The sequence below is a fragment of the Agromyces allii genome, assembly GCF_009749385.1.
Classification (GTDB): Bacteria; Actinomycetota; Actinomycetes; order Actinomycetales; family Microbacteriaceae; genus Agromyces; species Agromyces allii.
The window spans coordinates 1-55450 of the sequence record NZ_WBIN01000010.1 but is presented as its reverse complement, the minus strand read 5'-3'; the positions used below and the strand labels follow the sequence as shown (position 1 = coordinate 55450).

The 55450-nt window shown below is 71.1% G+C and carries 53 protein-coding genes and 1 tRNA gene (1 of these 54 cut by a window edge); 25 read left to right on the top strand and 29 right to left on the bottom strand.

Annotated features, from left to right (window positions below):
* Both GQR16_RS12985 and GQR16_RS12980 read left to right on the top strand, forming a co-directional pair.
* Positions 1–489: the 3' portion of a LysR family transcriptional regulator ArgP gene (locus GQR16_RS12985; RefSeq protein ID WP_157415575.1), read on the top strand. It extends 417 nt beyond the left edge of the window; only the last 489 of its 906 coding nucleotides appear in the window; the start codon falls outside the window, past its left edge; its stop codon occupies positions 487–489.
* A 144-nt stretch (positions 490–633) separates the two neighbouring features.
* Positions 634–807: a CsbD family protein gene (locus GQR16_RS12980; RefSeq protein WP_157415574.1), complete on the top strand. Its 174-nt coding sequence runs from the start codon at positions 634–636 to the stop codon at positions 805–807.
* A gap of 115 nt (positions 808–922) precedes the next feature.
* Here the strand turns inward: GQR16_RS12980 and GQR16_RS12975 are convergent, their stop codons facing one another.
* From GQR16_RS12975 to dgt, 3 genes are all read right to left on the bottom strand, one after another.
* Positions 923–2149, bottom strand: a complete 1227-nt coding sequence (locus tag GQR16_RS12975) for a pyridoxal phosphate-dependent aminotransferase (RefSeq protein WP_157415573.1) — start codon at positions 2147–2149, stop codon at positions 923–925.
* A gap of 103 nt (positions 2150–2252) precedes the next feature.
* Positions 2253–3656, bottom strand: coding sequence for an MFS transporter (locus GQR16_RS12970; protein ID WP_157415720.1), 1404 nt, complete (start codon positions 3654–3656; stop codon positions 2253–2255).
* Positions 3657–3822: 166 nt separating this feature from the next.
* Positions 3823–5340, bottom strand: coding sequence for a dGTP triphosphohydrolase (dgt, locus tag GQR16_RS12965; protein WP_157415572.1), 1518 nt, complete (start codon positions 5338–5340; stop codon positions 3823–3825).
* 161 nt (positions 5341–5501) lie between these two features.
* Here dgt and GQR16_RS12960 point away from each other — a divergent pair, with 161 nt between their 5' ends.
* From GQR16_RS12960 to rplA, 6 genes are all read left to right on the top strand, one after another.
* Positions 5502–8564, top strand: coding sequence for a hypothetical protein (locus GQR16_RS12960; RefSeq protein ID WP_246200817.1), 3063 nt, complete (start codon positions 5502–5504; stop codon positions 8562–8564).
* Between the two features lie 110 nt (positions 8565–8674).
* A tRNA-Trp gene (locus GQR16_RS12955) sits at positions 8675–8747 on the top strand.
* 40 nt (positions 8748–8787) lie between these two features.
* Positions 8788–9063 (top strand): preprotein translocase subunit SecE, encoded by a 276-nt coding sequence (gene secE, locus GQR16_RS12950; protein ID WP_116082187.1) that lies wholly within the window; start codon positions 8788–8790, stop codon positions 9061–9063.
* Between the two features lie 62 nt (positions 9064–9125).
* Entirely contained in the window at positions 9126–10055 is a 930-nt protein-coding gene (gene nusG, locus GQR16_RS12945; RefSeq protein ID WP_157415571.1) for a transcription termination/antitermination protein NusG, read from the top strand.
* A 153-nt stretch (positions 10056–10208) separates the two neighbouring features.
* Positions 10209–10637 carry a 50S ribosomal protein L11 gene (rplK, locus tag GQR16_RS12940; protein ID WP_067872872.1) on the top strand — a complete coding sequence of 143 codons (429 nt, stop codon included), beginning with the start codon at positions 10209–10211 and terminating at the stop codon, positions 10635–10637.
* A 133-nt stretch (positions 10638–10770) separates the two neighbouring features.
* Positions 10771–11460, top strand: coding sequence for a 50S ribosomal protein L1 (rplA, locus tag GQR16_RS12935; protein WP_157415570.1), 690 nt, complete (start codon positions 10771–10773; stop codon positions 11458–11460).
* A gap of 147 nt (positions 11461–11607) precedes the next feature.
* On the opposite strand, the gene GQR16_RS12930 is transcribed toward rplA, so the two are convergent.
* Positions 11608–11880 (bottom strand): acylphosphatase, encoded by a 273-nt coding sequence (locus GQR16_RS12930; RefSeq protein WP_157415569.1) that lies wholly within the window; start codon positions 11878–11880, stop codon positions 11608–11610.
* A gap of 149 nt (positions 11881–12029) precedes the next feature.
* On the opposite strand from GQR16_RS12930, the gene GQR16_RS12925 reads away from it, so the two are divergent.
* A complete protein-coding gene (locus GQR16_RS12925; protein WP_157415568.1) occupies positions 12030–12395 on the top strand; it encodes an iron chaperone in 366 nt (121 codons plus the stop codon).
* An 89-nt stretch (positions 12396–12484) separates the two neighbouring features.
* On the opposite strand, the gene GQR16_RS12920 is transcribed toward GQR16_RS12925, so the two are convergent.
* From GQR16_RS12920 to GQR16_RS12900, 5 genes are all read right to left on the bottom strand, one after another.
* Complete coding sequence (locus GQR16_RS12920) at positions 12485–14008, bottom strand: APC family permease (RefSeq protein WP_157415567.1); 1524 nt, start codon at positions 14006–14008, stop codon at positions 12485–12487.
* Between the two features lie 115 nt (positions 14009–14123).
* Positions 14124–14825: an HAD family hydrolase gene (locus GQR16_RS12915; protein WP_157415566.1), complete on the bottom strand. Its 702-nt coding sequence runs from the start codon at positions 14823–14825 to the stop codon at positions 14124–14126.
* Positions 14826–14920: 95 nt separating this feature from the next.
* Entirely contained in the window at positions 14921–16285 is a 1365-nt protein-coding gene (locus tag GQR16_RS12910) for an NAD-dependent succinate-semialdehyde dehydrogenase (RefSeq protein WP_157415565.1), read from the bottom strand.
* Positions 16286–16439: 154 nt separating this feature from the next.
* Complete coding sequence (locus GQR16_RS12905; RefSeq protein ID WP_157415564.1) at positions 16440–17228, bottom strand: cache domain-containing protein; 789 nt, start codon at positions 17226–17228, stop codon at positions 16440–16442.
* A complete protein-coding gene (locus tag GQR16_RS12900) occupies positions 17218–17979 on the bottom strand; it encodes a FadR/GntR family transcriptional regulator (protein WP_157415563.1) in 762 nt (253 codons plus the stop codon). The genes GQR16_RS12905 and GQR16_RS12900 overlap by 11 nt, the downstream gene beginning before the upstream one ends.
* Positions 17980–18095: 116 nt before the next feature.
* On the opposite strand from GQR16_RS12900, the gene GQR16_RS12895 reads away from it, so the two are divergent.
* From GQR16_RS12895 to GQR16_RS12885, 3 genes are read left to right on the top strand one after another with little or no spacing between them, the layout of a single operon-like run.
* A complete protein-coding gene (locus GQR16_RS12895) occupies positions 18096–19322 on the top strand; it encodes a CaiB/BaiF CoA transferase family protein (protein ID WP_211373510.1) in 1227 nt (408 codons plus the stop codon).
* Positions 19319–20518: an acyl-CoA dehydrogenase family protein gene (locus tag GQR16_RS12890; RefSeq protein WP_157415562.1), complete on the top strand. Its 1200-nt coding sequence runs from the start codon at positions 19319–19321 to the stop codon at positions 20516–20518. Before GQR16_RS12895 ends, GQR16_RS12890 begins: the two co-directional genes overlap by 4 nt.
* A 45-nt stretch (positions 20519–20563) precedes the next feature.
* Positions 20564–20839, top strand: coding sequence for a hypothetical protein (locus tag GQR16_RS12885; RefSeq protein WP_157415561.1), 276 nt, complete (start codon positions 20564–20566; stop codon positions 20837–20839).
* Between the two features lie 87 nt (positions 20840–20926).
* Here the strand turns inward: GQR16_RS12885 and GQR16_RS12880 are convergent, their stop codons facing one another.
* Entirely contained in the window at positions 20927–21256 is a 330-nt protein-coding gene (locus tag GQR16_RS12880; protein ID WP_157415560.1) for a hypothetical protein, read from the bottom strand.
* Positions 21257–21548: 292 nt separating this feature from the next.
* Here GQR16_RS12880 and GQR16_RS12875 point away from each other — a divergent pair, with 292 nt between their 5' ends.
* The 4 genes from GQR16_RS12875 (at position 21549) to GQR16_RS12860 (ending at position 24736) form a co-directional block, all read left to right on the top strand.
* A complete protein-coding gene (locus GQR16_RS12875) occupies positions 21549–22355 on the top strand; it encodes an amino acid ABC transporter substrate-binding protein (protein ID WP_157415559.1) in 807 nt (268 codons plus the stop codon).
* 113 nt (positions 22356–22468) lie between these two features.
* Positions 22469–23137 (top strand): amino acid ABC transporter permease, encoded by a 669-nt coding sequence (locus tag GQR16_RS12870; protein WP_211373509.1) that lies wholly within the window; start codon positions 22469–22471, stop codon positions 23135–23137.
* Positions 23124–23936, top strand: a complete 813-nt coding sequence (locus tag GQR16_RS12865; RefSeq protein WP_157415558.1) for an amino acid ABC transporter ATP-binding protein — start codon at positions 23124–23126, stop codon at positions 23934–23936. Before GQR16_RS12870 ends, GQR16_RS12865 begins: the two co-directional genes overlap by 14 nt.
* Positions 23937–23980: 44 nt before the next feature.
* The gene (locus tag GQR16_RS12860) at positions 23981–24736 is read left to right on the top strand and encodes a Pr6Pr family membrane protein (RefSeq protein ID WP_157415557.1); all 756 of its coding nucleotides are present in this window, start codon (positions 23981–23983) and stop codon (positions 24734–24736) included.
* On the opposite strand, the gene GQR16_RS20060 is transcribed toward GQR16_RS12860, so the two are convergent.
* The 3 genes from GQR16_RS20060 to GQR16_RS12845 all read right to left on the bottom strand — a co-directional run bounded on the left by GQR16_RS20060 (position 24633) and on the right by GQR16_RS12845 (position 29339).
* Positions 24633–26156 (bottom strand): flavin monoamine oxidase family protein, encoded by a 1524-nt coding sequence (locus tag GQR16_RS20060; protein ID WP_170298498.1) that lies wholly within the window; start codon positions 26154–26156, stop codon positions 24633–24635. The genes GQR16_RS12860 and GQR16_RS20060 overlap by 104 nt on opposite strands.
* 172 nt (positions 26157–26328) lie before the next feature.
* Positions 26329–27741 (bottom strand): aspartate aminotransferase family protein, encoded by a 1413-nt coding sequence (locus GQR16_RS12850; RefSeq protein WP_157415555.1) that lies wholly within the window; start codon positions 27739–27741, stop codon positions 26329–26331.
* A gap of 20 nt (positions 27742–27761) precedes the next feature.
* Positions 27762–29339 carry a CoA-acylating methylmalonate-semialdehyde dehydrogenase gene (locus GQR16_RS12845; RefSeq protein WP_157415554.1) on the bottom strand — a complete coding sequence of 526 codons (1578 nt, stop codon included), beginning with the start codon at positions 29337–29339 and terminating at the stop codon, positions 27762–27764.
* Between the two features lie 126 nt (positions 29340–29465).
* Between GQR16_RS12845 and GQR16_RS12840 the strand changes: the two genes are divergently transcribed.
* The 4 genes from GQR16_RS12840 to GQR16_RS12825 all read left to right on the top strand — a co-directional run bounded on the left by GQR16_RS12840 (position 29466) and on the right by GQR16_RS12825 (position 33189).
* Positions 29466–31109, top strand: coding sequence for a PucR family transcriptional regulator (locus GQR16_RS12840; RefSeq protein ID WP_246200816.1), 1644 nt, complete (start codon positions 29466–29468; stop codon positions 31107–31109).
* A gap of 151 nt (positions 31110–31260) precedes the next feature.
* On the top strand, positions 31261–31725 hold the full coding sequence (locus GQR16_RS12835; RefSeq protein ID WP_157415553.1) for a VOC family protein: 465 nt from the start codon (positions 31261–31263) through the stop codon (positions 31723–31725).
* 10 nt (positions 31726–31735) lie between these two features.
* Complete coding sequence (locus GQR16_RS12830; protein WP_157415552.1) at positions 31736–32467, top strand: winged helix-turn-helix transcriptional regulator; 732 nt, start codon at positions 31736–31738, stop codon at positions 32465–32467.
* A 110-nt stretch (positions 32468–32577) separates the two neighbouring features.
* Positions 32578–33189, top strand: a complete 612-nt coding sequence (locus GQR16_RS12825) for a hypothetical protein (protein WP_157415551.1) — start codon at positions 32578–32580, stop codon at positions 33187–33189.
* A 42-nt stretch (positions 33190–33231) separates the two neighbouring features.
* Here the strand turns inward: GQR16_RS12825 and GQR16_RS12820 are convergent, their stop codons facing one another.
* The 5 genes from GQR16_RS12820 to GQR16_RS12800 all read right to left on the bottom strand — a co-directional run bounded on the left by GQR16_RS12820 (position 33232) and on the right by GQR16_RS12800 (position 38202).
* Entirely contained in the window at positions 33232–33597 is a 366-nt protein-coding gene (locus tag GQR16_RS12820; RefSeq protein WP_157415550.1) for a Rid family hydrolase, read from the bottom strand.
* A 109-nt stretch (positions 33598–33706) separates the two neighbouring features.
* A complete protein-coding gene (locus GQR16_RS12815; RefSeq protein WP_157415549.1) occupies positions 33707–35083 on the bottom strand; it encodes an NAD-dependent succinate-semialdehyde dehydrogenase in 1377 nt (458 codons plus the stop codon).
* Positions 35084–35108: 25 nt separating this feature from the next.
* Complete coding sequence (locus tag GQR16_RS12810; protein WP_246200814.1) at positions 35109–35480, bottom strand: cupin domain-containing protein; 372 nt, start codon at positions 35478–35480, stop codon at positions 35109–35111.
* Positions 35477–36928: an NAD(P)/FAD-dependent oxidoreductase gene (locus GQR16_RS12805; RefSeq protein WP_157415548.1), complete on the bottom strand. Its 1452-nt coding sequence runs from the start codon at positions 36926–36928 to the stop codon at positions 35477–35479. Before GQR16_RS12805 ends, GQR16_RS12810 begins: the two co-directional genes overlap by 4 nt.
* A gap of 131 nt (positions 36929–37059) precedes the next feature.
* Complete coding sequence (locus tag GQR16_RS12800; RefSeq protein ID WP_170298497.1) at positions 37060–38202, bottom strand: serine hydrolase domain-containing protein; 1143 nt, start codon at positions 38200–38202, stop codon at positions 37060–37062.
* Positions 38203–38383: 181 nt separating this feature from the next.
* On the opposite strand from GQR16_RS12800, the gene GQR16_RS12795 reads away from it, so the two are divergent.
* Positions 38384–38920: a PadR family transcriptional regulator gene (locus tag GQR16_RS12795; protein ID WP_170298496.1), complete on the top strand. Its 537-nt coding sequence runs from the start codon at positions 38384–38386 to the stop codon at positions 38918–38920.
* Between the two features lie 7 nt (positions 38921–38927).
* On the opposite strand, the gene GQR16_RS12790 is transcribed toward GQR16_RS12795, so the two are convergent.
* Positions 38928–40466, bottom strand: a complete 1539-nt coding sequence (locus GQR16_RS12790; RefSeq protein WP_157415545.1) for a helix-turn-helix domain-containing protein — start codon at positions 40464–40466, stop codon at positions 38928–38930.
* Between the two features lie 253 nt (positions 40467–40719).
* Here GQR16_RS12790 and GQR16_RS12785 point away from each other — a divergent pair, with 253 nt between their 5' ends.
* Both GQR16_RS12785 and GQR16_RS12780 read left to right on the top strand, forming a co-directional pair.
* Positions 40720–42177 carry an anaerobic C4-dicarboxylate transporter family protein gene (locus GQR16_RS12785; RefSeq protein WP_157415544.1) on the top strand — a complete coding sequence of 486 codons (1458 nt, stop codon included), beginning with the start codon at positions 40720–40722 and terminating at the stop codon, positions 42175–42177.
* Between the two features lie 72 nt (positions 42178–42249).
* Positions 42250–43605 carry a M20/M25/M40 family metallo-hydrolase gene (locus GQR16_RS12780; protein ID WP_157415543.1) on the top strand — a complete coding sequence of 452 codons (1356 nt, stop codon included), beginning with the start codon at positions 42250–42252 and terminating at the stop codon, positions 43603–43605.
* An 84-nt stretch (positions 43606–43689) separates the two neighbouring features.
* On the opposite strand, the gene GQR16_RS12775 is transcribed toward GQR16_RS12780, so the two are convergent.
* Positions 43690–44130 (bottom strand): VOC family protein, encoded by a 441-nt coding sequence (locus GQR16_RS12775; RefSeq protein ID WP_157415542.1) that lies wholly within the window; start codon positions 44128–44130, stop codon positions 43690–43692.
* Positions 44131–44235: 105 nt separating this feature from the next.
* On the opposite strand from GQR16_RS12775, the gene GQR16_RS12770 reads away from it, so the two are divergent.
* A complete protein-coding gene (locus tag GQR16_RS12770) occupies positions 44236–45261 on the top strand; it encodes a helix-turn-helix transcriptional regulator (RefSeq protein ID WP_157415541.1) in 1026 nt (341 codons plus the stop codon).
* On the opposite strand, the gene GQR16_RS12765 is transcribed toward GQR16_RS12770, so the two are convergent.
* A complete protein-coding gene (locus GQR16_RS12765; protein ID WP_157415540.1) occupies positions 45207–45770 on the bottom strand; it encodes a cysteine hydrolase family protein in 564 nt (187 codons plus the stop codon). The two genes, GQR16_RS12770 and GQR16_RS12765, sit on opposite strands and share 55 nt — an antisense overlap.
* Before the next feature lie 59 nt (positions 45771–45829).
* Positions 45830–46237, bottom strand: coding sequence for a winged helix-turn-helix transcriptional regulator (locus tag GQR16_RS12760; RefSeq protein WP_157415539.1), 408 nt, complete (start codon positions 46235–46237; stop codon positions 45830–45832).
* 71 nt (positions 46238–46308) lie between these two features.
* Here GQR16_RS12760 and GQR16_RS12755 point away from each other — a divergent pair, with 71 nt between their 5' ends.
* Entirely contained in the window at positions 46309–47178 is an 870-nt protein-coding gene (locus GQR16_RS12755) for an NAD-dependent epimerase/dehydratase family protein (RefSeq protein WP_157415538.1), read from the top strand.
* 72 nt (positions 47179–47250) lie between these two features.
* Here the strand turns inward: GQR16_RS12755 and GQR16_RS12750 are convergent, their stop codons facing one another.
* The 7 genes from GQR16_RS12750 to GQR16_RS12720 all read right to left on the bottom strand — a co-directional run bounded on the left by GQR16_RS12750 (position 47251) and on the right by GQR16_RS12720 (position 55255).
* Positions 47251–48906: an amidohydrolase gene (locus GQR16_RS12750; RefSeq protein ID WP_157415537.1), complete on the bottom strand. Its 1656-nt coding sequence runs from the start codon at positions 48904–48906 to the stop codon at positions 47251–47253.
* A gap of 79 nt (positions 48907–48985) precedes the next feature.
* Positions 48986–49849, bottom strand: coding sequence for an ABC transporter permease (locus GQR16_RS12745; protein WP_157415536.1), 864 nt, complete (start codon positions 49847–49849; stop codon positions 48986–48988).
* Positions 49846–50805, bottom strand: coding sequence for an ABC transporter permease (locus GQR16_RS12740; protein WP_246200812.1), 960 nt, complete (start codon positions 50803–50805; stop codon positions 49846–49848). Before GQR16_RS12740 ends, GQR16_RS12745 begins: the two co-directional genes overlap by 4 nt.
* Complete coding sequence (locus GQR16_RS12735) at positions 50798–51976, bottom strand: polyamine ABC transporter substrate-binding protein (protein ID WP_157415535.1); 1179 nt, start codon at positions 51974–51976, stop codon at positions 50798–50800. The genes GQR16_RS12740 and GQR16_RS12735 overlap by 8 nt, the downstream gene beginning before the upstream one ends.
* Positions 51977–51994: 18 nt before the next feature.
* Positions 51995–53182, bottom strand: a complete 1188-nt coding sequence (locus GQR16_RS12730) for an ABC transporter ATP-binding protein (protein WP_157415534.1) — start codon at positions 53180–53182, stop codon at positions 51995–51997.
* A gap of 185 nt (positions 53183–53367) precedes the next feature.
* A complete protein-coding gene (locus tag GQR16_RS12725; protein ID WP_246200810.1) occupies positions 53368–54888 on the bottom strand; it encodes a permease prefix domain 1-containing protein in 1521 nt (506 codons plus the stop codon).
* A 1-nt stretch (position 54889) separates the two neighbouring features.
* Positions 54890–55255, bottom strand: a complete 366-nt coding sequence (locus GQR16_RS12720; RefSeq protein WP_157415533.1) for a PadR family transcriptional regulator — start codon at positions 55253–55255, stop codon at positions 54890–54892.
* Between the last annotated feature and the right edge of the window lie 195 nt (positions 55256–55450).

The following is a 55450-nucleotide window of genomic DNA, read 5'->3' as shown; positions in this document are numbered from 1 at the left end:
ACGGCCGGCCTGCTCGAGTCGGGCACGGTCATGGGCGCCGTCACGTCGCAGGCCGATCCGGTCGCCGGATGTCTCGTGCGGCCGCTCGGAACCATGCGCTACGAGGCCGTGGCCACCCCCGCCTTCGCCGCGCGCTGGGGCCTGCCCGAATGTGCGGAGTCGTTCGCGGTCGCACCCATCGTGGAGTTCGACCGCCGTGACGACCTGCAGCGGCAGTACCTCGCCGCCCGCGGCGTCGACCCGGTATCGACGCCCCGCCACTTCGTGCCGGCGTCCGCGGACTTCGCGACCGCGATCAAGCTCGGCCTCGGATGGGGGCTGCTGCCGGGGTTCCAGTCGGCCGAGGAGCTCGCCGTCGGAACCCTCGTGCCGCTCGGCGGGCCGCCCGTCGACGTGCCGTTGCACTGGCAGCAGTGGAACCTGCGCTCGCCGCTGCTCGACGCCGTCGCCGACGCGCTCGCCGCCGAGGCGTCGACGGCCCTGCGCTGACGCCGCGACTGCGCCAGGGCCGGCGGCTGAGCCGCGCTCGTTAGGCGATCCTTGCTGGGAACTCAACCCCTAGTCGCACGACGTGCCGACGAGTTGACTGGTTCTCGAGCACGGCAGACCGCGGCGCTCGAGAAGGAGTTCATCATGGGAATCGACGACCGCATCAAGAACACCGCCGAAGACCTCGGGGGCAAGGCCAAAGAGGCCCAGGGCAAGCTGACCGGAGACGACGCGAAGGTCGCCGAGGGCAAGGCCGATCAGGCCAAGGCCGACCTGAAGAACGCTGCTGAAGACGTCAAGGACGCCTTCAAGCACTGACCCCCCACGCTCCGTCGGCGGCGATGACGCGGCCGAAGAAGAAACGAGAACGCCCGCACACCGGGGAGTGCGGGCGTTCTCGTGCGTCCGGACGGCTCGTCGAACCGCGGGCGCGTCAGCTGAAGAGGCGCTGGAGGCGCTGCACGCCCTCGAGGAGCGGGGCGTCGCCCAGCGCGTAGCTGAAGCGCAGGAATCCGCTGGGGCCGAATGCCTCGCCCGGAACCGCGGCGACCTCGGCCTTGTCGAGGATCAGGTCGGCGAGCTCGAGCGAGTTCGTCGGGGTGACGCCCGCCCATTCGCGGTTCAGCAGCCCCGAGACATCCGGATACACGTAGAAGGCGCCCTCGGGCACCGGCACCGTGAGCCCGTCGATCTTCGACAGCTCCGACACGATGAGGCGGCGACGGCGGTCGAACGCGCGGCGCATCTCCTCGACCGCGTCCTGCGGGCCGTTCAGCGCGGCGATCGCGGCGCGCTGCGACACGTTCGACACGTTCGACGTGAGGTGGGACTGCAGGTTCGCGGCGCCCTTGATGACGTCGGCGGGGCCGACCATCCAGCCGAGGCGCCAGCCGGTCATGGCGTACGTCTTGGCGACGCCGTTGACGAGGATCGTCTGGTTCGCGAGACCGGGCACGGCCTCGACGATCGACAGGGCGCGCGGAGCGGCGGCATCGGGGTCGCCGTCGATGGGCGCGTACGTCAGATTCTGGTAGATCTCGTCTGAGACGACCCAGATGCCGTGCTCGAGCGCCCACTCGCCGATGGCCCGGGTCTGCTCGGGCGAGTACACCGCACCGGTCGGGTTCGACGGCGACACGAACAGCAGCACCTTCGTGCGCTCGGTGCGCGCGGCCTCGAGCTGCTCGACCGTGACGAGGTAGCCCTGCTCGGAGCCCGCGAACACGTCGACCTGCACGCCGCCGGCGAGCTTGATCGCCTCGGGGTAGGTGGTCCAGTAGGGGGTCGGAACGAGCACCTCGTCGCCCGCGTCGAGCAGCACCTGGAACGCCTGGTAGACCGCCTGCTTGCCGCCGTTCGTGACGACGACCTGGCCGGGGGAGACCTCGAGGCCCGAGTCGCGCAGCGTCTTCGCGGCGATCGCCTCTCGCAGCTCGGGCAGGCCGGGCGCGGGCGTGTAGCGGTAGTTCTTGGGGTCGTGCACGGCCGCGAGCGCCGCCTCGACGATGTGCTCGGGCGTCGCGAAGTCGGGTTCGCCCGCGGCATACGAGATGACCGGGCGGCCCTCGGCCTGCAGGGCCTTCGCCTTCGCGTCGACCTTGAGGGTCGCGGACTCGGCGATGGCGGCGATACGGGACGACAGGCGCGGCTTCTCGGTCACCCGTGAAGTCTACCGAGCGGATGCCGCGCGCAGGCCGTCGGGCCGACCGACATCCGCAGCGGTTCCGTACCGCATGTCCGGGAGGTGCGCGCCGCGAGGCCGCTCAGTCGGCGTCGCGCGCCGAGAGCGGCTGCGCGATCTCCTCGAGGGGCTTGCGCTCGGCGTCCACCCCGAGGAACACCTCGACGAGGCCCGCGGCGATCATGAGGCCCGCGCCGATGCAGTAGCCGATCGCGATGGCCGGGATCCCGTCCTCGATGAGCTGCCCGAAGAGGATCGGGCCGATGATGCCGCCGAGCCCCGTGCCGAGCGCGTAGAAGAACGCGATCGACATCGCCCGGGTCTCGAGCGGGAAGATCTCGCTCACCGTCAGGTAGGCGCTCGACGCGCCGGCCGAAGCGAAGAAGAACACGACGACCCAGCACGCGGTCAGCCAGAACGCATCGAGCACCCCTCCCGCGAACAGCGCGGCGGTGATCGCGAGCAGCACGCCCGAGCCGATGTACGACGTCGAGATCATGACCCGGCGGCCGATGCTGTCGAAGAAGCGGCCGAGCAGCAGCGGCCCCAGGAAGTTGCCGATCGCGATGGGCACGAGCGACCAGGGTGCGATGTCGTCGGGCACGCCGAGCAGCTTCGTGAGCACGAGTGCGTAGGTGAAGAAGACGGCGTTGTAGAGGAAGGCCTGGCCGATGAAGAGCGACAGCCCCAGCACGAAGCGCTTCGGGTACTCGGTCACGGCGGTCTTCGCGATCTGGATGAATCCGGTGCTCTTGCGCTGCCTGATGCGGATCGCCTGATCGTCGCCGACCGGGTCGAGTGGGGTCCCGGTCTCCTCCTCGATCGTGTGCTCGATCTCGCCGACGAGCTTCTCGGCGTCCTCGTCGCGCCCGTGGATGAACATCCAGCGCGGCGACTCGGGCACGTTGCGACGCACGAGCAGGATCACGAGGCCGAGCACCGCGCCCAGGCCGAACGCGAGGCGCCAGCCGACCTCGGGGGCGAAGAGCGCGGGGTTCAGCAGGAACACCGTGAGCACCGCGCCGAAGGCCGTGCCGAGCCAGTACGAGCCGTTGATCGCGAGGTCGACCGCGCCGCGACGCCTGGCCGGGATCAGCTCGTCGATGGCCGAGTTGATCGCCGCGTACTCGCCGCCGATGCCGGCGCCCGTGAGGAACCGGCACACGAAGAACCACATCGGCGTGAACGAGAACGCGGTCGCGACGGTGGCGAGCAGGTACAGCCCGAGGGTGATGATGAACAGCTTCTTGCGGCCGAAGCGGTCGGTGAGGTACCCGAACACGAGCGATCCGACGCAGGCGCCGGCGACGTAGATGCCCGCCGCGAGTCCGACCTGGGCCGTAGTCAGTCCGAGTCCGCTGTCGGGCTCGGTCAGCCGGCTTCCGAGCGCGCCGACGATCGTGACCTCGAGTCCGTCGAGGATCCACACGGTGCCGAGCCCGAGCACCACGAGCCAGTGCCACTTGGCCCACGGCAACCGGTCCATGCGCGCCGGGATCTTCGTCTCGATCGTCTTCAGCGTGGTCGTCGTCATCGTCGGTCCCCTCCGTCACGGGCGACGTTAGCCGCGCGAGGAAGGCCTGTCCGGGGGTTGACAGGCGGTCATGACGCGCGGTGGGGCCGGCCCAGCCGGCGGTGAGCGGATGCCGGTGCTACAGGCTCTGCCCGATGTCCCACAGTCGGTCGGGGCGGCCGTCGATCGCCTCCGACACGGCGAGCGCCTGGTCGTCGCTGAGGGAGGCGACGTAGTCGATCACGCCGCGGCCGACGCCGAGGCGGTGCACGTCGCCGGCGTCCGGGATCGGAACGCCCTCGGGCTTGGCGACCCGCAGCAGCCCGTAGCCCTCGGTGGCGAGGTCGACGAGCTCGCGCAGCCGCTGGGGCACGCGGTGGCGGTCGATGTCGTCGGTGATCCACGCGGTGAGGCCCTTGACCGCGCGCGTCAGCACCCGGCTGAGGCCGCGCTGGTACATGGCGATGTCGGCGCGATCGAGGATGAAGTGCCGGTGCACGAACTTCAGCACCTCGACCTCGTGCCAGGCCAGCCGGTCGAGCGTCACGAAGCCCGTGCGGATCTCGTCGGCGGGAGCGGGCACGACCGAGGTCTGCAGGTGGCTGATCCAGCGGTTGGTGAACGACGAGAGCGAACGCTCCGAGGCGATCGACCCGTCGAACGGGATGGCGAGCAGCCCGTCGACGAGGTCGTCGGCGACGACGTCGACGGCCTCGCGGAACGCCTCGTCGGAGGCGATCCATGCGTCGGAGCGGTGCAGCTTGCGCCGCAGGTTCTCGAGCGCCGCGCCGGGCGGGGCCGAGCGCGCGGTGATCGCATCGGCGTCGAGCTCGCGCAGCTGGGCGCCGTTCTCGATGAAGCCGCGGAACTCGCGCGCGACCTGGCCCTGGCTCAGCAGGCCGGCGCGGTAGAAGTCGTCGACGTCGTGGATCGAGTACGCGATGTCGTCGGCGATGTCCATGATCGAGCACTCGAGCGACTGCTGCAGCGGCGGCAGGCCCGTGCGCGCCGAGAACAGGTCGGCCGAGTCGAGGTCGTACGCCGAGAACTTGGCGACCTCGACGCCGCCGGAGACGCGACGCATGCCGCGCGGCAGCGGGCCGCTCGGCAGGGAGGCGGCGTCGACGAAGCGCGTCCAGGGGTACTTCGCGACGGCCGCCCGCACCGCGGCGGTGAGGTTCAGGCCGTGCGGGGCGTTCGCCGAGACATCCAGCGTCGCCATGATGCGGTAGGTCTGCGCATTGCCCTCGAAGCCGTCGGAGAGCCCGAGGGTCTCGCGGGCGAGCCGGTCGAGCACGTGCTCGCCGAGGTGCCCGAACGGCGGGTGTCCGAGATCGTGCGCACTCGCGGCCGCCTGCACGGCGACGGCGTCGCAGCCGTGCTCGAGTGCGAGCGCACGGGCGGGCGATGCGGCATCCGAGAGCCCGACCGCGATGGCGCGGGCGACCGCGGTGACCTTGATGGAGTGCGTGAGCCGGTTGTGGATGAGCGGCCCGGCGCCCGGCTGCGCGATGACCTGCGTCACCGCGGAGAGCCGCGAGAAGTACGGCGAGAACCGGATGCGCTCGAGGTCGAGCCGGAACTGCGAGTGCTCGCCCGTGACCTGCACGCTCGTGCTGGGCTCGGTCACGAGCCGGGTTCCGCGTTCGACGATCATCGAGCCCCCATTCGGTTCGGTCGCGCTTCGGTTCGGTGGCGCTGAGGGGCGGATGTCGCGCCTCGGCGTCGCTCCCAATCTACGGGTGGTGCGGGGCGGCGCCCGTCGGGTGCGGACATCACGAGTGGGTCACGCGACCCACTTCGGGGTATGCTCCGCGCGTGACGAAGCACCCCGGCGCGATGACGCGCCCCGCTCGGCCCGCGCTCGCCGTGGTCGCCGCCCTGATCCTGCTCGCGCTCGGCGCGGGCATCGCCTTCGTGCTGACCGATGCGCTCGGCATCCGCACCGAGGCGGCCGACATCCCGGTCGAGACGCTCGAGGCGGCACCCGCGGCGGCGAGCGTGCCGCCGCCGTCGTTCACGCGCATCGACGCACCGGGTTCGCCGAGGCTGGATGCGGCCGTCGGCGAGCTCGAGGCCGCGGTGGCCGATGCCGCGACCACCGACGGCACGGCGACGCTGTCGGTCTCGGCGGGCGACGGCGACCCGGCCGACGAGGCGTACACGCTCGACGGCACGCCCGACGCACTGCGCGTCGTCGCCGCGAGCGAGACGGGCGCCGTGCGGGGCGTCTACGACCTCGCGCAGGCCGTGCGCGACGGCCGCTCGACGGCCGAGCACCTCGGCGAGCGCGTCGAGTCGGAGCTCGGGTTCCGCATGGCCGACCTCGGCGCGGTCGGCGTGACGGTCGACGAGGCCGCCTGGGCGGCCGGCGACGACTACTCGCACAACTCGAAGGCGTTCGAGGACGTCATCCTGCCGGATGCGCCGTACATCGACCAGGACGCGCTCGCGATCGCCCGCGTGGACTTCGAGGCCTACGTGGCGCACCTGCTCGCCGAGGGATACACGGCGATCGCCGTGCCCGGCCTGCTCGAGTACCTGACCTTCTCGGATGTCGGCGACGGCACCGAGGTCTACGAGCCGGGCGACGAGCACGTGGCGCGCGCCCTCGCCATGCGCGATGCCTTCGGACCCATGTGGCAGGAGGCGAAGGATGCCGGCCTGCAGGTGTTCCTGCGCACCGACATGCTCGTGATCACGACGCCACTCGAGGCGTACCTCACCGAGCGCTTCGGGGGTCTCGACACCGAGAACCCCGAGTTCTGGCAGGTCTACGCCGCCGGCCTCGACGAGCTGTACCGCGAGATGCCCGCGATCGACGGCGTGCTGATCCGCATCGGCGAGGCCGGTCAGGTCTATGACCTGCCCGACTGGGACTACCGGTCGGCGCTCGCCGTGACCACCGTCGACGCCGTGCAGGCCATGCTCACGACCCTGCTCGACCAGGCCGAGCAGGCGGACCGCGAGGTGATCTTCCGCACGTGGACGGTCGGCGTCGGCGCCGTCGGCGACCTGCACACGAACCCGGACTCGTACCGCGCCGTGTTCGAGGGCATCGACTCCGACCGGCTCATCGTCTCGACGAAGTACTCGCTCGGCGACTTCTACAGCCACCTCCCGTTCAACGACACGCTCGAGGTCGGCGACCAGCGCCGCATCATCGAGTTCCAGAGCCGGCGCGAGTTCGAGAACTTCGGCGCGTGGCCGAACGACCTCGGCGACCTGTACTCCCAGGCCCTGCAGCAGCTGCTCGCGGCGAACCCGAACATCGAGGGCATCTGGACGTGGACGCAGGACGGCGGCCCGTGGCGGGCCGGTCCGCTCTCGCTCGAGCTGAAGGCGGGCTTCTGGCAGCTCGCAGAGCTGAACACCGAGCTGGCCGTGCGCCTCGCCCGCGATCCGTCGCTGGATGCGGCATCCGTCACCGCCGACTGGGCCAGGCGATGGTTCTCGGATGACGCGGCCACCGTCCGGGCGATCACCGAGGCCATGACCGACTCGCGCGAGGCGATCACCGACGGGCTCTACATCGGCCCGTACGCCGAGCACCGCGTCGAGGCGATCGGCCTCGAACCGCCGCCCATGATGTGGATCTTCGAGTGGGACATCCCGACCGGCGACAGCGCCGCGCTCGACGTCATCTACGCGATCGCCCGCGACGACCTCGACGAGGCGATCGCCGGAGGCCCCAGGGCGCTCGAGGCGGTCGAGCGCATGCACGCGCTCATCGACGGCACCGACGCCGCCACGTGGAAGGACGCCGCGCTGCGCGATGCGTTCGTCGCGTCGCTCGCGTACGAGCGCAGCACGCTCGCGATGCTCGCCGACTACCGGGCCATGGTGCTGCACAAGGCCGAGTGGCACGACACGAAGGATGCCGCCGCCTACGGCGCATGGCAGACGGCGAGAGCCGCGTTCCTCGAGTCGTCGGCCGCGCACGAGCGCGACTACGCCGGCGACCCGTACCGCCCGGCCTACAACCTCACGGCCGCGCAGCTCGGGCTGGAGCGGGCCGACCGCGATCAGGCGATGGCGTGGATGGCGGTCGCGATGCTCGCCCTGACGCTGCTCTGGATCGCCTACGGCATCGCCGCGCGCTCGCAGCGCGTCTCCCGCTGGTGGGGCGCGCGCCTCGCGCGAGCGATGTGGGTCGCGGGCACCCGGCCGTGGCGGGCCGCGGAGGCGACGGCCGCACTGGGCCGCGCCGAGCGCGTGCTGCTCGTCGCGGTCCCGGCCGCCGCGCTGGTGCTGAGCCGGTGCATCCTCACCTGGTTCGCGGCGCCCGCGCACCTCGTGGCGACGCTCGGAGCGTGGCTCGTGTTCGGGGCGGTGGCGCTGCTCCTCGCCCGCGCGATCGGCGGGCGCGCCGCCTTCGCCTCCGTCGCGGCATCCGTCGCCGGAGCCGTGCTGCTGCGCGTCGCCCTGCTCTCGTTCGCGCTCGCGCCCACCGGGCCCGGCGGCTACTGGTTCGGGTTCTGGACGGAGCCCGTCGCACGCTCGGCCTACTCGACCGTGGCGTTCGCGCTGTTCGCATGGGTCATCGTCGCGGCGGCGTGGGCGCTCGCGCAGTCCGCCGGCGCCCGGCGCGCGATCGGCGTCGTGACGACCGCGTGCGGCGCGGCGATCGCGGCGGTCGCCGGGCTCGTCGCCGCCATCGGACTCGAGGCCGCGCTCACGGCGTGGAACGACCAGATGGCGCTGCTGCCGTGGGGCCTGTCGCGCATCCTCGGCATCACCGTCTACCTCGACATCCCGACGGATGCCGCGTGGTGGGCGATGCTCGCGGGCCTCGTCGTCGTGGTGCTCGGAGCGGCGCTCTCGGCACCCTGGCGAGGCCGAAGAGAGCACCGGTTTGGCGGTGGGGCATCCGTCACCTAAACTTGCTGAGGTTGCGCACGACGACCAAGCTTCCCCATGCTCGAATTCCCTCGGACTTCGAGTAGGGTAAGCCGGTCACAAGGTGTGATCCTCGGAGACTCCGTCTCCGAAGGGCGGTGGCTCAATTGGTAGAGCAGCGGTCTCCAAAACCGCAGGTTGCAGGTTCGAGTCCTGTCCGCCCTGCGAGCCGGCAGTGATTGCCGGCCCACGAAAGGTGTACGAGGTGGCCCGGAAGATCATCGACGAACCCAGCGAGGATGTCGTCGCCAACGCGAAGCGCGAGCGCGCATCGCGGCGAAACCCCTTCGCGCGGATCGCGCTGTTCATCCGGCAGGTCATCGCCGAGTTGAAGAAGGTCGTCACTCCGACCCGCAAGGAACTCTTCAGCTTCACCGTGGTCGTGCTCGTGTTCGTCGTCATCATGATGGCGCTCGTCTGGGCACTCGACTCGGTGTTCGGATGGGTAGTGCTGTACGTCTTCGGGTCGACAGGGGCCTGATCAGCCACTCGTCCTGAAGAACCGCGCGTCGCAGGGCGCACGCAAGAAAAGGAATCGAGAAATTGGCAAAGACTGAGCGCGACGACGTCGACTGGGCCACGGCCGCAGAGCAGTCGGCCGAAGACGACGAGGCCCAGGAGGGCAACTCGCTCGAGCACGACGAGCAGTCGGTCGAGCCCGCCGAGCAGCGTGCCGTCCACCTCGTCGACGACGAAGGAAACGACGTCGACCTCGATGCCGTGCTCGACGCCATCGCCGAGGCGAACGACCCCGAGGCCGACGCCGTCGTCGACGACGCGCTCGACATCGACTCGGTCGAAGAGGCCGACGCCGCACTCGAGGCCGTCATCGAAGAGAGCGAAGAGCCCGAGCACGACCCCTACGAGGAGTTCCGCAACGAACTGCGCTTCCTCCCGGGCAAGTGGTTCGTCATCCACTCCTACGCGGGCTTCGAGCGCCGCGTGAAGGCGAACATCGAACAGCGCCGCGAGTCGATGGCCATGGCCGACTACATCTACCAGGTCGAAGTCCCGATGGAAGACGTCGTCGAGATCAAGAACGGCCAGCGCAAGATGGTCACCCGCGTGCGCATCCCCGGCTACGTGCTCGTGCGCATGGACCTGAACGAGGAGAGCTGGTCGGTCATCCGCCACACTCCCGGCGTCACCGGCTTCGTGGGCAACGCCCACAACCCGGCACCGCTGCGCTTCGAAGAGGCCTTCGGCATGCTGAAGAGCCTCGTCGAGATCAAGGACGTCGCCCCCGTCAAGGGTGCGAAGGGCGGCCAGGCCACCGGCGCGGCACGCGCCATCCAGGCCGAGGTCGACTTCGAGATCGGCGAGACCATCACGATCAAGGACGGCTCGTTCGCGGGCCTGCCCGGCACGATCAGCGAGATCAAGCCCGAGAGCGGCAAGCTCACGGTGCTCGTGTCGCTCTTCGAGCGCGAGACCCCGGTCGAGCTCAGCTTCGACCAGGTCACCAAGCTCTAGCGAGCTCACAACCTCACAGGCTGCACGCAGCGACCCTCCGGGTATACTCGGAGGGTTGTGCTGCGTGAGCACCACGATCCACCGCCCTCCGGAACCGCCGGTCGAGCGGGAGAGTGCCCAGGACTTGGGCGTTCGAACAGAAAGAGAGAAATCATGGCACCGAAGAAGAAGGTCACTGGTCTGATCAAGCTTCAGATCAAGGCCGGCGCCGCCAACCCCGCCCCGCCCATCGGCCCGGCGCTGGGTCAGCACGGCGTCAACATCATGGAGTTCTGCAAGGCGTACAACGCGCAGACCGAGTCGCAGCGCGGCAACGTCATCCCCGTTGAGATCACCGTCTACGAGGACCGCTCCTTCACCTTCATCCTGAAGACCCCGCCCGCCGCAGAGCTCATCAAGAAGGCTGCCGGCGTCGCAAAGGGTTCGGGCGTCCCGCACACCACCAAGGTCGGCAAGCTGACCCAGGCGCAGGTGCGCGAGATCGCCGAGTCGAAGATGGTCGACCTCAACGCCAACGACCTCGACGCCGCGTCGAAGATCATCGCCGGCACCGCCCGCTCGATGGGCATCACGGTCGAGTAATCGCCTCGCCGATCGACGCGTCGCTCAGCGACGCAGGTCGGCACGGGATGCCGCGGCATCCGTCACTTCAGAATTTCACTCGTGGCAGCGCCCGCCAGGCGCGATGACCACACTCTCTCCAAGGAGAACCAACATGGCACAGAAGTCCAAGGCCTACCGGGCCGCGGCCGAGAAGATCAAGGCCGACACCTTCTACACCCCGACCGACGCCGTCGCGCTCGCGAAGGAGACCGGTTCGGCGAAGTTCGACTCGACCGTCGAGGTCGCGCTGAAGCTCGGCGTCGACCCCCGTAAGGCCGACCAGATGGTGCGCGGCACCGTCATCCTGCCCCACGGCACCGGCAAGACCGCTCGCGTCATCGTGTTCGCGACCGGCCCCGCCGCCGAGGCAGCCATCGCAGCCGGTGCAGACGAGGTCGGCGGCGCCGAGCTCATCGAGAAGGTCGCTGCGGGTTACACCTCGTTCGACTCCGCCGTCTCGACCCCCGAGCTCATGGGCCAGGTCGGTCGTCTCGGCAAGGTCCTCGGCCCGCGTGGTCTCATGCCGAACCCCAAGACCGGCACCGTGACCCCGAACGTCGGCCAGGCCGTCTCCGACATCAAGGGCGGCAAGATCGAGTTCCGCGTCGACAAGCACGCCAACGTGCACTTCGTCGTCGGCAAGGCCTCGTTCACCGCTGAGCAGCTCGACGAGAACGTGAAGGCCGCCCTCGAAGAGGTCGTCCGTCTCAAGCCGTCCAGCGCCAAGGGCCGCTACATCCAGAAGGGCGCCGTGTCGACCACGTTCGGCCCCGGCATCCCGCTCGACGTCAACGCGATCTGATTCGCGCAGACTCCTCCGTCTGACGCGGCAACGCGTCGCATGACGAACGCGAGGGCCCACCGGTTCGCCGGTGGGCCCTTTCGCGTACCCGGGCGCCGTGTCGCGGCATCCGTCCAGTGCCATTCGCCCCCAGCTTGCGCGGCCGGCTCAGCGCACGATGCTGAAGCCCTCGTCGTCGTCGCGCAGCTCGAGGTCGGTCACGGCGATGCCCGACACCTGCGAGTCGGGTGGCCCCTGTTCGAGTCGGCGCAGCAGTTCGAGCACGGCGGGCTCCGCGCCCTGCGCGGCGACCTCGACCGTGCCGTCGGCGAGGTTGCGCACCCAGCCCGTGACCTCGAGCCGTTGCGCGTGCTTGCGCGCGAGATAGCGGTAGCCGACGCCCTGCACGAGCCCCGAGACGATGACGTGGCGACGGATCATCCGCCCACCCTACCCGGCGGCGATCAGCGGGCCGGAGCTGGTTCCGAGGGCGTCGCCGGGGCGCTCCGTGTCCCCAGTTCGCGGGCCCGATGGACCGAAGTTGCCGAAACCTGCTGGCCGAAGCGGGGCGCCGGTGGCAGGATTCCGCCATGGGGATCATCGACGCGCATCTCGAGCGCGCGGCTGCCGGCAATCGGGCCGCGCTCTCACGCGTGTACGCCGTCGCGCGCGAGGCGACACCCGACCTCACCGAGGGCGAGAGCTACGGCATGCCCGCGCTGCTCTATCGGGGCAAGGGCTTCGTCGCCGCGCTCGAGGCGAAGTCGCACCTCGGCCTCTACCCGTTCAGCGGCAAGGTGCTGCCCGCGCTCAGCGAGCAGCTCGACGGATTCGACTGGTCGCAGGGCGCCCTGAAGTTCACGGCGCAGCACCAGATCCCCGACGAGCTGCTGCACCTCATCTTCGAGACGCGTCGCGGTGAGATCGACGCTCAGCTCGACCGCAAGAAGCGCTGAGATCAGACGACGGATGCCGCCCCGAGACGTTCCGGGGCGGCATCCGCTCGCTCTGCTCGGCGAGCCCGGTTCGGGCGCGGTGAGGCGGGTCAGTCGACCTTCGCCATCGACGCGGTCTCGGCGCGACGCGCGGTCAGGCGCTCGGCGACCTCGATCGCATCGCCCGCGGGGGCGTCGGACTTGCGGTCGGGGCGCGCGATGAACAGGTACGCGAGGCCCGAGACGAGCACGACGCCGAGTCCGATCCAGACCGCGTAGTCGGCCACGACGTCGCCGGAGGAGCCGGGCGTGGCGAGCAGCCAGATCGCGAACAGGCCGTAGGCGAGGGCGAGCACGTTGACCACGATGCCCGCGGCACCGAGCGAGAACGTGCCGGCGGGCTTCCAGCCGCGCAGGCGCTGACGGAGGGCGCCGAGCACGACCATCTGGAACGCGATGTAGATGCCGAGCACGGCGAACGCGGTGACGGGCAGCGTGATCGCGGGGTTCACGTAGATGAACACCGTGATGATCGCGGGCACGGTGCACGCGACGATGAGCGCGTTGCGCGGCACCTTCGTGTTCGGGCTGACCTTCGCGAGCCAGCGGTGGCCCGGGATCATGCCGTCGCGCGCGAAGCTGTAGAGCAGGCGGCTGGCGGCGGCCTGCAGGCTCAGTACGCACGAGATGAACGCGAGCACGGCGACGACGAGGAAGATCTTGGCGCCGACCGTGCCGAGCGTGGCCTCGAGGATGCCCGGAATCGGGTCCGCGTCTTCACCGGAGACGATCGACGCGAGGTCGGGCGCTGCGAGCACGTAGCCGCCGAACGAGAACAGCGCCGAGACGCCGCCCACGAGGATCGTCAGGATCATCGCCTTGGGGATTCGGCGACCGGGGTTCTCGACCTCTTCCGCGACATCCCCGCAGGCCTCGAAGCCGTAGAAGAGGAAGAGGCCGGCGATGGCCGAACCGATGAACGCGGTCGCGTACGAGCCGTCGCCCTGCACGTTCATGGTGTCGAAGAAGACGCTGAACTCCTGCTTGCGCTGGAAGATCAGCAGGTAGAGGCCGACGCCGATGACGCCGATGAGCTCGGCCGCGAGGCCGATCTGCGCGACGCGGGCGAGGGTCTTCGTGCCCGTGAAGTTGAAGATCAGGGCTATCACGAGCAGGCCGAGCGTGATCGCGAGCGTCGACTCGGGGGTCGAGGTGATGCCGATGAGGCTCGCGACGAAGCCCGATCCGTAACCGGCCACGGCGGTGATCGTGACGATCATGGCCCAGATGTAGACCCATGCGGCCATCCACGCGTAGCGCCGACCCCACAGGCGGCGGGCCCACGGGTAGATGCCGCCGTGGATCGGGTACTGCGAGACGACCTCGCCGAACACGAGCGAGACGAGCAGCTGCCCGGCGCCGACGATCACGATCCACCAGATCGAGGGCGGGCCGCCGATCGAGAGGGCGACCGCGAAGAGCGAGTAGACGCCCACCAGGGGGGAGAGGTAGGTGAAGCCGAGGGCGAAGTTCGCCCACAGGCTCATCGAGCGATTGAACGAGTCCTGATAGCCGAGGACTTCGAGGTGATCGCCGTCGCCGAGGTCGGTCGGCTTGGCTGGTTCGACGGACATATGCGCCTTTCGGGGTCGTCAAGAGGTGCCGTCGACACCCCCTCGCCGCGACCACCTCATCGTGGTTGCGCCAGCATAGCCATACTTCCGGTCGTAAAACTATAGGTTGGGATGATTAAGTTCGCGGATGCCGCGGGCGACCCGATCCGAGGAGGTCGGGAAGCTCCGACATGTCGGCGAACACGCGCGATGCACCGGCCCCGAGCAGGGCTGCGGGGGCGGTCGCGGCCGGCCCACCGGGTGCGAAGCCGAAGACGGTCGCCCCGGCGGCCACGCCGGCCGTCACGCCGGCGACGGTGTCCTCGACGACGGCGCATTCGCGGGGGTCCACGCCGAGGCCCGCGGCGGCCGCGAGGTAGACGTCGGGCGCGGGCTTGCTGCGGGCGGTCTCCATGCCGCTGTACACGTGCTCGCCGAAGGCGTCGGCCAGCCCGATCTTCGCCAGCTGCAGCTCGATCTTCGCCCGGTCGGCGCCCGAGGCGCAGGCGATGCGCCCGTCGAACGCCGCGGCGACGGCCGCGACCGCGGCGACGGCACCAGGGATCGGCTCGAGCTCGACCGCGAGGGCGCGATTGCGGCGGTCGCGGAACTCGAGCAGCCAGGCCCGGTCGGGCCGCACGCCCGTGTGCTCCTCGATGACGTCGAACTCGTCGGTCAGGGCCCGGCCGATGAAGCGCTCGACGCACTCCTCGCGACTGATCGGCCAGCCGAGCTCGTGCAGCATGCCGCGCAGCACGCCGTTCGTGATGACCTCCGAGTCGACGAGCACGCCGTCGCAGTCGAAGAGCACGGCCTGGAAGCGCTGCACGGGAGTCACTCCATCGACGCTACCCGGCGGATGTCGCGCGAGACGACGGATGCCCCGGGGCGTCGGCCCCGGGGCATCCGGTCGTGCGAGATGCGAATCGGAGATCAGCCGATGCGGATCATCTTCTTGTTGACGAACTCGTCGGCGCCGAAGCGGCCGAGCTCGCGGCCCGAGCCGGAGCGCTTGATGCCGCCGAAGGGCAGCTCGGCGCCGTCGGCCCCGACGACGTTGACGAAGACCATGCCGGCCTCGATCTTGTCGGCCACGCGCAGGGCCTGCTCGTCGTCGGTCGTGAACACGTAGGAGCCGAGGCCGAACGGGGTGTCGTTCGCGAGTTCGATGGCGGCGTCTTCGTCGGCGACCTTGAAGACCTGCGCGACGGGGCCGAAGAACTCCTCGTGGAACGCGTCGGAGCCGGGCTTGACGTCGGTGAGGATCGTCGCCGAGTAGTAGTTGCCGTTGCGGGTGCCGCCGGAGTGCAGCGTGGCGCCCTGCGCGACGGCGCGCTCGACCTGGTCGGCCAGGCCGTCGGCGGCCTTCGCGGAGGAGAGCGGGCCGAGGGCGGTGCCCTCCTTGGCCGGGTCGCCCTCGGCGACGGCGTTCATCGCGGCCGTGAACTTGTCGAGGAACGGCTGGTAGAGGTCTTCGACGACGATGAAGCGCTTGGCCGCGTTGCACGCCTGGCCGTTGTTGTCGACGCGGGCGAAGACGGCCGACTCGACGGTGGCGTCGAGGTCGTCGGTGGAGAGCAGGATGAAGGGGTCGGAGCCGCCGAGCTCGAGCACGACCTTCTTCAGGTGGCGACCGGCGATCTCGGCGACCGCGGCGCCGGCGCGCTCGGAGCCCGTGAGCGAGACGCCCTGCACGCGCGGGTCGGCGATGATCGTCTCGATCTGCGCGTGCGACGTGTAGACGTTGATGTAGGCGCCCTCGGGGAACCCGGCGTCGAGGAAGATCTGCTCCATCGCGGCGGCCGACGCGGGGCACTGCTCGGCGTGCTTGAGCAGGATCGTGTTGCCGATGATGAGGTTCGGGCCGGCGAACCGGGCCACCTGGTAGTACGGGAAGTTCCACGGCATGATGCCGAGCAGCGGGCCGAGCGACGAGCGGCGGATGAGGGCCGAACCCTCGCCTGCGAGGAGGTCGATCTTCTCGTCGGCGAGCAGCGACTCGGCGTGGTCGGCGTAGTACTCGTAGATGGCGGCGGCGAACTCGACCTCGCCGACGGCCTGCTCGATGGGCTTGCCCATCTCGCGGACGATGATCTCGCCGAGCTCCTGAGCGCGCTCGTTGTGCAGTTCGGCGACGCGGCGGACGAGGGCGGCGCGCTCGGCCACGGTCGTGTTCTTCGACCAGGTGCGGTGCGTCTCGGTCGCCTTCGCGATGGCGGCCTGCAGTGCGTCTTCGGTGATCGTGTCGAAGGACTCGACCGTCTCACCGGTGGCGGGATTGATCACGGCATAGCTCATGGGGTTTCTCCTTTTCGGGTGCACACGCAGAGCTTCGTCTGCCTCGGTGCATACGCTCGAATCAAAGATATATCAACGGATGATTTGATTCGACCCGGATGCCGCGGGCGGGCGTCGGGCGGATGTCGCGGGGCCCGGCCGGTCACAGCTGCGGCTACGGCCGGGCCGCCGCCGAGGGCGCGACGAGCACCCGGAACGGCGTTCCCTCGCACGCGACCGTCGCGGCCGCGTCGCCTGCGAGCTGCCCGACCTGCAGTGACGGCTCCGTCGAGAGCACGACCCGCGAGTCGGCGTTCACGAGCGCGAGCGGGGCCTCGGCCGCGAGGAATCGGGCGAGCAGTTCGGCTTCGAGCCGCCGCACGGTGATGTCGGCGCCGACCACGCCGACCATGCGCTCGCCGTCGGGCGCATGCACGGGCATCGTGAGCGTGAGCAGGTAGTCGCATGTGCAGAGGTGGTCGACGTAGGGTCCGGTGACGTGCGCGCGGCGCGTGGTCGAGGGGATGCGGTACCACTCGAGCGCGCGGAAGTCGCGGAGGTACTCGGTGTAGCCGCGCGTCGAGAGGTCGAGCCTGGTGGGCGCGTCGGTCGAGCCGAGCACCGGGTTGTCGGCGAGCGGGCCGAGCCACCACGCGAAGTGCACGTCGCGCCCGCGCACGATCTCGCCGTCGGCGATGAAGCCGGCGCCGACGTGCAGCGGGTCGGGCTCGGTGAGCCGGGGCAGCACGAGGCCGGCCACGACCTGGTCGAGTTCGGCCGGTCGCACCTCGCCCACCGCGGTCTCGGCGGCGATCTCGCGGATGCCGGGGGCGATCGCCTGCTCGATGGGGGAGCGCCAGGCGGCGAGCTGCTCGAACACCCCCGAGAACAGGCGGGAGACGGCGGCGGCCGCGTCGAGCGCGGCGGCCGGCACGCGGTCGGGGGTCGGCTGATCAGTGGGCATCGATGCCACCTCCACGTTCGACCCGGGCCTTGGCGGCGAGCAGCCGCCCGGCGAGGGCGGTCACGAGCTCGCCCGCGGCCGCACGGGCGTCGGTCGGGCGGTGTGCGGCGACGCCGGCGACGATGCGGCGGTCGGCGGCCGCGGCATCCGCCCGCTCGCCCTCGTCGTCGAAGCCGAGCAGCAGGAGCGGGCCGAACTCGGCCTGCAGGCGGATCTGCTCGCGCACGAGCCTGGCCGACTGGCTCAGCACCGCGAGCTCGAGGAAGAACCCGCCCTGGTTGGTGCGGGCGCCGGCGGCGGTCGTGAAGTCGGAGCCGTCGAGCCATGCGCCGAGGCGCTCGGCGTCGGCGTCGGAGGCGCGTTCGGCCGCGCGCTCGGCGATGCCGGCGAGGATCGCGCCGAAGTAGACGGCCATGTCGCTGAGCTCGACGAGCGCGAGGGCGCGGAGGCGGGCCGTGAGGATCGTGCGGTGGTCGGCGTCGTCGGGCACGACGAAGCTGCCGCCGTCGCGCCCGCGGCGGGTCTCGACGAGGCCGGCCTCGCGCAGGATGCCGAGGCCCTCGCGCACGGTGATGAGGGCGACGCCGAAGCGGCGGGCCAGCTCGGGCTCGCTCGGCAGGCGCTCGGCCGGGTGGAGCACGCCGAGCACGATGCCGTCGGTGAGGCGCTGCGCGACCTGTTCGGCGCGACCCGCATCGGCGAGCTGGGCGAACACGGCTTCGCGTGCGCCGGGGCCCACCCTCGATTCCATGCGTTTCAGGCTAGTGGAGCAGGGGGGTGTCGGCTGGCGGCGCGCGGAGAAATCATTCAAGATAGGATGTATTCGCGCGGCGCCGACGCCGTGCCACACACGCGAAGGCGGAAGCGATGCACGACGAGCCCACGACGGCGCCGGCAGGTCGACCCGACGGTGTGCTCGCGGGCATCCGCGTCGCCGACTTCTCGCGTGTGCTCGCCGGCCCCTACGCCACGATGATGCTCGCCGACTTCGGCGCCGACGTCGTGAAGATCGAACCGCCGACCGGCGACGACACCCGGCACTGGACCCCGCCCGTCGACGCGAACGGGCAGGCCACCTACTTCGGCAGCGTCAACCGCAACAAGCGCTCGGTCGCCCTCGACCTGACGGATGCCGCGGGGCTGGCCGAAGCGCATCGGCTCGCAGGTTCGGCCGACGTCGTCATCGAGAACTTCCGCCCCGGCGTCATGGCCAGGTTCGGGCTCGCCTACGACGACGTGCAGGCGCGCAACCCCGGCGTCGTCTACTGCTCGATCACGGGCTTCGGCGCCGGTCGCGGCGCGGCGCTCGCCGGGTACGACCTGCTCGTGCAGGCCGTCGGCGGGCTCATGTCGATCACCGGCGAACCCGGCGGCGACCCCGCGAAGGCGGGCGTCGCGCTGGTCGACGTGCTCACCGGGCAGAACGCGCTCGCCGGCATCCTGCTCGCCCTGCGCGAGCGCGACCGCAGCGGTCGCGGCCAGCTCGTCGAGCTCGACCTGCTCGGCAGCCTGCTCTCGGCGCTCACGAACCAGGCCGCCTCGACCCTCGCCACGGGCGCCCCGCCGCGCCGCCTCGGCAACGCGCACCCGAGCATCGCGCCCTACGCCGTGTTCCACGCCGTCGACCGCGAGCTCGTGATCGCCGTCGGCAACGACAAGCAGTTCCGGGCGCTCGCCGAGGTGCTGGGCGAACCCGCACTCGCCGACGACCCTCGCTTCGCCGCGAACGGCGCGCGCGTCGCGCACCGGCACGAGCTCACCGAGATCATCGAGCAGCGCCTCGCCGCGGCATCCGCCGCGCACTGGATCGCCCTGCTCGAGCCGGCCGGCGTGCCCGCCGGGCTCGTGAACGACATCGCCGAGGCCATCGCGTTCGCCGAGTCGCTCGGGCTCGAGCCGGTCGCCGAGACGCGCCGGCCCGGCGGCGGGGGCTCGGCCGACGACCCGTGGCCGAGCCGCTCGGTCGCCAACCCGATCCGGCTGTCGGCCACCCCCGCGACCTACGTCACCCCGCCGCCTCGGCTCGACGAGCACCACGGCGCCGACTGGCATCCGCTCGACCAGCACGAACCCTCGAAAGGACCGCACGCATGACCGCCACCGCCCCCCGCATCGACTCGGTGTTCGACCTCGACGCCCTGCTCACCGAGGAGGAGCGCGAGTGGCAGCAGCGCGCCCGCGCCATCGCGCAGGAGCAGATCGCACCGATCATCGAGGACGACTTCGAGAACAAGCACTTCCGCCGCGAGCTCGTCAAGGTGCTCGGCGACGCGGGCCTGCTCGGCATGCACCTGCAGGGCTACGGATGCGCCGGCGCGGGCGCCGTGGCCTACGGGCTCGTCTGCCTCGAACTCGAGGCCGCCGACAGCGGCTGGCGCACGTTCGTGTCGGTGCAGGGCTCGCTCGCGATGAGCGCGATCCACAAGTACGGATCAGAGGAGCAGAAGCAGCAGTGGCTGCCCGGCATGGCCGCCGGCGACCTCATCGGATGCTTCGCGCTCACCGAGCCGCAGGGCGGCAGCGACCCGGCGGCGATGACCACGACCGCGCGCCGCGAGGGCGACGAATGGGTCATCGACGGCGCCAAGCGCTGGATCGGCCTCGCGTCGCTCGCCGACGTGGCGGTCGTGTGGGCCCGCGTCGACGACCCGTCGGGCGCGTTCGGCGAGGGCGGCGCCGCCGTGCGCGGCTTCCTCGTGCCGACCTCGACGGCCGGGTTCACGGCGACGCCCATCGACGGCAAGCTCTCGATGCGCGCCTCGGTGCAGTGCGACGTCGACCTCGACGGCGTCCGCGTGCCCGCCGACGCGATCCTCCCCGGCGCCCGCGGACTCAGCGGCCCGTTCGGATGCCTCAACGAGGCGCGCTACGGCATCGTCTGGGGGGCCATGGGCGCCGCGCGCTCGTGCCTCGAGTCGGCGCTCGAGCGCTCGACCACGCGCGAGGTGTTCGGCAAGCCGATCGGCGCGAACCAGCTCACGCAGGCGAAGCTCGCCGACATGTTCGTCGAGGTCGAGAAGGGCGTGCTGCTCGCCCTGCACCTCGGCCGGCTCAAGGAGCGCGGCGCCCTGACGCCCGCCCAGATCTCGGTCGGCAAGCTGAACAGCGTGCGCGAGGCGCTCGAGATCGCGCACCAGGCGCGCTCGATCCTCGCGGGCGACGGCATCACGAACGCGTTCCCCGTCATGCGGCACGCGGCCAACCTCGAGTCGGTGCGCACCTACGAGGGCACCGACGAGATCCACCAGCTCGTCATCGGCCGCGCCCTGACGGGCATCGCCGCGTTCTAGCACCACTCGCGTCACCATCACCACCATCACCAACAAGGAGCAGTCATGAAGGCAATGGAGCCTCGACTCACCCGCGCCGTCGTCGAATGGACCGGATGGGGCACCGCCCCCGTCCCGGTGCGCGACGATGCCCGCGTCATCGCCAGGTTCGGCGCCACGGCCGGACCGGCCCTCGTCAAGGCGGCCCGACGCCTCGAGGCCGACTACAGCGGGTGCTCGGCGGAGTTCCGCACGCGGCATCCGGAACTCGGCATCGACGCGGTCGAGGCGCTCGCCTGGGCGAACGCGCACGCGAGCGAGCACGCGCACGACGCGGCGTAGGCCGCCGACGACGCCGAAGGGCGCCAGGGACTGAATGCCCTGGCGCCCTTCGGCGTGCAGCGCAGCGCGCCGCGTGGTGCGGTGGCGTCAGTTGATGCCGGGGATGATCAGCCAGTGGTTGACCAGCACGACCCAGATGGCCGTGACGACGAGCGCGGCGATCGTGACCCCGCGGCCCGTGCGGCCGCCGGCGAAGAGGGCGACGACGAGCGCGATGATGGTGGCGACGCCGAGCACGAGCGGGCCCCACGGGATGCCGGGCACGAAGAACGAGAGCAGGAACAGCGCGGCGACGATGACCTCGATGACGCCGACGACGGTCGAGCCGCCGCGGGCGCGCAGACGCCAGATGCCGTCGACGAGGGCGAGGACGCCGCCGACGAGGGCGAGGAGCAGGAGCCAGGACAGGGTGATCATGTGGTTCCCTTCGGGTAGCGGTGCGGGGACACCGGGCCGCCGGCAGCTTCCGACGACCTCGCAACGGTAGCGATGCCGCCGCGGGCGATATCGGGGGTTGCGCGTCCGGCGCCGGAGCGTGTATCTCGCGCGAAGTGCGCCCGCCCGACGCGCATGCGCACGCCGCTCCGGGAATGCAACGGGGGGTCACGCGGTTTCCCTCTAGGTCGCCCGCGTGATGGACTCGAACAGCGCCGGGCGGCCGAACACGGTACCGGCACGATCTGCCATCCCCACGAACGGAGCACCACCCATGTCACGCGTCCGCAGCATTCTCGGCCTCGCCGCCGCATCCGCAGCCGTCCTCGCCCTCGCAGCCTGCTCGAGCGGCACCCCCGCTGCGAGCGACGACGCGGCCGACAACGAGTTCGGACTCGTGAAGGCGGGCACGCTCACGGTCGCGACCGAGGGCACCTACCGTCCGTTCAGCTACCACGACGAGGGCACGGGCGACCTGGTGGGCTACGACGTCGAGATCGCCGAGGCCGTCGCCGACGAGCTCGGTCTCGAGATCGAGTTCCAGGAGACCCAGTGGGACGCGATCTTCGCGGGCCTCGAGGCCGGCCGGTTCGACGTGATCGCGAACCAGGTCTCGATCAACCCCGAGCGCGAGGAGTCCTACCTCTTCTCGACGCCGTACACGGTCTCGCCGAGCGTCGTCGTCGTGAACGAGGGCGACACGTCGATCTCGAGCTTCGAAGACCTGAAGGGCAAGACCACCGCGCAGTCGCTGACGAGCAACTTCTACGAGCTCGCGACCGAGGCCGGCGCGAACGTCGAGGCCGTCGAGGGCTGGGCCCAGGCCGTCGCGCTCCTCGAGCAGGGCCGCGTCGACGCGACCGTCAACGACAAGCTGACCTTCCTCGACTACCTGAAGACCAACCCCGACGCGAAGCTCGAGGTCGTCGCCGAGACCGACCCGAGCGAGAGCGCCCTCGCCTTCACGAAGGACAAGACCGCCCTCGTGAAGGCCGTCGACGAAGCCCTCGCGAAGCTCAAGGAAGACGGCACGCTCGCCGAGATCGGCGAGAAGTACTTCGGCGCCGACGTCTCGCAGTAGTACCTTCCAGAGCAAGCGTGCGAACGCACCTGCTCGAGTGCGAGCGCGTCCGCTCCGGCGGACGCGCTCGCGTCTCGGGTGGGCCGTTCGCCTGATCGGAAGGGGCTGCCGACGTGGATTCCTCGGGCTGGCAACTGTTCCTCGACTCCTTCTGGCCGATCGTCTGGGGCGGCATCAGCGGCACGATCCCGCTGGCGTTCGCGTCGTTCGCGATCGGCCTCGTCATCGCGCTCGGCGTCGCGCTCGCGCGGCTCTCGAAGAATCGCGTGCTCTCGGGCGCGGCGAGGTTCTTCGTCTCGGTGGTGCGGGGCACGCCCCTGCTGGTGCAGCTCTTCGTGATCTTCTACGGCATGCCGGCGATCGGCATCGTGCTCGATCCGTGGCCGAGCGCGATCATCGCCTTCTCGATCAACGTGGGCGGGTACGGCGCCGAGATCATCCGTGCCGCCATCCTCTCGGTGCCCAAGGGCCAGTGGGAGGCCGGGTACACGATCGGCATGTCGTCGGGCACGACGCTCCGCCGCATCATCCTTCCGCAGGCCGCGCGCGTCTCGGTGCCACCGCTGTCGAACACGTTCATCTCGCTCGTGAAGGACACGTCGCTCGCCTCGCTGATCCTCGTGACCGAGCTGTTCCGGGTCGCCCAGGAGATCGCCGCGTTCAGCCGCGAGTTCATGCTGATCTATCTTGAGGCGGCGCTCGTCTACTGGCTCTTCTGCCTCGTCCTGTCGAGCGCGCAGGGCCGTCTTGAGAAGAGGTTGGACCGCTATGTCGCCGTCTGAGATCCCTGCCGACCCCCTCGCGCCCCGAGCGACGCCCGACGATGCCGTGCTGCTGACCGCACGCGGCATCCGCAAGTCGTTCGGCGACAACGAGGTGCTGCGCTCGATCGACCTCGAGGTGCGGCGCGGCGAGGTCGTCGTGCTCATCGGCCCGAGCGGGTCGGGCAAGACGACCGTGCTGCGCTCGTTGAACGGACTCGAGACGCCCGATGCCGGCATCCTGAGCTTCGACGGCGGGCCCGACCTCGACTTCGCGGCCAAGGTGACCAAGCAGGGGCGTCTCGCGATGCGCGACCGCTCGGCCATGGTGTTCCAGCAGCACAACCTCTTTCCGCACATGACCGTGCTCGAGAACGTCATCGAGGGCCCGGTGCGCGTGCAGCGCGTGCCGAAGGCGCAGGCGATCGCCGACGCCGAGGCCCTGCTCGAGCGCGTCGGCCTCGCCGAGAAGCGCGACGCGTACCCGTTCGCCCTGTCGGGCGGGCAGCAGCAGCGCGTCGGCATCGTGCGCGCGCTGGCGCTGAAGCCCGACCTGCTGCTCTTCGACGAGCCCACGAGCGCGCTCGACCCCGAGCTGGTCGGCGAGGTGCTGAAGGTCATCAAGGAGCTCGCCGACGAGGGCTGGACCATGGTCGTCGTCACGCACGAGCTGGGGTTCGCCCGGCAGGTGGCCGACGAGGTGCTCTTCATGGACGGCGGCGTGGTCGTCGAGCGCGGTGCGCCGGGGAGCATGTTCACGAATCCGCGCGAGGCGCGCACCCGGCAGTTCCTCGACCGCATCCTGCGCCCGCTCGACTGAGCCGCCGACGAGCCCCGGCGGCGACGCTGGCGTAGCGTTGAGGCATGCCCGCCGTCACGTCCGGACTCTCGCAAGAGGCCCGGACTCGGCGGGCGCGCATGCTGCTGGGGGTGTTCCGGCTGGCGATCGTCGTGCTCGAGATCGTCGCCCTCGTCGGCAACTTCCGCTACGTGCTGGGGTTCCGCAGCTTCGCGACGGCGAACTTCTTCAGCTACTTCACGATCCAGTCGGCGTTCCTCGCCGTCATCACGTTGACCATCGCGGCCGTCTTCGCGCTGAGCGCCCCGCGCGATCCGGCGTGGCTCGGCATCCTCCGCACGTGCGTCACGGTCTACGTGGTGCTCTCGGGCATCGTGTTCGCGATCATCGTGGCCGAGTCCTCGTCGCACGGGTACCGCGTCGACGTGCCGTGGTCCGACACGCTCCTGCACTTCGTCGTGCCGGCGCTCGCCGTGATCGCGTGGTCGGTCGACAGCGTGCTCGGCGTGAACCCGGCGGTGCCGTGGTCGACGGTCGGCTGGGTGCTGCCGTTCCCGGTCGGCTGGCTGATCTACACCCTCATCAGGGGTGCGGATGTCGGGTGGTACCCGTACTTCTTCCTCGACGAGGCCCAGGTCGGCAGCGTGGTCGGCGTCGTCGTCGCCTGCACGATCGTGCTCGCGATCTTCCTCGCGCTGACGGCGACGCTCGTGGCCGTCAACCGGTGGCTGTGGCGAACGGCTCGAGATCGGCGAGCACGGCCGACAGGAAGTCCTGATCCGACAGCTGCTCGAGGCGGGTCGCCTGCGCTGCGGCGATGACGCCGACGAGAGCGGCCTCGCCAGACCCGGTCGCGACGCCCACGTCGATCCACCGTGCGACCGTCGGGAACCCGCCGACCACGCTGAGCACCGATGCCGGTGAGCCGGCGTCGGGCGACTCCGCCTCCGCCGAGGGGTCGGCCGCGACATCCGCACGCCAGAAGGGGTCGTCGAAGGCGAGCCAGACGACGTCGACCACGCCCATGCCGAGCTGCGAGATGGCGAGCTGGTACGGGCGGGGCAGCGCGGGCTGGAACCGCACCTGGTCGGTCTTCAGCACGCCGAGCGGCAGCGTGGAGACGACCCGGTCGACCGTGAGGGACTCGCCCGTGTCGAGACGGAGGCTCACCCTGGTGTCGCTGTAGGCGATCTGGGTCACGCCGCTCATCAGCACCACGTCGAGGCCGTCGGCGAGCTGGTCGAGCAGGTCGGAGATCGGCGCGGTCGGCACGCGCAGGTCCGAGGGCGGTGAGAGCAGCGGCGCAGGATCCCAGGCCTGTGCGGAGACCACGGTCGCGGCGGCGCCCGTCAGCGGCTCGAGCCCGCTCGAGACGGCGTGCCGCAGCCAGCCGGCCGGGCTCACGCCGTCGGCGCCGGGCGTCTCGGAGGCCGGCACCTCGCCCGACTGCAGCAGGGCGGTCGCGACCGACACGTCGTGGGGGAGCGCCTGCGACCAGACGTGGGCGCGCTCGAGCGCCTCGGCGCCGGCGGTCGACGGCTCGAGCGGGGTGCCGTCGGCTCGCACGACCACGGCCGTGCCCAGGAACTCGGTCGTGCCGACGGATGCCGCGGCCAGCGCCTCGACGAGGTTCTCGTCGTCGCCGACGAGCCAGCTGCCGAGCTCGACCGGCGTGCCGAACGCGTCGTCGACGATGGACTGCACGCGCCCGCCGATGCGGTCGCGCGCCTCGATGACGACGACCTCGAAGCCCCGCTCGGCGAGCTCGCGAGCCGCCGTGAGCCCGGCCAGGCCGGCGCCGATGACCGCGACGCGCTCGCCGGCCTCGGCGAGTCCGGCGATGTCGCCCGCGGCCCGGAGCCCGGAGAGGCGGGCGCCCTGCAGCGTGCCGGGTGCGAGCGAGGAGGTCGCCTCGCCCGCGAACACGAGCCGGCCGCCGATGGGCGTCGCGAGCCGCGTGCGCATCTGGTCGGTCGAGCCGAACTCGGCGAAGCTGAACGCGCCGCGCGCATACGGGTCGGTGCCCCACGCGGAGCGACGCATGTTCGTCGGGCGCGGCACGGCCGACGGTGTGGCCGGCGTCGTCGGAGTGGGGGTGGCCGTGGGCGTCGCGGTCGGACGCGGTTCGTTCCACGTGCAGCTCGCGAGCACGATCGCGGAGACCCCGGCGAGCCCTGTGGCAAGGCCCGCCCTGAGGAACGTGCGCCGGGGCATCCCGCTCGACGCGCCCCGTTCGTCCATGCGACTCAGGCTAGCCGAGGGCGTCGCCGACCACACGACGCCGCCCTGAACGCCCGGTTGCCCGGCGCTGTACGCGCGCGTGGCGCCGGCCCGCGGCATCCGCTCGCCCGGAAACGACGAGTCGCCCGGTTCCGAGGGGGAACCGGGCGACTCGAGCGGGTGGCGCCCTGCGTCAGACGACGTACGAGTCGGCGACCGTGAGCGCCTCGTCGATGATGTCGAGGCCGCGCAGCAGCTCCTCCTCGCTGATCACGAGCGGGGGAGCGACGTGCAGTCGGTTGAAGTGCACGAACGGCCAGAGGCCGGCCTTCTTGCACGCAGCGGCCACCGCGCCCATGGGGGCGGCATCGGCACCGGCGGCGTTGAACGGCACGAGCGGCTCGCGCGTCTCGGCGTCCTTCACGAGCTCGATCGCCCAGAAGAGGCCGAGGCCGCGCACCTCGCCGACCGACGGGTGCTTCGCCGCGATCTCGCGCAGGCGGGGGCCGACGACGCGCTCGCCGAGGTCGCGCACCCGCTCGAGGATGCCGTCGCGCTCGAACACCTCGAACGTGGCGACGCCGGGGGCGCACGCGAGGGGGTGGCCCGAGTACGTCAGGCCGCCCATGAAGGCCACCGTGTCGAAGTGCGCGGCGATCCGCTGCGAGATCACGACGCCGCCGAGCGGGGCGTAGCCCGAGTTGACGCCCTTCGCGAAGGTGATGAGGTCGGGCGTGACGCCGAAGTGGTTCACCGCGAACCACTCGCCGACACGGCCGAAGCCGACCATGACCTCGTCGGCGATGTAGACGATGCCGTACTTGTCGGCCAGCGCGCGCACGCCCTCGAGGTAGCCGGGCGGCGGCACGAGCACGCCGTTCGTGCCGACGATCGTCTCGAGGATGACCGCGGCGATCGTGTTCGCGCCCTCGAGCACGATGACCTGCTCGAGGTGGGCGAGCGCGCGCTGCGCCTCCTCCTCGGGCGTGGTCGAGCCCCACGACGAGCGGTACTCGTAGGGGCCGAAGAAGTGCGCGACCGACCCGTCGGAGGGCTCGTTCGCCCAGCGGCGCGGGTCGCCTGTGAGCGAGATCGCCGTCGCGGTGCCGCCGTGGTAGCTGCGGTACATCGACAGCACCTTGCGTCGTCCGGTGACCGCGCGGGCCATGCGAACGGCGTACTCGTTGGCGTCGGCGCCGCCGTTCGTGAAGAACACCTTGTCGAGGTCGCCCGGGGCGATCTCGGCGATGCGGCGCGCGAGCTCGCCGCGGACGTCGTTCGCCATCGACGGCTGGATCGTCGCCAGACGCCCGGCCTGCTGCTGGATCGCGGCGACGAGGTCGGGGTGCTGGTGGCCCAGGTTCAGGTTCACGAGCTGCGAGCTGAAGTCGAGGTACGCGTTGCCCTGGTAGTCCCAGAACGTCGAGCCCTCGCCCGCCGCGATGGGCAGCGGGTCGATGAGCGCCTGCGCGCTCCAGGAGTGGAAGACGTGCGCACGGTCGTCGGCGCGCACCTGGGCCTCGGCCGCGGGGTCGGGCAGCGCGTGCACGGCGCCGTGGCGGTCGGTGTGCACCGCGGTCGCGGTGTCGCTGAGGGTGTCGGTCATGATGGAGGGTCCTCGCGGGGTCAGTGGTTCTGGGGGAAGCCGAGGTTGATGCCGGTGTTGGCGGAGTCGCCGCGCTTGGCCGGGTCGAGCCAGCGGCTCGTGATGGCCTTCTCGCGGGTGAAGAAGTCGAAGCCGTGCACGCCGTACGCCTTCGCGTCGCCGAACAGCGACTGCTTCCATCCGCCGAACGAGTGGTAGGCGACGGGCACGGGGATCGGCACGTTGATGCCGATCATGCCGACCTGCACCTCGTTCTGGAACCGGCGGGCCGCGCCGCCATCGTTCGTGAAGATCGCCGTGCCGTTGCCGAACTGGCCCGAGTTGATGAGGTCGAGCCCCTCGTCGTACGACTCGACGCGCACGATCGAGAGCACCGGGCCGAAGATCTCCTCGGTGTAGGCGCGGCTCGTCGTGGGGACGTTGTCGAGCAGCGTCGGGCCGAAGAAGAAGCCGTCCTCGTGGCCGTCGACCGTGAGGCCGCGACCGTCGACGACGACCGTCGCGCCGTCGGCCTCGGCGATGTCGACGTACGAGGCGACCTTGTCGCGGTGCACCGCGGTGATCAGCGGACCCATGTCGGGCTCGACGGTTCCGTCGGCCGTGTCGACGCCCGCGCCGTTGCCGATCTTCAGGGTCGCGATGCGCTCGGAGATCTTGGCGATCAGCTCGTCGGCGACGGGCTCGACGGCCAGCACGACCGAGATCGCCATGCAGCGCTCGCCGGCGGCGCCGTAGCCGGCGTTGACGGCCGAGTCGGCGACGAGGTCGAGGTCGGCGTCGGGCAGCACGAGCATGTGGTTCTTGGCACCGCCGAGCGCCTGGACGCGCTTGCCGTGCTTCGAGGCGGTCTCGTAGATGTACTGCGCGATCGGTGTCGAGCCGACGAACGAGATCGACTGCACGAGCGGGCTCGTGAGCAGGCCGTCGACGGCGAGCTTGTCGCCCTGGAGCACGGTGAACACGCCGTCGGGCAGGCCGGCCTCGCGCCAGAGCTCTGCAAGCCAGAGCGCGGCCGAGGGGTCCTTCTCGGAGGGCTTCAGCACGACGGCGTTGCCCGCGGCGATCGCGATGGGGAAGAACCACATCGGCACCATGGCCGGGAAGTTGAAGGGGCTGATGATGCCGACCACGCCGAGCGGCTGCTTCACCGAGTAGACGTCGACGCCCGAGGAGGCGTTCTCGGAGTAGGCGCCCTTGATCAGGTGCGGGAAGCCGGTCGCGAGCTCGACGACCTCCTGGCCGCGGAGGATCTCGCCCATGGCGTCGGAGACGACCTTGCCGTGCTCGGCCGTGATGATGTGGGCGAGCTCGCCCTTGCGCGAGTTCAGGAGCTCGCGGAACGCGAAGAGCACGGTCTGGCGCTTGGCGATCGAGTAGCCGCTCCACACCTGGAACCCGGCGTGCGCCGACGCGATGGCCGCGTCGATCTCGGCCTGGTCGGCGAGCGCGACCTCGGCCTGCACGGCACCCGTCGCGGGGTTGTACACGGGGGCGGTTCGCCCCGAGGTCGATGCGCGGTGGGCGCCGTCGATCCAGTGCCCGATGACGGGCGCTTCAGACGTCGAGGCGGGCGACGAGGCGGTCTCGGTGATGCTCATGAGCAGTTCCTTCGTGGTGGAGCGACGGATGCCGCGGCCGCACTGGTGCGGTCGGCCCGGACATTCCGCCCGGTCGTCGGTTAGGCTGACGTCCTCAAGTTTTTCAGAGGGTTTGAAGGTGCACCGATGGCAGAACGTCGCGAAGACGCAGCGATCCGTACAGACCGTCCGACCGCTTCGGCCGCCTCGACGGCCGACGGCGGGCTGCCGACGGTGCGCGAGATCCTGACGCTGCCGGCCGTCGCGAACGGCCTGCCGGAGGTGCTCGCGGCCGACGGCCTGCTCGATGCGCGGGTGCGCTGGGTGCACGTGTCCGACAGCGGCGGCGTCGCCCGGCTGCTCGACGGCGGCGAGCTGCTGCTCTCGACCGGGTCGGGCTGGCCGACCGAGCCGGCGGAGCTCGACGCGTTCATCGCGGGCCTCGTCGAGGCCGGGCTCTCGGGCCTCGTGCTCGAGCTCGGCGTGCACTACCGCTACGTGCCGGCCGTGGTCGAGCAGTCGGCGCGCGAGCACGGGCTCGCCCTCGTCGTGCTGCACCGCGAGGTCAAGTTCGTGACCCTCACCGAGGCCGTGCACAGCCGCATCATCTCGGAGCAGACGGCCGCGCTCAGGGCGCGCGACGAGGTGCGCGAGCGCTTCACCGCGCTCAGCCTGCGCGGGTCGCCTGCGGACTTCATCGTGCACCAGCTCGCGCAGACGCTCGGATCGGCCGTCGTGCTCGAGAACCTCGCGCACGAGGTGGTCGCGGCCGAGGTGCCGCCCGCCGACGAGGCCGCGCTCTTCACCGACTGGGAGGCGCGCTCTCGGCTCGCGCACCGCCGCGGCGAATCGGGCGACTGGCTCATCGTTCCCGTCGAGGCGCGCGGCACCCGGTGGGGTCACCTGATCGCGTTACCGGGTCCGGCGCATCCGGCCGGCCGCACGAGCGTGCTCGAGCAGGGCGCGATCGCGCTCGCCCTCGGGCGTCTCGCCGACGGTCCGAGCGACGAGTGGGCTCGCGTGGGTCGCCAGCGGCTCGTCGACGGGCTGCTCGCGGGCCGGTTCGCGGGCGTCGCGGGGGCTGCGGCGCGCGTCGCGGCGGCCGGCCTGCCGGTCGAGGGGGCCGTGCTCTACGGCATCGTCGCGTCGGGCGCTCCGGTCGCTTCAGGCGTGGCGGATGCCGCGGCGCGGGCGTTCGCGGGCCGCGCCATCGACGGTGCCGCGAACGCCGCAGGCGCCCCGGCGTCGGCCCGCATCGTGCTGCTCTCAGCGCCCAAGGCGCTGACCGAGGCCCAGGTGCAGGCGTTCGCCCTCGCCCTCGTGGGCGGCGACCAGGCCGCGGCCGACCGGCTCGTGTTCTCGATCGGCGCCCCCGCCGCCGGGCTCGAGGATGCGCTCGGCTCGGTGCAGGAGGCCGCCGACCTCGCCCGCGGTCCTCGTCCGCGTGGTGCGCGCGGACTCATCGTGCGCCGCGGCGACGACCGTCCGCTCATCCGGCTCGTCACCTCGCTGCGCGACGATCCCCGGTTGCTGCAGCACAGCGAGCGCATGCTCGCCCCGCTCATCGAGTACGACCTCGCGCGCGACGGCGACCTGCTGAGCGTGCTGGGCGCGATGCTCGCGCACCCGGGCAACCGCACGGCCGCGGCCGGGGCCTCGCACCTGTCGCGCTCGGTCTTCTACCAGCGGATCGCGCTCATCGGCGACCTGCTCGGCGTCGACCTCGACGACGGCGAGGTGCTCACGGCACTGCACCTGGCGCTGCTCGTGCGGCGGAGCGCCGCGCGCTGACCCGCGCGTGACCCGCGCGTGTCGACCGCTCCGGCAGGCGCCGCGCCGCGGCATCCGAAGTTTCTTTCACTTGCTATTGACAAGTGCACTTGCAAAGAGCAAGCTAGGCGATGTCAACACGACACGACCAGACGATCTCCCGGAGGCGATCATGACCGCGACCAGCATCTTCGTGAACTTTCCCACCACCGACCTCGACCGCGCGAAGGCGTTCTACGAGGCCCTCGGGTTCAGCATCAACCCGAACTTCACCGACGACAACGCCGCCTGCGTCGTGCTCAGCGACACGATCTACTTCATGGTGCTGAAGCGCGAGTACCTCGCGACCTTCACCGACAAGCAGATCATCGACCCGAAGACCCACGCGCAGATGTCGATCGCGCTGAGCCGCGACTCGCGCGACGAGGTCGACGAGGTGCTCGCCAAGGGCCTCGCCGCCGGCGGCAGCGAGCCGCGCGAGGCGCAGGACTACGGCTTCATGTACTCGCGCGACCTCGACGACCCCGACGGCAACAACCTCTCGTTCCTCTTCATGGAGCAGGCCGCCGCCGAGCAGGGGCCCGAGGCCTACCTCGCCGAGCAGGGCGCGGCCGAGCCCACGGCCGCGACGGCCTAGTCTCGACCGCATGGCGACACGCGGCACGCGCGGCTACGGCCAGTACGGCGGAGCGGCGAGGGCGCTCGAGCGGGTCGGCGACCGGTGGGCACTGCTCATCGTGCGCGACCTGCTCGTCGGCCCTCGCCGCTACGGCGACCTGAAGACCGGACTGCCCCGGATCCCCACCAACATCCTGAGCGACCGGCTCAAGGAGTTGCAGGAGTCCGGGGTGCTCCGGCGCGTGCCGACCGTGCGCGGCGGCTACGAGCTCACCCCGCTCGGGCGCGACCTCGAGCCCGTCATCACCGCGCTCGAACGCTGGGGCTGGGCCGTGCTCGGCGAACCCGGCGACGACGAGACGGTCAGCGCCGATTCGCTCGCGTACGCGCTTCGCGCCGCCTTCCGGGCGGATGCCGCGGCCGCCCTCCCGCCCACCGAGTACGTGCTGCACGTGGGCGCCGTCTCCCTGTCGGCGATCGTCGTCGGCCGCACGCTCGACGTCGTGCCGGTCGGCCCCGGAGCCCTGCCGCAGCCGCGCCGCCGCTCGGCGCTGGAGCCCGTGCCGTCGGGCGTGCTCGAACTCGAGCTCGAGGCCCGTGCCCTGCCCGAGCTGCTTTCGGGGCGGCCTGCAGCGGCGCGCCGCGCCGGTTCGCTCACCGTCGTTTCGGGCGGCGACGAGCTGCTCGATCGGTTCGGTGCGACGTTCCGCATCGAGCCGGCGACGCCGACGACGGATGCCGAGGCGGCCGTCGCGGCGTGACCGGAGGCGCGTTACCGGATCGGAACGAAGCGGTGCGCTCGCTGCCGGTCGCTGCTCAGTATTCTGATGGTCCTCGGACTCGCCGAGCCTGAATCGAAAGCAGCCCGAAGATGCGCATCCATCCGGTTCGAATCCTCGGCGCAGCGCTCGTCGTGCTGACGCTCGCCGCCTGCGCCCCGACCGCCACCGCCGACCCCGAGGCCTCCTCGACGCCGTCGGCGGCGCCCGTCGAGACGCCCACGCCGACGCCCGAGCCGGTCGTCATCGACCCCGCCGACGTCTCGACCTGGGTCATCTCCGGTCAGGGCATCGGGCCGCTCACCCGCGGGGCTGCCTATCCCGACGTGATCGCACCCCTGACCACGTTCACGGCCGATGAGTGGTGCCCGGGCATCGTCGGGCTGCAGCGCGAGGACACCCCGGGCTTCACCCTGGCGCTGAACGACGACGGCACGGTCCGGGCGGTCTGGGTCTCTGCCGCGGTCGACCCGGCGATCCCGGTTCCGGCGACCGAGTCGGGCATCCGCCCGGGGTCGACGAAGGCGGAGCTCGACGCGGCCCACCCCGCACTGGAGGTCGCCGGCCAGATCGGTCAGGACACGTTCGTGTACGCCGCAGGAGACGACGTGAACGGCTGGATCGACTTCACCGTCAACGCTGACGCGATCACGATGATCGGCGTCTCGAGCACGCCGATCGCGCCGAAGGAACTCTGCGGCTGATCTCGGAGCCTGCGTCAGGCCGGTCGCGTCAGGCCGGTCGCGTCAGGCGCGGCTGCGCGTGGCGACCGCCCCGACCTCGACGAGGATCGCGGGGTCGACGAACGGCAGCGCGTGCGTGAGCGTGAACGCCGGGCGGATGTCGGCGTAGACCTCGCCGTGCGCGCGGGCCGCCTCCTCCCAGTTGGCGAAGTCGCTGACGGCGAGGCGGCTGTGCACGACGTCCTCGAGCGAGAAGCCGTTCTCGACGAGCACCGACTCGATGGTCGCGAGGGCCGTGCGCGTCTGCGTGTAGAGGTCGTCGCCCGCGCCGGCGGTCTCGGAGATGTGGATCGTGTCGTCGACGACGACCGCTCGCGAGTAGCCGATCCGGGTCTCCCAGGGCGATCCGGTGGTGACGAGCTTGCGCATGGCGGTGCTTCCTGACTGTTCGGGGTGGTCCGTCCACTTCTACCGGCGCAGGATGCCTCGTGCAAAACGCGTGACCCCGTGCGACCGGCACGGGGTCACGCGATGCCGGCTACTTCGCGACGAACGAGAGGCGGCGGTTCGCGAACTCGCCGATGCCGATCGGGCCCATCTCGCGCCCGAACCCGGATCGCTTCACGCCGCCGAAGGGCAGCTCGGCGGCTTCGGCCGCGATGATGTTGACGTGCGTCATGCCGACCTCGAGCCGCGAGGCGAGGCGCGCGGCGCGAGCCTCGTCGGTCGAGAAGACGGAGCCGCCGAGCCCGAGGTCGCAGTCGTTCGCGAGCTCGAGCGCCTCTTCGTCGCTGTACACGCGGTAGACCGTGGCGACCGGCCCGAAGAGCTCCTCGCGGTACGACTCGGAGTCGCGGGGGACGCCCGTCAGCACGGCGGGCGAGTAGTACGCGCCCGGCCCGTCGGCGAGCACGCCGCCCGCCTCGAGCGTGGCGCCCTCGGCGATCGCCTTCTGCACCTGCGCATGCACGGTCTCGGCAGCGGCGCGGGAGGACATCGGCGCGTACTGGCCCTCGCCGAGGTCCAACTGGTCGCCCGGCTCGAGGCCTTCGGCGAGGCGGCGCAGCTCGGCGACGAACTCGTCGTAGATCTCGTCCATCACGATGAGCCGCTTGTTCGAGTTGCACACCTGGCCGACGTTGTAGACGCGGAAGTCCCACGCGGCCTTCGCGACGCCCGCGACGTCGTCGGAGTCGAGCACGACCATCGGGTCGATGCCGCCGAGCTCGAGCACGGCCTTCTTGAGATGACGCCCCGCCTGCTCGCCGATGATGGCGCCGGCCCGCTCGGAGCCGGTGAGCGACACGCCCTGCACGCGGGGGTCGGCGATCATGGTCGCGATCTGGTCGTGCGTGGCGAACACGTTCTGGTAACCGCCGACGGGAACGCCGGCCTCCTCCATGATCTCCTGGATCGTCAGCGCCGAGCGTGCGCAGATGTCGGCGTGCTTCAGGATGATCGTGTTGCCGAGCACGAGGTTCGGGGCCGCGAAGCGCGCCACCTGGTAGTACGGGAAGTTCCACGGCATCACGCCGAGCAGCGCGCCCACCGGGAGGTGCTCGATGATCGCCTTGCCCGGGATGGTGCTCGGGATCTCGTGATCGGTGATCAGGCTCGGCCCGTGCACGCCGTAGTAGTCGATGATCGACCTGGCGAACTCGACCTCGTCGAGCGACTCGGCGATCGACTTGCCCATCTCGACCGCGATGAGGCGGGCGAGCTCGTCGCGGCGCTCGTGGAACAGCTCGGCCACGCGCCTCACGGCGGCGGCGCGCTCCTGCACGCTGCGCTCGCGCCATTCGCGATAGGCGCCGTCGGCCGCAGCGAGCGTCTGCTCGATCTGAGCATCGTTCGCGGCCTCGAAGGTCTCGACGATCTCGCCGGTCGCGGGGTTCTGAACTCGGTACTTCGCCATGTCTGTCTTCCTTCCAGTCCGCGCCTCAGCGCGAGATGAACACCTTGCGGAGCGTCTCGCGCACCGTCCACACCGTCGTCATGCCGGCCTCGAGCCGTACGACCGATCCAGGCCCGAGCTCGATCGACGCGAGCGCCGGGGACTCGAACTCCACGGTCGCATCGCCCGCGAGCACGACGAACACCTCGTCGACCTCGACGTCGCGCATCGCGCCGACGGACATCTCCCAGACGCCGATCTCACCGGCATCCGACTCGTCGAGCGCGAGATACCCCGTGGTCGGGGCGCCTGCGACGACCTGGTCGGCGGGGACGGGTTCGTGCTCGAGCGCCAGGCTCGGGGCATCCGTCAGCGCGCCCGCGACGAGTCGCAGCGCGTCGGCCTGCTCGCCGGTCACGAGTCGAACCCCAATCCGAGGGCGTCGAGCGTCTTCAGGAGCAGGTTGCGACGACCGCCGTTGTGGTCGGCCCGGTCGAGCGACCAGCGGGTCGCGTTGATGCCGATCGCGGCGGCCGGTTCGGGCGGGAACGGCAGGGGGCGCTTGCGCACCATCTCGAGCTGCGTGCGCTCGTTCTCGCGACGCTCGAGCAGGTCGAGCATGACCTCGGCGGCGAACCGCGTCGAGCCGACGCCGAGCCCGGTGAAGCCTGCGGCGTAGGCGACGCGGTGGTCGCGCGCCGTGCCGAAGAACGCCGTGAACTGCGTGCTCGTGTCGATCGCGCCGGCCCACTGGTGGCTGAACTGCAGGCCTTCGAGCTGCGGGAACGTCGTGAAGAAGTGGCTCGCGAGCTTCTGCCAGGTCTCGGGCCGGTTCTCGTAGGAGCTGCGCACCTTGCGCCCGTAGTGGTAGATCGCGTCGTAGCCGCCGAAGAGGATGCGGTTGTCCTTCGAGAGGCGGTAGTAGTGGAACTGGTTGGCCATGTCGCCGATGCCCTGGCGGTCGTTCCAGCCGATGTCGGCCAGCTGCTGCGCCGAGAGGGGCTCGGTCATGAGCACGTAGTCGTAGACCGGCACGGTCATGAGCCGGTTGCGCTTCAGCAGCGACGGGAACACGTTCGTCGCGAGCACGGCGTGCGTGGCGTCGACGCGGCCGCCGTCGGTGACGACGCTCACGGCGCCCGTCGACCCCGGCGTCTCGATGCCCTTCACGGGCGAGTGCTCGAAGATCTCGACGCCGAGCTCCTCGGCGACGCGCGCGAGCTCCGAGACGAGGCGCGCCGGGTGCAGCATGCCGTTCGTGTTCTTCTCCCACACGCCCGCGAGGAACGTGGGGGAGGCGACGGATGCCTGCACGGCCGCCTCGTCGAGGAACACGACCTCGTCGCCCTCGCCCTTCGCCACGGCGCCGGCGTGCCAGTCGCGCAGCCACTCGACCTGGTGCTCCTCGATCGCGGGAGCCAGCTGCCCCGTGCGCTCGAAGTGGAAGTCCATGCCGAGCTCGGCCTCGGACGCCTCGATCGCGTCGAGGTTCGCCATTCCGAGGCGGTGCAGCGTCGGCATCTCGTCGGGCCAGCGCGACTCGCCGTTCTCGTCGCCGTGCGTGAGGCTCGCCTCGCAGAAGCCGCCGTTGCGGCCAGAGGCCGCCCAGCCGATGGACTTCGCCTCGACGAGCACGACGCGCGCGTTCGGGTTGCGGCGCTTGGCGAGCACCGCGCTCCAGAGGCCCGTGTAGCCGCCGCCGACGACGACGAGGTCGGCGACGCGCGTGCCCGCGAGCTTCGGGCGACCGCCCGTGGCGCCCTCGGGGAGGTCTTCGAGCCAGAACACCGCCTGCCGGGTTGCGGCGAGCGAGTGCTCGACGACGGATGTCTGGGGTCGGCGTCGTTCGAAGACGGTGGTTCCCACGGGGTATCACTCCGATGCGATGGTTGGTAGCTTCATCCTCCCGTGCAGCGTACGGACGGCGCCAGTGGCGGCTGTCTCGACATCCGCCCCCGCTCGGACAGGCTGTGCCGCGCCGGAGGGTGCCGTGATCGCTACCCGACCCGCTGCAGCAGCTGCTCGATCGTGATGAGCGTGCGGAAGCTCCGCACCATCTCGCGCGTCGACGCGAAGTTCAGCGCGATGTCCGCATCGTGCGCGGGGTCGTGGAACAGGTGCGTGGCGAGCACGCCGATGTGCCCGACGGGGCGGGGAAGCCGGCGCAGCAGCGGTGAGAAGCCCTCGAAGCGCACCTGCATCAGGCCCGCGCCGTACCGGATGCCGGGGCGGAACCGGTTGCGCATCTCGCCGAGGACCTCGAGGCTCGCGGCGCTCACGAGGTCGCCGTGGTGCAGGGCGCCGCTGAACGTGGTGAGGTCGCCAGGCGTGGAGATGATGCCGCCGCCCGCCCAGTCGCAGCTGATGCTCGTGAAGCGGCTCGCCTCGACCCTGCCGAGTCGGAACGGGGCGATCTCGGTCGTCACGGGCCGCTCGGCCCGGGAGCCGTCGTCGGTGCCGGTGCCGGTGTCGCGCGCCGGGCGGGAGAAGAACTGGAGCGCGCTGTCGCGCATGCCGAGCGGCGTGAAGACGCGCTCGTGCAGCAGCTCGTAGAACGCGCGGCCGGTGGCCTGCTCGAGCACGCGGCCGAGCAGCACGTAACCGGTGTCGGAGTACGCGAAGCGCTCGCCGGGCCGCCCGACCGGCCGTTGGCGTTCGCGGCTGAAGTCGAGCAGCTGCGCCGGCGTCCAGAGGTGGTCGGGCTCGGCGAGCACGAGGTCGAGCATCCGCGGGCCGCTCGTGACGGCGCCCTCGAAGTAGTCGGCGACGCCGGCCGTGTGCGTGAGAAGGTGGTGCACGGTCGCGCCGCCCGCGGCATCCGCCGTGCCCTCCGTGTCGAAGAGACCGGTGACCTCGTCGCGGGGGAGCAGCGCGCTGATCGGCGTGTCGACCGTGAACGCGCCCGCTTCGACGAGCTGCATGACGAGCGTCGCCGTGAACGTCTTGCCGATGCTCGCGACGTGGAACCGCTGCTGCTGGTCGCCGAAGCGGTAGTCGAGGCCGAGCCGTTCTGATCGCACGGCGTCCTGCGGTGCGCCGAGCTCGCCGCGGCGTCGGCTGACCCGGGCGAGGTGCGCGTCGAGCTTCGCGCCGAACGCCTCGGGGTCGAGCGCGCGCCTCGGCTTCGGTCGTGGTGCCATGCGTCGGGGCGTCGAGGGTCGTGGCGTCGAGGGCCGTGGCGTCAGGGGTCGTGCGGCGGGCATCTGCGAGAATCCTTCCGACGGATCGCGGTTCGTGATGTCACTAACCGTTACATCACGGAACGTAGCATTAACGTCCGCCGACCGCATCCGTCGTCGACCGACTCACGAGAGGAGCCGCATGGGCAACGTGATCCTCGGGCTGCTGCTGATCGGCCCGCAGACCCTCTACTCGCTGAACAAGCAGTTCGAGCAGGGCATCTCGCTCTTCTACCGCGCGAGCTACGGCAGCCTGCAGAGCGCGCTCAAGGCGCTGCTCGCCAAGGGGTACGTGACCTTCGTCGAGGGCATCGACGGCGGCCGCAACAAGAAGACCTACTCGATCACGGATGCCGGCGGCGAGGCGTTCGACGCCTGGATGCGCGCCCCAGTGGCCGGCGGAGACCTCGAGGTCGCCGCCCTGTCGAAGCTCTACCACCTCGGACTCGTCGACGACGACGAGGTGCGGCAGGCGGTGCTCGACGACCTCGTCGCCGCGATCACGCACGAGCGCGACGCCCTCGAGGGGTTCGCCGGGCAGATCGACGCGCTCGACGTCCCCGACGAGTACGCGCGCCTGTTCAGGTACCGCCGGGCGACGCTCGACTACGGCATCGTGTCGCACCGGGCGAGCCTCGACTGGTTCCTCGCGCTCGCCGAGCAGGAGCGCCGCCGCTGACCCGCGGCTACCCCGCCTGCGAAGCCGGCGCGTGCGCCTCGAGGAACTGGAACACCTCGGTCTGGTCGACCCCGGGGAACGTGCCGGTGGGCAGTGCCGCGAGCAGCGAGGTCGGCGTTCGCGCGGCCGGCCACGAGGCATCCGCCCACCGCTCGGCCAGCCCTGCGGGTGCCTGGCAGCACGACGGGTCGGGGCAGCGTGAAACCGCCCGGTGGGGTGTCTCGCGCCCGCGGAACCACTTCACGTGCTCGAACGGCACACCCACCGAGACCGAGTACTCGCCCTCCTTCGCCTTCTCGATGCGCGAGGTGCACCAGAACGTGCCCGACGACGTGTCGGTGTACTGGTACCAGGGGCTGAAGCGGTCCTCGACGTCGAACACCGTGCGCGCGGTCCAGTTGCGGCACATCGTGGTGCCCTCGATCGCGCCGAGCGCGTCGCTCGGGAACCGCACGCGGTCGTTCTCGTAGGCCTTGATGATGGTGCCCGACTCGTGCACCTTCGTGAAGTGGACCGGGATGTCGAGGCGCGCCGTCGCGACGTTCGTGAACCGGTGCGCGGCGGTCTCGTACGACACGGCGAACGCGTCGCGCAGGTCTTCCATCGAGATGCGGCGCAGGTTCTTCGCCTCGGTGAGGAAACGCACGGTCGCCTGCTCGGGCAGCAGGATCGCCGCGGTGAGGTAGTTCGTCTCGATGCGCTGCCGCAGGAACTCGGCGTAGTCGCGCGGCTCGTGGTGCCCGAGCAAGTGCGAGGCGAGTGCCTGGAGGATCGGGGAGCGCGAGTCGCGCGACGGCGACTGGGCGGTCGGCAGGTAGACGCGCCCGTTGCGCTTGTCGGTCACCGACCGGGTCGAGTGCGGCAGGTCGCCGACGTAGTGCAGCGAGTAGCCGAGGTGCCCGGCCATGTCGGCGACGAGCTGGTGCGAGACCGGCCCGCCCGTGTGTCCGACGGCCTCGAGCAGCTCGGCGGCCTTGGCCTCGAGCTCGGGGTAGAAGTTGTCGCGGGCGCGCATCTCGGCGCGGAGCTGCGCGTTCGCACGGCGGGCCTCTTCGGGGGTCGCGGCGCGTTCGCGGTGCAGGCGGTCGATCTCCTGGTGCAGCGCGAGGATCGTCGTGAGCGTCTGGTCGCTCATGCCCTTCGCGACGCGGAACGAGGGCAGCCCGAGTGCGGCGAACACAGGCCCGCGCTGGGCCCGCTCGACGGCGATCTCGAGGGCCGCGCGCTCCGACGGGGCATCCGTCTTCAGCAGCTCGTCGGCCGTGGTGCCGAGCGCGAGCGCGATCGTGCGGAGCATCGACAGCCGCGGCTCGCGCTTGCCGTTCTCGATCGCCGAGACCTGCGACGGGGCCCGCTCGATGGCCGCTGCGAGCTCGCCGAGGGTCAGGCCGCGTGCCGTGCGACCCTCGCGGATGCGCCGTCCGAGCGTGAGCGCGTCGACCTCGGTGCCGGGCTCGGCGTCGACCTCGAGGGCGGCGCGACCGGCCGTGGCGGGCGTGCGGTGCTCGTGTGCGTCGAGTCGGGGGCGTCGATCGGCGGTGATCATCTTCCGATGGTCACACGGGCGAGCGGATGCCGCAAACGGAACTCCCTGCGAAGTTCCGCGCCGGGGCGTGAAAACGGCGTCCTCACGCTCGGATGGTCGTACGCGTGCGTGAAGAACTCCCGAAGTTCACGGTGCGCGGGCTCGCGACATCCGCTCGGAACACGGCTCGGCAGGTACTGGCCACGGTGGGGGCTCCGCCGATATGCTCACGAACAGGCGCCGTCGTGGGTGTCGTTGTGCGGCTGGGGGGCTCATGGAATACGTGGTCGTCATTCTGCAGGCGGTCGTCGTCATCGGCGCGATCGTGATGGGCGTTCGCACCGGCGGCCTGGGCCTCGGGCTCTGGGGCGTCGTGGGCACGGCGATCCTCGTGTTCGGGTTCCACCTGCCGCCGGGCTCGATCCCGATCGACGCGTTCTTCATCATCATCGCGGTCATCACGGCGTCGTCGGCCATGCAGGCCGCAGGCGGCATCGACTACCTCGTGTCGATCGCGTCGAAGATCATCCAGGCGAACCCGAAGCGGCTCACCTACGTCGCGCCCATCGTGGCGTTCGTGTTCACGGTGCTCGCCGGCACCTCGAACATCTACTTCGCCCTCATCCCGATCATCTACGAGACCGCCTACCGCAACGGGCAGCGCCCCGAGCGCGCGCTCGCCTCGTCGACGGTCACGTCGGCTCTCGGCATCACGGCGAGCCCGGTCTCGGCCGCGATGGCCGCCTACCTCGTGCTCATGGACGGCACCGGCTACGGACTCCCGCAGATCCTCGCCATCACGATCCCGGCCTCGCTGGTCGCCTGCGTCGCCACCTCCGTGGTGCAGCAGCGGATCGGCAAGGAGCTCGTCCACGACCCGAAGTTCCTCGCCAAGGTCAAGGAGGGCGCCGTCGAGGTGCCCCCGGTGCTGCAGGCGGAGTTCGCCGCGGCGACCGGGTCGACGGCGACCGCGACCGCGACGGCCGGTGGCGCGGCCGGTGCGGGTGCCGGCGACACGGCGACCGCGACGGCCCCCAAGCCCTCGAAGGCCGACCGCATCGAGCACCCCGTGCCGAAGGGCGGCGCGACGGCCGCGTGGATCTTCCTCTCGGGCACGTTCCTCATCGTGCTGTTCGGCCTGTTCTCCGGCCTGCGGCCGGCGTTCCCCGACGAGAACGGCGACCTCGTGCCGATCGGCATGTCGACGGTCATCGAGATGGTCATGTTCAGTGCGGCCCTCGTGATCATCCTCGTGCGCAAGGTCAAGCCCTCGGTGGTGGTCGAGCAGCCACTGCTGAAGGCGGGATTCGTCGCCGCCGTGGCCCTGTTCGGCATCGCCTGGATGGCGGACACGTTCATCAGCGCCAACGAGGAGACGATCATCGCCCCGCTCGGCGCCTTCATCGAGCAGCAGCCGATCATGCTCGCCGTCGCACTGTTCCTCGTCGCGGGCCTCACCACGAGCCAGTCGGCGACGACGAACACGCTCATCCCGATCGCGCTCGCCGCGGGGCTCGCGCCAGGTGTCATCACGGCGATGTGGCCGTCGCTCGTCGGCGTCTGGCTGTTCCCCGCGAACGGTTCGCAGATCGCGGCGGTCGAGACCGACCTCACCGGATCGACGAAGCTGACGCAGGTGCCGATCTGGCACTCGTTCACGATCCCCATGCTCGTCTCGTGGGTCGCGGTGGTCGCCGCGGGCCTGCTGATGCAGCTCGTCATCCCGGTCTGACCGGCTTCGGCTCGGGTCGACCCGCGGTCGGCCCCCGATCCGCTCCAGCTCCGATCCACTCAAGGAGGAACCATGTCCGAGTCCGACGATCTGAACGCAGCGGCTGCCGCGCTCATGCCCGACGTGATCGAGCGCCTCGAGAAGCTCGTGCGCATCCGATCGGTCGCGTTCCCGGGCTTCGACCCCGAGCCCGTGCACGAGATGGGGCAGGCCGTCGTCGACCTGTTCACGGATGCAGGTGCAGAGGGTGTGCGCCTGCTCGACGTGCCCGACGGTTACCCGTGCGTCTACGCGGACCTGCCGGGCCCCGAGGGGTCGCCGACCGTGCTCCTGTACGCGCACTACGACGTGCAGCCGGCACCCGAGTCGCAGAACTGGTCGAGCGACCCGTGGGAGCCGGTGACGAAGGAGGACGGCCGCATCTACGGTCGAGGCGCCGCCGACGACAAGTCGGGCCTCGTCATGCACTACGCCACGTTGCGCCTGCTCGGACCCGACCGGCCGTGCCGCGTGAAGCTCCTCGTCGAGGGCGAGGAGGAGACCATCTCGCACCTCGAGCCGTTCGTCGAGGCCAACCCCGACCTGTTCGCGGCCGACGCGTTCGTCATCGGCGACATCGGCGGCCAGGCCTCCGGGCGCCCAGGGCTCACGACCGCGCTCCGAGGGGACGTCGCGTGCACGGTGACCGTGCGAACGCTCGAGTTCCCGGTGCACTCGGGCGAGTTCGGCGGCGCGGCGCCCGATGCGATGACGGCCATGATCCGCATCCTCGACTCGCTGCACGACGAGCACGGCGACACCGTCATCCCCGGTGTGCCGAGCGGCACCTGGGAGGGTGCCGACATGGACGAGGACGTGTACCGCGGCGGATCGGCGATCCGGCCCGGCGTCGAGTTCCTCGGCACCGGGTCGCTCTCGGACCGCATCTGGGCGAAGCCGTCGGTCACCGTGCTCGGCATGGACCTGCCGAGCACCGCGGAGGCGTCGAACGTGCTCCTGCCCGAGGTGAAGGCCAAGCTGTCGATGCGCATCATCCCGGGCGTCGACGCCGAGGAGCAGCTGAACGCGCTCATGGACTACCTGCGGTCGAAGCGGCCGTGGAACTGCGAGGTCACCGTCGAGAAGGTCAAGACCGGCTACCCGTTCCACGTCGACGAGTCGCACCCCGCGATCCTGGCCGGCGAGCAGGCCCTCACCGAGGCCTACGGCGTCGAGGTCGAGCGGATCGGCAGCGGGGCGTCGATCCCGCTCGTGGCGTCGTTGAAGAAGGTCTCGCCCGATGCCGCGATCCTGCTCTGGGGCGCGGAGGACACGGCGAAGTCCCGCATCCACGCCTCCGACGAGTCGGTCGACCCCGGCGAGATCCAGCGCATGATCGCCGCCCAGGTCGGCTTCATCCGCAAGTTCGTCGCGGCCGAAGCCCAGTAGCGGTCCGAGCGGATGCCGCGGGCAGGCGACCGCCCCGGCATCCGCTCGTCTGCGTGGTCCGCGCAGCGGGTGGGGCGGGCGCGGTCAGACCGTCGCCGCGGCCGGCTCGCCGAGCTGCGCCAGGTAGTGCGTGTTGGTCATGATGCCGAGCGCGTTGCCGAACGGGTCGACCACCGAGGCGGTGACGAAGCCTGGGCCGTGCTCGGTGATCGGCAGCAGCGGGGTCGCGCCGAGCTCGATGAGCCGCGCGAGCGAACCCTCGAGGTCGTCGACGTGCCAGTGCGCCAGCGGTCCGGCGGTGCGGCCGTCGACGGTCGTCGGCGCGAGCGAGTCGGGCGCGAACCGGCGGTCGATGAAGCCGAGCTCCTGCTGATGGTCGCCGATGCGGAACTCGACGTACGCGGGCGTGCCGTCGGGGCCGTTGCGGGTGAAGTACGGCTCGATGCCGAGCACCTCGGCGTACCAGGCGGCCGCGGCGGCGGGGTCCTCGACGTAGCAGTTGACGGTGGCGATGCCTCGCAGCATGGGAGTCTCCCTCGGTGTCTGGCGACCCGGTGCCGCCCTGATGAATTCCATACTCCTCCCCATAAGTGCTCACCTTCTGACTACTTTTCTGACGAGAATGGAGACATGCGCGCAGACCGCCTCGTGGCCACCCTCCTCCTCATGCAGGCGCGCGGTCGCGTCACGGCGGCCGAGCTCGCCGCGGAGCTCGAGATCTCGGTCGCCACGGCCCGCCGCGACCTCGAGGCGCTGTCGTCGGCGGGCATCCCCGTCTATCCCCAGGCCGGCCGCGGCGGCGGGTGGCAGCTGCTCGGCGAGGGTCGCACCGACCTCAGCGGCTTCACCGCGTCGGAGGCGCGGGCGCTGTTCCTCACGCTCGGCCCGCGCGCCGGCGAGAGCGACGCGGCGCGTTCGGCGCTCCGCAAGGTCATGCGCGCCCTGCCCGTGACGTTCCGCGCCGAGGCCGAGGCGGCGGCCGAGTCGGTCGTGGTCGAGGCGGGCGGATGGGGCGCGTCGGCCGTGCGCCCCACGGCTGTCGCGGTGCTGCAGGCCGCCGTGGTCGAACGGCGGGTCGTGCGCTTCGACTACGCCGCGTGGGGCAGGCCAGCCCGTGCGCGCACGGTGCGTCCGCTCGGGCTCGTCGACAAGGGCGGCACCTGGTACCTCGTCGCCGATTCGGCGGCATCCGACACCGCACTGCGCAGTTACCGCGTGGATCGCATGACCGACGCCGAGGCACTCGACGAGCGGTTCGAGCCGCCGGCCGGCTTCGACCTCGACGCGGCGTGGAGCGAGCTCAGCGCCGAGGTCGGCCGGGCCCGAACGCGTGCGACCGCAACGGTACGCGTGGCCGCCGACGTGCTCGACGAGTTCCGCGCATGGGTCGGCGGCACCGAACTCGTCGGCGGCGGCGGCCAGGAGGCCACTCCGGCCTCGGCGGAGCCGGACGGGTCCGGGCGCGTGCTCGTGCGCGTCACCGCCCCCAGCGAGGTCGCCCTGGCCCGCCGGCTCGCCGCCTGGGTCGACGGAGCCGAGGTGATCGAGCCCGAAGGCGTGCGCCAGCGGCTCGCCGCGTTCGGCGCGCGCCTCGCCGAGACCTACGGGGCGGTCGAACCGCCGAGCAGTTCGTCGACGCTGACGACCTCGGCGTAGCTGTCGGCGAGCGCGGCCATGAACGCCGCGTGCACCTGGGCGGCGGGCACGAGCTCGTCGCCGAACGTCAGGTCGGGCGCGGCGCATGCGTCGTGCACGACGGTCACCGAATAGCCGAGGTCGGCGGCCGCGCGCACCGTCGCGTCGACGCACATGCTCGACATCATGCCGACGATGACGACACCGTCGTCGTCGGCGCCCGCCGCGCGCAGCCGCTCGTCGAGGTCCGTGCCGAGGAACGCGTTCGGCTGCGCCTTGACGACGACGGGCTCGCCCTCGATGGGGGCGACGAGCGGGTGGATCTCGACGCCGGCCGTGCCCGGCGCGAAGAACGCGGCGTCGGGGGCGTCCCACACGTGCTGGACGTGCACGACCGGCTGCGCGTCTTCGCGGTGCGAGGCGAGCAGTCGGGCGGCGGCGGTCGCGGCGGCCTCGGGCCCGACGAGCGGGTGCGCGCCACCGGGGAAGTAGTCGTTCTGGATGTCGATGATGAGCAGTGTGCGGGTCACGCGAGTCACGCTAGTGCACCGGGGCGCGTTCGTACCCGGTCGCGACCGATCGGAGGCGATCAGGCCGACGCGGCCCGCTCGCGTGCGGCCAGCACCTCCGGGACGTGGCGCTCGGCCCACGCGCGCATCGCATCGATGGGCTCGAGGAGCGACTCGCCGAGCGGCGTGAGCGAGTACTCGACGCGGGGCGGCGAGTCCTGGAACGCCCGACGGCTGATGAGCCCGTCGTCTTCGAGTGCGCGGAGCGTCTCGGTGAGCACTTTCGGCGTCACCCGCCCGACCTGCGTCTTCAGCTCCGTGAAGCGCAGCGTTCCGGCGCGAGCCAGCGCGAGGATCACGAGCATGGTCCAGCGCTCGCCGATGCGCCCGAACACGACGCGGCTCGGGCAGTCCGGGGCGAGCACGTCGTGGCCCGCGACGTCGGTCGTGCCCCGGTCGTCCACGACGGATGTGACGTCGACGCGCATGATGTGACCCCAGGTTTCGTCGAGGGAAGTTCCGTTGAAGATACCGGACGTCGATCCGTACCGTGATCGACATGACCATTCTCCTCACCGGCGCGACCGGGTACATCGGATCCGCAATCCTCGACGCCCTCCTCGACGACGGGCACGACGTGCTCGCCGTCGTCCGCAGCGACAGCGCGGCCGAACGGGTCGCCGCCCGCGGCGCCACCGCGCTGGTCGGCGACGTGACCGATGTCGCGTGGTTCTCGCGCGTGCTCGCCGACGCCGACGGCGCGATCCACGCCGCGGCCCCCGAGGCCGACGCCGAGGCGTTCAACGCCGCCGTGGTCGATGCGGCCGTGCAGGCGTTCTCGGGCACGGCCAAGCGCTTCGTGCTCACGAGCGGCGTGTGGGAGTACGGCGACGGCGGCGGCGACGCGATCGTCGACGACGGCCCGCTCGCGCCGCCCTCGCTGGTCGCCTGGCGCGTTCCGATCGAGGAGCGCCTGCTCGCCTCGGGCGTCGACGCGGCGATCGTGGCCCCCGGCATCGTCTACGGCCACGGCAAGGGCCTGCTGAACCTCGTGACCGACGCGCCCGTCACCGCCGACGGCGAGCTCACGCTCCTCGGCGACGGCGAGCAGCGCTGGTCGTTCGTACACGTCGACGACCTCGCACGGCTCTACCTGGTCGCGCTCGCGAACCCGGCCGCGGCCGGCCGCGTGATCGGCTCCGACGGCGCGCCGACGAGGGTGCGCGCGCTCGCCGAGGCGGCGGCTGCGGCATCCGGAGCCCCCGGCGTCGTCACCGAGCCCGTCGAGGCGACCCGCGAGCGCCTCGGGGCGGCCTTCGCCGACGCGCTGCTGCTCGACCAGGCGGCCGACGGCGCGAAGGCCCGCGCACTCGGCTGGGAGCCGCAGCGTGCACGCGTGCTCGACGAGGTCGTGCCGGCCGGCGCGTAGTCGCACACGGCTCGCGAGCGCCTCGGCCGGTCGGGGCGGGGCGCTCGCGGACTGCAGTGTGCGAGGTGCGATTCAGGCGTCGGATGCCGCGAACACGCGCTCGCCCTCGACGAACGTCTGGAGCACGCGCGTCGCCCCGATCTGCGAGGCGGGCCCGGCGAACGGGTCGCGGTCGAGCACGACGAGGTCGGCGTACTTGCCGACCTCGATCGTGCCGGTGACGTCGTCGAGGTGGTTCACGTAGGCCGAGCCGGCCGTGTAGGCGGTGAGCGAGGTCGCGAGGTCGATCGCCTGCTCGGGGAGGAACACGTCGAACTCTCCCTCCTCGTAGCCGGGCGCCGCGACGCGGTTCACGGCCACGTGGATCGCCGCGAGCGGGTTCGGCGTCGAGACCGACCAGTCGCTGCCCGCCGCGAGCACGGCGCCCGAGCGCTGCAGGTCGCCGAACGGGTACTGCCAGGCGTCGCGCGGCGACCCGAGGAACGGCAGCGTCAGCTCGACCATCTGCGGCTCGAGCGCGGCCCAGAGCGACTGCATGTTCGCGGCGACCCCGAGCTCGCGGAACCGGCGGATGTCGTCGGGGTGCACGACCTGGATGTGCGCGATGTGGTGGCGGTGGTCGTTCCGGCCGTTGTGCTCGATCGCATGCTCGACGGCGTCGAGGCATTCGCGCACGGCGCGGTCGCCGATGGCGTGGAAGTGCAGCTGGAACCCCAGCGCGTCGAGTCGCGCGGCGGCCGGCAGCAGCACCGCGGGGTCGACGAACGAGATGCCCGAGTTGTCGGTGAAGTGGCCGTGACCGTCGCAGTAGGGCTCGAGCATCGCGGCGGTGTAGTTCTCGGCGACGCCGTCCTGCATGATCTTGATGCTGGTCGAACGGAAGCGCCCGCCCTGGTACTGCGAGCGCTTCTCGACGAGCTCGTCGATCTGCTCGAGCCCGCGCAGGCGGTCCCACCAGAGCGCGCCCACCACGCGCCCGGTCAGCTTGCCCGATGCCGCGGCCGAGACGTACGCGGGGCCGGGGTCGCCGGCATCGCCGTAGGTTCCGACGATCGCGTCCTGCCACGCCGTGATGCCGTAGGAGTGCAGGTACGCCTGCCCGAGCAGCAGCGCCTCCTCGAGCTCCTCGTCGCTCGTGCGGGGCAGCAGCCGGTTCACGAGGCCCATCGCGCCCTCGTGCAGGGTTCCGGATGGCGCGCCCGAGGCATCGCGTTCGATGCGGCCGTCGCTCGGGTCGGGCGTGTGCCGATCGATGCCCGCGAGGCGCAGGGCCGCGGAGTTCACCCAGGCGCCGTGGCCGTCGCGGTTCGGCAGGAACGCCGGACGGTCGGGCACGACGGTGTCGAGGTCGGCCGCCGTGGGCGTGCCGCCCGGGAACGCCGACATCGACCAGCCGCCGCCGAGGATCCACTCGGCCTCGGGGTTCGCCGCCGCGTACGAGGCGATCTGCCCGAGGTACGCGTCGCGCGTCTCGAGTTCGGCGAGGTTGCAGCGCATGAGGTCGAGCCCGCCCCAGACCGGGTGCACGTGCGCGTCCTGGAAGCCGGGCACGAGCATGCGTCCGGCGAGGTCGACGTGCTCGGTGCGCGGCCCGATGAGCTCGCGCACCTCGTCGTGGCCGACGGCGACGATGCGTCCGCCGGTCACCGCCACGGCGCTCGCGCGGGTGCGCTGCGTGGTCGCGGTGAACACGGGCCCGCCCGAGAAGACGAGGTCGGCGTGGGTCATGAAGCTCCTTTCGCGGGCGCAGCAGGGTGCGGCCGCGGCATCCGGAAGTCGGTCAGGTGGTGGGTCGCGATGGGACGGGTCAGCCGCCACCCATCGTGCGGGCGATGTCGGCTGCCGAGTCTCCGGCGCGGCGCAGCACGTACGCGACGAGTCCGAGGGCGATCAGCGTCAGCACGAGCATGATCGTCGACACCGCCGCGATCTCGGGCCGCAGGCCGCTGCGCAGCGCACTCAGCACGTAGACCGGCCAGGGCGTCGATCCCGACACCGAGACGAAGGCCGCGATGACGGTGTTGTCGAGGCTCAGCGTGAACGAGAGCAGGAAGCCGGCGAGCACGGCCGGCATCGCGAGCGGCAGGGTGACCTTGCGGAACGTGCGCACGGGCGTCGCGTAGAGGTCGGCCGACGCCTCCTCGAGGTTCGCCTCCTGGCCGACGAGGCGTGCGCGCACCAGGTACGACACGACCGCGACCGAGAACAGCGAGTGGCCGATCACGAGGCGAACGATGCCGTCGTTGAAGAGCGACATGCCGAGGTCCTGGCCGAGGAACACCATCCACGGCAGCAGCGCGACGGCGTCGACGATCTCGGGCGTCACCGACACCAGCAGCAGCAGGCCGAGGAACCACCACACCCACTTGCCCGGATTCCGCGACATCGCGATGCCGGCGAGGGTGCCGAGCACCGTGGCGACGAGGGCGGCGATGAAGCCCGTCTGCACCGAGATCCAGACGGCGTCGCGGATCGCGGGCTTCGCCAGCAGCGCGAGGAACGAGTCGAACCCGAAGTGGTCCCACGAGACGAGCAGGCGCCCGACGTTGAACGACGAGACGATGATCACGAGGATCGGCGCGAAGAGGAAGAGCATGACGAGCACGCCCCACACGTTGAACGCGACATCCGACCACGATCTGCGCGGCCGCCGGGTCAGTCGATCGCTCATGCGCCGACCTCCTCACGAATCGAAGCGGATGCCGCGGCCGGGCCGGAACCCGGAGACGGCGCCGACGGCACGGGCGCCGGCGGGCCGATCACCAACCGGTTGCGGGCGCGGAACGGCAGCGTCACGAGCCACACGATGCCGGCGCCGATACCGGCGCTCAGCAGGATCACGAAGATGAGCACGACCGCCATCGCCGACCCGAGCGCCCAGTTCTGCGCGGTCTGGAACTGGCTCGCGACGAGCTGGCCGACCATGTTGCCCTTGGCCCCGCCGAGCACGGTCGCCGTGATGTAGTCGCCCATCAGCGGGATGTACACGAGCAGCACGCCCGCGATGATGCCCGGCTGCGCGAGCGGCAGCGTGACGCGGAAGAACGTCGTCCACTTGCCCGCGCCGAGGTCCTTCGACGCCTCGCGGAGGGGCCCGTTGACCCGGTCGAACGCGACGAACAGCGGCAGGATCATGAGCGGCAGGTAGTTGTAGACCACGCCGAGCAGCACCGCGCCGCGGGTGTTGAGGATCGCGAGCGGCTCGAAGCCGACCGCCTGCAGCGCCGTCGACAGCCAGCCGTCGGGCGAGAGGATCACCTGCCAGCCGATGGTGCGCACCAGGAAGTTCGTCCAGAACGGCACCATGACGAGCGCGACGAGCAGGCCGCGCTTCGACGGCGGCGCCTTGACGGCCATCCAGTACGCGACCGGCAGGCCGATCAGGAAGCAGAGGGCGGTGCCGGCGATGCCGACCCACAGGGTGTTCTGGAACGTCGCGAAGAAGGTCGGGTCGAGCACCTCGGCGTAGCGGTCGAACGAGAGCTTGTCGGTCGCCTGGGTCGCGAAGATGCTCGGCTTGTATCCGAAGCTGAACCACACGACCATCGCCACCGGGGCGATGAAGAAGATCAGCAGCCAGGCCCACGCGGGCGCGGCCAGCAGGAATCCGGGGGATCGTCTACGCACCGGCGGCCGCCTTCATCTTGTTCCAGATCTGCACGATGCGCTCCTGCGCCTCGGTGAGTTCGCCGGTGTGCATGGTGGCGAGCTGCTCGGGCGTGAAGAACACGAGGTCGAGCATCGGCAGGCCGGCATCGGCCGCGGCCTGCTCGGCGTCCTTCGCACCCGTGTGGTAGCCGATGTAGTCGAGTTCGTCGAGCGCGTTCTGCGGTTCGAGCACGTAGTTGATGAACGCGTGGGCCGCCTCGGGGTGCGGCGCGCCCGCCGGGATCGCCCAGTTGTCCATCCAAAGCTCGGTCGCGGGGGAGCCGAGCACGAACTTCCAGCGGTCGGGGTCTGGGCTCTCGAGGATGCCGAGCCTGGCGTCGCCGTTGTACGACTGCATGAGCATCTGCGTCGCCTGCGGGATCGCCCCGCCGCCCGGGTACGGGTCGAAGGCCGAGATGTGCGGCGCGAGCTCCTCGACGAGGAACTTCTCGGCCGCGTCGAGGTCGCGCTCGTCGGTCGTGTTCCACGGGATGCCGTTGGCCCAGAAGTACAGGCCCGTGAGCTCGGCCGGGTCGTCGAGCACCGAGGTCTTGCCGCTCGCCTCGTTCCGGGCGGCGTCGATGAAGTCGTTCCAGTCCTTCAGCTCGCGGTCGATCAGGGTCACGTCGTACACGAAGCCGGTCGTGCCCCACGCCTTGCAGATCGAGTACTCGTTGTCGGGGTCCCAGCTGCGGCCGAGGAACGCGGGGTCGAGGTACTCGATGTTCGGGATCAGGTCGCGGTTCAGCTTGGTCAGGAGCCCGTGCTCGGCCATCTGCGCGACGAACGTGCCGGTGGGCACGACGAGGTCGTAGCCGCTCGTGCCGCGCGCGCCGACGAGCTTGGCCACCATCTCCTCGTTGGAGTTGAAGGCGCTCAACGACACCTTCGGGCCGAGGTCGGCGGTGAACGCGTCGAGCACGTCGGGGGCGTCGTAGTCGCCCCAGGTGTAGATCGAGAGGCGGTCCTCGAGCGGTGCGCCCGAGGCGCGGGTGGTCGTGGAGGCGCCCGGCGACGCGCATGCGGCGAGTGCCGCGGTCGTGCCCGCCGCGGCGGCGAAGCTCAGGAACCGGCGACGCGAGAGCTCGCGGCGGATCGTCTTGGCCGCGCCGGCCGGGGCGAGGATGCGGATGTCGGGTTCGCGTGACATGGGGGCTCCCGATCGGGCTCAGGCCGTGGGCGGGGCGACGTAGCCGCCCGCGCTCGCCGCGTCGTCGGACGGGAACAGCAGCACGCTCTCGGCGCGCCACGAGCACACGACCGCATCGCCGACGGCGAGCTGCGGCGCCTCGGGCGACGGGCGGCGGGCGATGAGGCTCTGGTCGTCGCCGAGCTGCACGAGGTACTGCATCGTCTCGCCCTGGTGCGAGACCCCGATCAGGGTGCCGCGCGCGGTGTTCGGTGTTCCGGATGCCGCGGCGGTCGGTCCGTCGGCCGCGATCTCCACGAACTCGGGGCGAACGGCCGCCTGGCCGGCGGTGCCCTCCTGCAGCGACGCGCTCGCCGCACGGACCTTGGCGTGCGTCGCGTCGATCGAGGATCCATCGCCCCCGACCGTTCCGCGGAAGAAGTTCTGCTGGCCGACGAAGGCCGCGACGTAGGCCGACACGGGCCTGGCGTAGACGGTGTCGGCGTCGGCGAGCTGCTCGATGCGTCCGCTGCGCATGATCGCGATGCGGTCGCTCATCGAGAGCGCCTCGCCCTGGTCGTGCGTGACGAACACGAACGTGATGCCGAGTCGGGACTGCAGCAGCTTCAGCTCGAGCTGCATCTCTTCACGCAGTTGCCGGTCGAGCGCGCCGAGCGGCTCGTCGAGCAGCAGCACCGAGGGGCGGTTGACGAGCGCCCGCGCGAGCGCGACACGCTGCTGCTGGCCGCCGGAGAGCTGGGTCGGCTTGCGGTCGGCGAAACCGCGCATCTGGGCGAGGTCGAGCGCGTCGACGACGCGCTGGCGGATCTCGGACTTCGGCGTGCGCTTCTGCTGCAGGCCGTAGGCGACGTTCTCGGCGACCGACATGTGCGGGAACAGCGCGTACGCCTGGAAGACCGTGTTCACGTCGCGGCGGTACGGCGGCACGCCCAGGACGGATCGTCCGGAGACGCGGATGTCACCGGCATCCGGATGCTCGAAGCCGGCGATCATGCGCAGGGTCGTGGTCTTGCCGCAGCCCGAGGGGCCGAGCAGCGAGATGAACTCGCCCGGCTGGATCGTGAGCGAGAGCCGGTCGACGGCGGTGGCGTCGCCGTACTGCTTCGTGACCGAGTCGATGACGACGGTTCCGGGGGCCTCGCCCTGAGCTGCTCCGACGCCGGGAGCCGTTCCGCCGCCGGCCTCGATCGTGGTTGCCGTGGTCATCTGATGACGCCTCCTGTTCACCCGCGCAGCATCGCGCCGGAGGCCCATTCAATCCCCGCGGTCGCCGCCGTGCAACGCCGCGGCATGGAATGAGACATTCCATCGGGTGCGGATGCCGCGACCCGACAGTCCGTCCGGTCGGTCGGTCGGTCGGTCGGGCGGGCGCTGGGTGCGTCCCGCGGCGCTCAGGCGAAGTCGAAGACGGGCGGGAACACCAGCACCAGCACGGCCGCCCAGGCGAGGTAGACCGGAAGGTACCCCGTCTGCCAGCGCTCGAGGCGGTCGAACGGCTCGCGCCCGCGCAGGAACCCGAGCTGCAGCCAGGCGGCCCACGCGAGGTTCGCGAGCAGGATCAGGTTGAGCCCGAGCGAGGCGGTCTTGTTCGGGCTGAAGCCGAACTCGCCCGTGCGCCCGAGCATCGCGACGAGCACGAACACGTCGACCACGAGCGCCGCGACGAGCATCACGAGCTGGATGCGGTCGAACCATCCGGGCCGCAGCAGCGGATCGCGCGACGAGTACGAGTAGACGAGCAGCCCGAGCACCACGACGAGCACCAGGTCGAACGCGATGAGGAGCTCGCGGTCGGCGTCGACGATGTTCCACTGCAGCACCGCGGCCACGACGAGGGCGATCAGCATGATCGTGAAGAGCGGCGTGAAGACCTTCGTGAGCACGGGCGCGATGTTCTCGATCACGCGCTGCTTGGCGTCGACGAGCCAGGCCGCGACGAGCACGGCCCCCGGGATCGCGCAGGGCAGCACCCACTGGCCGAAGAACCACGCGACGTCGACGTCGATCGTCGAGAACACGCCGATCGTGAGCGCCGACAGGGCCCCGCCGACGAGGGCGATGAGCACGTAGTACACGACCCACTCGCCGCTGAACCGCACGAAGTCCATGCGGGCACCACTGCTGCGCCACCGTCCGGCCGTGTAGGCCACGCCCGTCATGAGCCAGAGGGCGACGGCGGCGCCGAGGGACGCGAGCAGTTCGGTGTCGGCCACCGCACCGCCGAACGCCTGCGCAGCGGCGAGGGAGGCCCACGGGAAGACGTTCAGCACCACGCCGGCGAGCACGAACGCGCCCGCGACGGCGAGCACCGCGGCCGTCGGCGGACGGTGACGCCACACGAACCAGGCGGCGAGGAACGGCAGCACGAGCAGTGCGGCGTTCCGCAGGAAGAACGCGGGGTCGGCTCCGAGGAGTGTCGCCGACGTCACGACGAGGCCGGCACCGACGCCCAGCGCGAGCGCGACGGCGAGCCCGTTCGCACGTCTCCAGAACGGCACGCGCCCGCCCGCGGCATCCGCAGGGTCGAGGGGGTCGGATGTCGCGGCGCGCGCGCCGGGGTCGGCCGCGCCGGGCTCCGCCTCGCCGTCGAGCACGAGCTGCTTCCACAATCGTTCGGAGTGCACGCGGGCGTACTCGTGCGAGAGCTCGTCGACCGCGCCGAGGCGCTTCACTGCAACGAGGAAGGCCTCGTCGTCGTGGAGCCCGACCTCGCGCAGCGCGTCGACGCGGTCGAGCAGGTGGCTCTCGAGCTCGTCGAGGTCGGCACGGTTCACGGCGTCGTGGCGCTGCATCCACGCGCGCCAGGAGGCGACGAGCGCGCCGAGCTCGTCGGGGGCGCCAGGTTCGGTGCGGCCGGGTCCGTCGGCGTCGGCCGCCGGCGTGCGGTCGGGGAGCGGGGTCTCGGGCGTCATGTCAGATCTCCCCGAAGGCGAGGCGCATGCGCGGGCCGCCGTCGTCGGGCCAGACCTTGCTGAGCAGATCGCCGACGACCGACCACTGACGGCGCTGCTCGGCGAGCACGCCGGCGCCCTGCTCGGTCAGACGGTAGTGCTTGCGCGGGCGCCCGCTGTCGGACTGGCGCCACTCGGAGTGCACGTGGCCGAGCCGCTCGAGGCGGTGCAGCAGCGGATAGAGCATGCCATCGCTCCACTCCAGCTCGCCGTCGGAGAGCGCGGTGATGCGCTGGAGGATCGCGTAGCCGTACGACTCGCCCTCGGCCAGGATGCCGAGCACGACCGGGGTCGCGGCCGCCGCGACGAGGTCCTTGCCGATGCGCATGATGCTCCTCCTGCGTGGTGCGTACCTTGCAGCTCAAGGTATCTGGATCAGCAATATACCTCGCAGTGCGAGGTATCGCCACCCAAGCCCCGCCACACTCTGCCCCGCCCTTGCACCCGTCGTTCGGTCACTTGTGGTCGCTTCACGTGCCAGAGTGCGACCACGACTGACCGAACGACGCCAGTCTCCCGGCGA

Bases quoted from the DNA above. Each gene is read 5' to 3' on its own strand.
- GQR16_RS12980 (WP_157415574.1), top strand. From the start codon at position 634: ATGGGAATCGACGACCGCATCAAGAACACCGCCGAAGACCTCGGGGGC.
- GQR16_RS12970 (WP_157415720.1), bottom strand. From the start codon at position 3,656: ATGGACCGGTTGCCGTGGGCCAAGTGGCACTGGCTCGTGGTGCTCGGG.
- dgt (WP_157415572.1), bottom strand. From the start codon at position 5,340: ATGATCGTCGAACGCGGAACCCGGCTCGTGACCGAGCCCAGCACGAGC.
- rplK (WP_067872872.1), top strand. From the start codon at position 10,209: ATGGCACCGAAGAAGAAGGTCACTGGTCTGATCAAGCTTCAGATCAAG.
- rplA (WP_157415570.1), top strand. From the start codon at position 10,771: ATGGCACAGAAGTCCAAGGCCTACCGGGCCGCGGCCGAGAAGATCAAG.
- GQR16_RS12930 (WP_157415569.1), bottom strand. From the start codon at position 11,880: ATGATCCGTCGCCACGTCATCGTCTCGGGGCTCGTGCAGGGCGTCGGC.
- GQR16_RS12925 (WP_157415568.1), top strand. From the start codon at position 12,030: ATGGGGATCATCGACGCGCATCTCGAGCGCGCGGCTGCCGGCAATCGG.
- GQR16_RS12920 (WP_157415567.1), bottom strand. From the start codon at position 14,008: ATGTCCGTCGAACCAGCCAAGCCGACCGACCTCGGCGACGGCGATCAC.
- GQR16_RS12910 (WP_157415565.1), bottom strand. From the start codon at position 16,285: ATGAGCTATGCCGTGATCAATCCCGCCACCGGTGAGACGGTCGAGTCC.
- GQR16_RS12905 (WP_157415564.1), bottom strand. From the start codon at position 17,228: ATGCCCACTGATCAGCCGACCCCCGACCGCGTGCCGGCCGCCGCGCTC.
- GQR16_RS12900 (WP_157415563.1), bottom strand. From the start codon at position 17,979: ATGGAATCGAGGGTGGGCCCCGGCGCACGCGAAGCCGTGTTCGCCCAG.
- GQR16_RS12895 (WP_211373510.1), top strand. From the start codon at position 18,096: ATGCACGACGAGCCCACGACGGCGCCGGCAGGTCGACCCGACGGTGTG.
- GQR16_RS12890 (WP_157415562.1), top strand. From the start codon at position 19,319: ATGACCGCCACCGCCCCCCGCATCGACTCGGTGTTCGACCTCGACGCC.
- GQR16_RS12885 (WP_157415561.1), top strand. From the start codon at position 20,564: ATGAAGGCAATGGAGCCTCGACTCACCCGCGCCGTCGTCGAATGGACC.
- GQR16_RS12880 (WP_157415560.1), bottom strand. From the start codon at position 21,256: ATGATCACCCTGTCCTGGCTCCTGCTCCTCGCCCTCGTCGGCGGCGTC.
- GQR16_RS12875 (WP_157415559.1), top strand. From the start codon at position 21,549: ATGTCACGCGTCCGCAGCATTCTCGGCCTCGCCGCCGCATCCGCAGCC.
- GQR16_RS12865 (WP_157415558.1), top strand. From the start codon at position 23,124: ATGTCGCCGTCTGAGATCCCTGCCGACCCCCTCGCGCCCCGAGCGACG.
- GQR16_RS12860 (WP_157415557.1), top strand. From the start codon at position 23,981: ATGCCCGCCGTCACGTCCGGACTCTCGCAAGAGGCCCGGACTCGGCGG.
- GQR16_RS20060 (WP_170298498.1), bottom strand. From the start codon at position 26,156: ATGGACGAACGGGGCGCGTCGAGCGGGATGCCCCGGCGCACGTTCCTC.
- GQR16_RS12850 (WP_157415555.1), bottom strand. From the start codon at position 27,741: ATGACCGACACCCTCAGCGACACCGCGACCGCGGTGCACACCGACCGC.
- GQR16_RS12845 (WP_157415554.1), bottom strand. From the start codon at position 29,339: ATGAGCATCACCGAGACCGCCTCGTCGCCCGCCTCGACGTCTGAAGCG.
- GQR16_RS12840 (WP_246200816.1), top strand. From the start codon at position 29,466: ATGGCAGAACGTCGCGAAGACGCAGCGATCCGTACAGACCGTCCGACC.
- GQR16_RS12835 (WP_157415553.1), top strand. From the start codon at position 31,261: ATGACCGCGACCAGCATCTTCGTGAACTTTCCCACCACCGACCTCGAC.
- GQR16_RS12830 (WP_157415552.1), top strand. From the start codon at position 31,736: ATGGCGACACGCGGCACGCGCGGCTACGGCCAGTACGGCGGAGCGGCG.
- GQR16_RS12825 (WP_157415551.1), top strand. From the start codon at position 32,578: ATGCGCATCCATCCGGTTCGAATCCTCGGCGCAGCGCTCGTCGTGCTG.
- GQR16_RS12820 (WP_157415550.1), bottom strand. From the start codon at position 33,597: ATGCGCAAGCTCGTCACCACCGGATCGCCCTGGGAGACCCGGATCGGC.
- GQR16_RS12815 (WP_157415549.1), bottom strand. From the start codon at position 35,083: ATGGCGAAGTACCGAGTTCAGAACCCCGCGACCGGCGAGATCGTCGAG.
- GQR16_RS12800 (WP_170298497.1), bottom strand. From the start codon at position 38,202: ATGGCACCACGACCGAAGCCGAGGCGCGCGCTCGACCCCGAGGCGTTC.
- GQR16_RS12795 (WP_170298496.1), top strand. From the start codon at position 38,384: ATGGGCAACGTGATCCTCGGGCTGCTGCTGATCGGCCCGCAGACCCTC.
- GQR16_RS12790 (WP_157415545.1), bottom strand. From the start codon at position 40,466: ATGATCACCGCCGATCGACGCCCCCGACTCGACGCACACGAGCACCGC.
- GQR16_RS12785 (WP_157415544.1), top strand. From the start codon at position 40,720: ATGGAATACGTGGTCGTCATTCTGCAGGCGGTCGTCGTCATCGGCGCG.
- GQR16_RS12780 (WP_157415543.1), top strand. From the start codon at position 42,250: ATGTCCGAGTCCGACGATCTGAACGCAGCGGCTGCCGCGCTCATGCCC.
- GQR16_RS12775 (WP_157415542.1), bottom strand. From the start codon at position 44,130: ATGCTGCGAGGCATCGCCACCGTCAACTGCTACGTCGAGGACCCCGCC.
- GQR16_RS12770 (WP_157415541.1), top strand. From the start codon at position 44,236: ATGCGCGCAGACCGCCTCGTGGCCACCCTCCTCCTCATGCAGGCGCGC.
- GQR16_RS12760 (WP_157415539.1), bottom strand. From the start codon at position 46,237: ATGCGCGTCGACGTCACATCCGTCGTGGACGACCGGGGCACGACCGAC.
- GQR16_RS12755 (WP_157415538.1), top strand. From the start codon at position 46,309: ATGACCATTCTCCTCACCGGCGCGACCGGGTACATCGGATCCGCAATC.
- GQR16_RS12750 (WP_157415537.1), bottom strand. From the start codon at position 48,906: ATGACCCACGCCGACCTCGTCTTCTCGGGCGGGCCCGTGTTCACCGCG.
- GQR16_RS12745 (WP_157415536.1), bottom strand. From the start codon at position 49,849: ATGAGCGATCGACTGACCCGGCGGCCGCGCAGATCGTGGTCGGATGTC.
- GQR16_RS12735 (WP_157415535.1), bottom strand. From the start codon at position 51,976: ATGTCACGCGAACCCGACATCCGCATCCTCGCCCCGGCCGGCGCGGCC.
- GQR16_RS12730 (WP_157415534.1), bottom strand. From the start codon at position 53,182: ATGACCACGGCAACCACGATCGAGGCCGGCGGCGGAACGGCTCCCGGC.
- GQR16_RS12725 (WP_246200810.1), bottom strand. From the start codon at position 54,888: ATGACGCCCGAGACCCCGCTCCCCGACCGCACGCCGGCGGCCGACGCC.
- GQR16_RS12720 (WP_157415533.1), bottom strand. From the start codon at position 55,255: ATGCGCATCGGCAAGGACCTCGTCGCGGCGGCCGCGACCCCGGTCGTG.